At 67.5% G+C, this 56,430-nt stretch carries 58 protein-coding genes and 1 tRNA gene (1 of these 59 only partly in view); 44 read left to right on the top strand and 15 right to left on the bottom strand.

Translation table 11 applies throughout. From position 1 onward, the window contains the following. The 7 genes from sufB to QZZ29_RS07390 form a co-directional block, all read left to right on the top strand. Positions 1–745: Fe-S cluster assembly protein SufB (sufB, locus tag QZZ29_RS07360; RefSeq protein WP_291382342.1), on the top strand; the 745-nt coding region annotated here is incomplete at its 5' end. Beyond that, positions 742–1,944, top strand: a complete 1,203-nt coding sequence (sufD, locus tag QZZ29_RS07365) for a Fe-S cluster assembly protein SufD (RefSeq protein ID WP_291382343.1) — start codon at positions 742–744, stop codon at positions 1,942–1,944. The genes sufB and sufD, both read left to right, overlap by 4 nt. A gap of 1 nt (position 1,945) precedes the next feature. Continuing rightward, complete coding sequence (locus tag QZZ29_RS07370) at positions 1,946–2,305, top strand: non-heme iron oxygenase ferredoxin subunit (protein ID WP_291382344.1); 360 nt, start codon at positions 1,946–1,948, stop codon at positions 2,303–2,305. Beyond that, on the top strand, positions 2,302–3,057 hold the full coding sequence (gene sufC, locus QZZ29_RS07375) for a Fe-S cluster assembly ATPase SufC (protein ID WP_291382345.1): 756 nt from the start codon (positions 2,302–2,304) through the stop codon (positions 3,055–3,057). Before QZZ29_RS07370 ends, sufC begins: the two co-directional genes overlap by 4 nt. Positions 3,058–3,065: 8 nt before the next feature. Then, positions 3,066–4,346, top strand: coding sequence for a SufS family cysteine desulfurase (locus tag QZZ29_RS07380; protein WP_291382346.1), 1,281 nt, complete (start codon positions 3,066–3,068; stop codon positions 4,344–4,346). Next, on the top strand, positions 4,343–4,807 hold the full coding sequence (gene sufU / locus QZZ29_RS07385) for a Fe-S cluster assembly sulfur transfer protein SufU (RefSeq protein ID WP_291382347.1): 465 nt from the start codon (positions 4,343–4,345) through the stop codon (positions 4,805–4,807). The genes QZZ29_RS07380 and sufU overlap by 4 nt, the downstream gene beginning before the upstream one ends. A gap of 5 nt (positions 4,808–4,812) precedes the next feature. Beyond that, positions 4,813–5,139: a metal-sulfur cluster assembly factor gene (locus QZZ29_RS07390; RefSeq protein WP_291382348.1), complete on the top strand. Its 327-nt coding sequence runs from the start codon at positions 4,813–4,815 to the stop codon at positions 5,137–5,139. Here QZZ29_RS07390 and QZZ29_RS07395 read toward each other — a convergent pair. From QZZ29_RS07395 to QZZ29_RS07410, 4 genes are all read right to left on the bottom strand, one after another. Further along, on the bottom strand, positions 5,136–6,047 hold the full coding sequence (locus QZZ29_RS07395; protein WP_291382349.1) for a neutral zinc metallopeptidase: 912 nt from the start codon (positions 6,045–6,047) through the stop codon (positions 5,136–5,138). The two genes, QZZ29_RS07390 and QZZ29_RS07395, sit on opposite strands and share 4 nt — an antisense overlap. A gap of 64 nt (positions 6,048–6,111) precedes the next feature. After that, the gene (locus QZZ29_RS07400) at positions 6,112–6,777 is read right to left on the bottom strand and encodes an energy-coupling factor transporter transmembrane component T (protein WP_291382350.1); all 666 of its coding nucleotides are present in this window, start codon (positions 6,775–6,777) and stop codon (positions 6,112–6,114) included. Next, entirely contained in the window at positions 6,774–7,478 is a 705-nt protein-coding gene (locus tag QZZ29_RS07405) for an ABC transporter ATP-binding protein (protein WP_291382351.1), read from the bottom strand. Before QZZ29_RS07405 ends, QZZ29_RS07400 begins: the two co-directional genes overlap by 4 nt. Before the next feature lie 16 nt (positions 7,479–7,494). Further along, entirely contained in the window at positions 7,495–8,142 is a 648-nt protein-coding gene (locus tag QZZ29_RS07410) for a biotin transporter BioY (protein WP_291382352.1), read from the bottom strand. A gap of 112 nt (positions 8,143–8,254) precedes the next feature. On the opposite strand from QZZ29_RS07410, the gene QZZ29_RS07415 reads away from it, so the two are divergent. Then, a complete protein-coding gene (locus tag QZZ29_RS07415) occupies positions 8,255–9,853 on the top strand; it encodes an ABC-F family ATP-binding cassette domain-containing protein (protein WP_291382353.1) in 1,599 nt (532 codons plus the stop codon). A 15-nt stretch (positions 9,854–9,868) separates the two neighbouring features. On the opposite strand, the gene QZZ29_RS07420 is transcribed toward QZZ29_RS07415, so the two are convergent. Then, positions 9,869–10,705 carry an SURF1 family protein gene (locus tag QZZ29_RS07420; protein WP_291382354.1) on the bottom strand — a complete coding sequence of 279 codons (837 nt, stop codon included), beginning with the start codon at positions 10,703–10,705 and terminating at the stop codon, positions 9,869–9,871. Between the two features lie 64 nt (positions 10,706–10,769). On the opposite strand from QZZ29_RS07420, the gene fabG reads away from it, so the two are divergent. The 4 genes from fabG to QZZ29_RS07440 are packed head-to-tail and all read left to right on the top strand — an operon-like array spanning position 10,770 to position 13,744. Then, positions 10,770–11,474 (top strand): 3-oxoacyl-ACP reductase FabG, encoded by a 705-nt coding sequence (gene fabG / locus QZZ29_RS07425; protein ID WP_291382355.1) that lies wholly within the window; start codon positions 10,770–10,772, stop codon positions 11,472–11,474. A 36-nt stretch (positions 11,475–11,510) separates the two neighbouring features. Next, on the top strand, positions 11,511–12,278 hold the full coding sequence (gene fabI / locus QZZ29_RS07430) for an enoyl-ACP reductase FabI (protein WP_291382356.1): 768 nt from the start codon (positions 11,511–11,513) through the stop codon (positions 12,276–12,278). 2 nt (positions 12,279–12,280) lie between these two features. Next, a complete protein-coding gene (locus QZZ29_RS07435) occupies positions 12,281–12,787 on the top strand; it encodes a histidine phosphatase family protein (RefSeq protein ID WP_291382357.1) in 507 nt (168 codons plus the stop codon). A gap of 9 nt (positions 12,788–12,796) precedes the next feature. Next, positions 12,797–13,744: a glycoside hydrolase family 88 protein gene (locus QZZ29_RS07440; RefSeq protein ID WP_291382358.1), complete on the top strand. Its 948-nt coding sequence runs from the start codon at positions 12,797–12,799 to the stop codon at positions 13,742–13,744. Positions 13,745–13,770: 26 nt separating this feature from the next. On the opposite strand, the gene serB is transcribed toward QZZ29_RS07440, so the two are convergent. Together serB and glgC are read right to left on the bottom strand one after the other, a co-directional pair. Continuing rightward, positions 13,771–14,406, bottom strand: coding sequence for a phosphoserine phosphatase SerB (gene serB, locus QZZ29_RS07445; protein WP_291382359.1), 636 nt, complete (start codon positions 14,404–14,406; stop codon positions 13,771–13,773). Next, on the bottom strand, positions 14,403–15,644 hold the full coding sequence (glgC, locus tag QZZ29_RS07450; RefSeq protein ID WP_291382360.1) for a glucose-1-phosphate adenylyltransferase: 1,242 nt from the start codon (positions 15,642–15,644) through the stop codon (positions 14,403–14,405). Before glgC ends, serB begins: the two co-directional genes overlap by 4 nt. Positions 15,645–15,715: 71 nt before the next feature. Between glgC and glgA the strand changes: the two genes are divergently transcribed. From glgA to QZZ29_RS07475, 5 genes are all read left to right on the top strand, one after another. Next, positions 15,716–16,918, top strand: coding sequence for a glycogen synthase (gene glgA, locus QZZ29_RS07455; RefSeq protein ID WP_291382361.1), 1,203 nt, complete (start codon positions 15,716–15,718; stop codon positions 16,916–16,918). Positions 16,919–16,929: 11 nt separating this feature from the next. Continuing rightward, positions 16,930–17,715, top strand: coding sequence for an ABC transporter ATP-binding protein (locus QZZ29_RS07460; RefSeq protein ID WP_291382362.1), 786 nt, complete (start codon positions 16,930–16,932; stop codon positions 17,713–17,715). Positions 17,716–17,855: 140 nt separating this feature from the next. Next, positions 17,856–18,302 carry an NfeD family protein gene (locus QZZ29_RS07465; RefSeq protein ID WP_291382363.1) on the top strand — a complete coding sequence of 149 codons (447 nt, stop codon included), beginning with the start codon at positions 17,856–17,858 and terminating at the stop codon, positions 18,300–18,302. 5 nt (positions 18,303–18,307) lie between these two features. Next, positions 18,308–19,378, top strand: a complete 1,071-nt coding sequence (locus QZZ29_RS07470) for an SPFH domain-containing protein (RefSeq protein WP_366479241.1) — start codon at positions 18,308–18,310, stop codon at positions 19,376–19,378. Between the two features lie 110 nt (positions 19,379–19,488). Continuing rightward, positions 19,489–20,379, top strand: coding sequence for an RNA methyltransferase (locus QZZ29_RS07475; RefSeq protein ID WP_291382365.1), 891 nt, complete (start codon positions 19,489–19,491; stop codon positions 20,377–20,379). Here QZZ29_RS07475 and QZZ29_RS07480 read toward each other — a convergent pair. Together QZZ29_RS07480 and QZZ29_RS07485 are read right to left on the bottom strand one after the other, a co-directional pair. After that, a complete protein-coding gene (locus QZZ29_RS07480; protein ID WP_291382366.1) occupies positions 20,339–21,256 on the bottom strand; it encodes a ribokinase in 918 nt (305 codons plus the stop codon). The genes QZZ29_RS07475 and QZZ29_RS07480 overlap by 41 nt on opposite strands. Before the next feature lie 40 nt (positions 21,257–21,296). After that, on the bottom strand, positions 21,297–21,737 hold the full coding sequence (locus QZZ29_RS07485; RefSeq protein ID WP_291382367.1) for an RbsD/FucU domain-containing protein: 441 nt from the start codon (positions 21,735–21,737) through the stop codon (positions 21,297–21,299). Between the two features lie 181 nt (positions 21,738–21,918). Here QZZ29_RS07485 and QZZ29_RS07490 point away from each other — a divergent pair, with 181 nt between their 5' ends. The 3 genes from QZZ29_RS07490 to QZZ29_RS07500 are packed head-to-tail and all read left to right on the top strand — an operon-like array spanning position 21,919 to position 27,942. Next, positions 21,919–22,620, top strand: a complete 702-nt coding sequence (locus QZZ29_RS07490; RefSeq protein WP_291382368.1) for a hypothetical protein — start codon at positions 21,919–21,921, stop codon at positions 22,618–22,620. Next, the gene (locus QZZ29_RS07495; RefSeq protein ID WP_291382369.1) at positions 22,617–24,320 is read left to right on the top strand and encodes a DNA polymerase Y family protein; all 1,704 of its coding nucleotides are present in this window, start codon (positions 22,617–22,619) and stop codon (positions 24,318–24,320) included. The genes QZZ29_RS07490 and QZZ29_RS07495 overlap by 4 nt, the downstream gene beginning before the upstream one ends. A 43-nt stretch (positions 24,321–24,363) precedes the next feature. Then, a complete protein-coding gene (locus QZZ29_RS07500; protein ID WP_291382370.1) occupies positions 24,364–27,942 on the top strand; it encodes an error-prone DNA polymerase in 3,579 nt (1,192 codons plus the stop codon). A 21-nt stretch (positions 27,943–27,963) separates the two neighbouring features. Here QZZ29_RS07500 and QZZ29_RS07505 read toward each other — a convergent pair whose 3' ends face one another. Together QZZ29_RS07505 and QZZ29_RS07510 are read right to left on the bottom strand one after the other, a co-directional pair. Beyond that, on the bottom strand, positions 27,964–30,183 hold the full coding sequence (locus QZZ29_RS07505; RefSeq protein WP_291382371.1) for a sodium-translocating pyrophosphatase: 2,220 nt from the start codon (positions 30,181–30,183) through the stop codon (positions 27,964–27,966). A 29-nt stretch (positions 30,184–30,212) separates the two neighbouring features. Continuing rightward, positions 30,213–30,992, bottom strand: coding sequence for a hypothetical protein (locus QZZ29_RS07510; protein WP_291382372.1), 780 nt, complete (start codon positions 30,990–30,992; stop codon positions 30,213–30,215). Between the two features lie 216 nt (positions 30,993–31,208). Here QZZ29_RS07510 and QZZ29_RS07515 point away from each other — a divergent pair. From QZZ29_RS07515 to QZZ29_RS07525, 3 genes are all read left to right on the top strand, one after another. Beyond that, a tRNA-Leu gene (locus tag QZZ29_RS07515) sits at positions 31,209–31,292 on the top strand. Positions 31,293–31,364: 72 nt separating this feature from the next. Further along, complete coding sequence (locus tag QZZ29_RS07520; RefSeq protein ID WP_291382373.1) at positions 31,365–32,774, top strand: glycosyltransferase family 39 protein; 1,410 nt, start codon at positions 31,365–31,367, stop codon at positions 32,772–32,774. Between the two features lie 84 nt (positions 32,775–32,858). Then, positions 32,859–34,157 (top strand): M20/M25/M40 family metallo-hydrolase, encoded by a 1,299-nt coding sequence (locus tag QZZ29_RS07525; protein ID WP_291382374.1) that lies wholly within the window; start codon positions 32,859–32,861, stop codon positions 34,155–34,157. A 16-nt stretch (positions 34,158–34,173) separates the two neighbouring features. Here the strand turns inward: QZZ29_RS07525 and QZZ29_RS07530 are convergent, their stop codons facing one another. Next, on the bottom strand, positions 34,174–34,431 hold the full coding sequence (locus tag QZZ29_RS07530; RefSeq protein WP_291382375.1) for a DUF5703 family protein: 258 nt from the start codon (positions 34,429–34,431) through the stop codon (positions 34,174–34,176). A 43-nt stretch (positions 34,432–34,474) separates the two neighbouring features. Between QZZ29_RS07530 and QZZ29_RS07535 the strand changes: the two genes are divergently transcribed. Further along, positions 34,475–34,828, top strand: coding sequence for a primosomal protein (locus QZZ29_RS07535; RefSeq protein ID WP_291382376.1), 354 nt, complete (start codon positions 34,475–34,477; stop codon positions 34,826–34,828). A gap of 33 nt (positions 34,829–34,861) precedes the next feature. Here QZZ29_RS07535 and QZZ29_RS07540 read toward each other — a convergent pair whose 3' ends face one another. Further along, positions 34,862–35,824: an aldo/keto reductase gene (locus QZZ29_RS07540; RefSeq protein ID WP_291382377.1), complete on the bottom strand. Its 963-nt coding sequence runs from the start codon at positions 35,822–35,824 to the stop codon at positions 34,862–34,864. 65 nt (positions 35,825–35,889) lie between these two features. On the opposite strand from QZZ29_RS07540, the gene QZZ29_RS07545 reads away from it, so the two are divergent. Continuing rightward, the gene (locus tag QZZ29_RS07545; protein ID WP_291382378.1) at positions 35,890–36,750 is read left to right on the top strand and encodes an undecaprenyl-diphosphate phosphatase; all 861 of its coding nucleotides are present in this window, start codon (positions 35,890–35,892) and stop codon (positions 36,748–36,750) included. A 33-nt stretch (positions 36,751–36,783) separates the two neighbouring features. Here the strand turns inward: QZZ29_RS07545 and QZZ29_RS07550 are convergent, their stop codons facing one another. After that, a complete protein-coding gene (locus tag QZZ29_RS07550) occupies positions 36,784–37,650 on the bottom strand; it encodes a PAC2 family protein (protein ID WP_291382379.1) in 867 nt (288 codons plus the stop codon). A gap of 24 nt (positions 37,651–37,674) precedes the next feature. On the opposite strand from QZZ29_RS07550, the gene QZZ29_RS07555 reads away from it, so the two are divergent. Then, complete coding sequence (locus QZZ29_RS07555) at positions 37,675–38,358, top strand: HAD family phosphatase (RefSeq protein ID WP_291382380.1); 684 nt, start codon at positions 37,675–37,677, stop codon at positions 38,356–38,358. Here the strand turns inward: QZZ29_RS07555 and QZZ29_RS07560 are convergent. Further along, positions 38,355–39,200, bottom strand: coding sequence for a PD-(D/E)XK nuclease family protein (locus QZZ29_RS07560; protein WP_291382381.1), 846 nt, complete (start codon positions 39,198–39,200; stop codon positions 38,355–38,357). The genes QZZ29_RS07555 and QZZ29_RS07560 overlap by 4 nt on opposite strands. A gap of 54 nt (positions 39,201–39,254) precedes the next feature. On the opposite strand from QZZ29_RS07560, the gene QZZ29_RS07565 reads away from it, so the two are divergent. The 18 genes from QZZ29_RS07565 to trpA form a co-directional block, all read left to right on the top strand. Further along, a complete protein-coding gene (locus QZZ29_RS07565; protein ID WP_291382382.1) occupies positions 39,255–40,358 on the top strand; it encodes a site-2 protease family protein in 1,104 nt (367 codons plus the stop codon). 18 nt (positions 40,359–40,376) lie between these two features. Beyond that, positions 40,377–41,369, top strand: a complete 993-nt coding sequence (locus QZZ29_RS07570; protein ID WP_291382383.1) for a tRNA (adenine-N1)-methyltransferase — start codon at positions 40,377–40,379, stop codon at positions 41,367–41,369. Then, positions 41,362–42,768 carry a proteasome ATPase gene (arc, locus tag QZZ29_RS07575; RefSeq protein ID WP_291382384.1) on the top strand — a complete coding sequence of 469 codons (1,407 nt, stop codon included), beginning with the start codon at positions 41,362–41,364 and terminating at the stop codon, positions 42,766–42,768. The genes QZZ29_RS07570 and arc overlap by 8 nt, the downstream gene beginning before the upstream one ends. Continuing rightward, entirely contained in the window at positions 42,768–44,318 is a 1,551-nt protein-coding gene (dop, locus tag QZZ29_RS07580; RefSeq protein WP_291382385.1) for a depupylase/deamidase Dop, read from the top strand. Before arc ends, dop begins: the two co-directional genes overlap by 1 nt. A gap of 9 nt (positions 44,319–44,327) precedes the next feature. Then, the gene (locus tag QZZ29_RS07585) at positions 44,328–44,513 is read left to right on the top strand and encodes a ubiquitin-like protein Pup (RefSeq protein ID WP_291382386.1); all 186 of its coding nucleotides are present in this window, start codon (positions 44,328–44,330) and stop codon (positions 44,511–44,513) included. A gap of 6 nt (positions 44,514–44,519) precedes the next feature. Further along, a complete protein-coding gene (gene pafA, locus QZZ29_RS07590) occupies positions 44,520–45,926 on the top strand; it encodes a Pup--protein ligase (RefSeq protein ID WP_291382387.1) in 1,407 nt (468 codons plus the stop codon). A gap of 40 nt (positions 45,927–45,966) precedes the next feature. Continuing rightward, on the top strand, positions 45,967–46,881 hold the full coding sequence (locus tag QZZ29_RS07595; RefSeq protein WP_291382388.1) for a hypothetical protein: 915 nt from the start codon (positions 45,967–45,969) through the stop codon (positions 46,879–46,881). Continuing rightward, entirely contained in the window at positions 46,881–47,651 is a 771-nt protein-coding gene (gene hisF / locus QZZ29_RS07600; protein WP_291382437.1) for an imidazole glycerol phosphate synthase subunit HisF, read from the top strand. Before QZZ29_RS07595 ends, hisF begins: the two co-directional genes overlap by 1 nt. After that, entirely contained in the window at positions 47,648–49,510 is a 1,863-nt protein-coding gene (locus QZZ29_RS07605; protein WP_291382389.1) for an ABC transporter ATP-binding protein, read from the top strand. The genes hisF and QZZ29_RS07605 overlap by 4 nt, the downstream gene beginning before the upstream one ends. Continuing rightward, positions 49,507–51,315 carry an ABC transporter ATP-binding protein gene (locus QZZ29_RS07610; protein ID WP_291382390.1) on the top strand — a complete coding sequence of 603 codons (1,809 nt, stop codon included), beginning with the start codon at positions 49,507–49,509 and terminating at the stop codon, positions 51,313–51,315. The genes QZZ29_RS07605 and QZZ29_RS07610 overlap by 4 nt, the downstream gene beginning before the upstream one ends. Before the next feature lie 36 nt (positions 51,316–51,351). Beyond that, entirely contained in the window at positions 51,352–51,711 is a 360-nt protein-coding gene (gene hisI / locus QZZ29_RS07615) for a phosphoribosyl-AMP cyclohydrolase (protein ID WP_291382391.1), read from the top strand. Then, entirely contained in the window at positions 51,708–53,267 is a 1,560-nt protein-coding gene (locus tag QZZ29_RS07620) for an anthranilate synthase component I (protein WP_291382392.1), read from the top strand. Before hisI ends, QZZ29_RS07620 begins: the two co-directional genes overlap by 4 nt. Positions 53,268–53,294: 27 nt before the next feature. Beyond that, positions 53,295–53,534: an HGxxPAAW family protein gene (locus QZZ29_RS07625; RefSeq protein WP_291382393.1), complete on the top strand. Its 240-nt coding sequence runs from the start codon at positions 53,295–53,297 to the stop codon at positions 53,532–53,534. A gap of 44 nt (positions 53,535–53,578) precedes the next feature. Next, positions 53,579–53,887, top strand: coding sequence for a DUF4190 domain-containing protein (locus QZZ29_RS07630; RefSeq protein ID WP_291382394.1), 309 nt, complete (start codon positions 53,579–53,581; stop codon positions 53,885–53,887). A gap of 4 nt (positions 53,888–53,891) precedes the next feature. Beyond that, positions 53,892–54,320: a DUF2752 domain-containing protein gene (locus QZZ29_RS07635; protein WP_291382395.1), complete on the top strand. Its 429-nt coding sequence runs from the start codon at positions 53,892–53,894 to the stop codon at positions 54,318–54,320. Positions 54,321–54,389: 69 nt separating this feature from the next. After that, positions 54,390–55,199 carry an indole-3-glycerol phosphate synthase TrpC gene (gene trpC / locus QZZ29_RS07640; RefSeq protein WP_291382396.1) on the top strand — a complete coding sequence of 270 codons (810 nt, stop codon included), beginning with the start codon at positions 54,390–54,392 and terminating at the stop codon, positions 55,197–55,199. After that, the gene (trpB, locus tag QZZ29_RS07645) at positions 55,196–56,407 is read left to right on the top strand and encodes a tryptophan synthase subunit beta (protein ID WP_291382397.1); all 1,212 of its coding nucleotides are present in this window, start codon (positions 55,196–55,198) and stop codon (positions 56,405–56,407) included. Before trpC ends, trpB begins: the two co-directional genes overlap by 4 nt. Further along, positions 56,404–56,430 carry the 5' end (the start) of a tryptophan synthase subunit alpha gene (gene trpA / locus QZZ29_RS07650; protein ID WP_291382398.1) on the top strand. The gene runs 774 nt beyond the window's last position, so 27 of the gene's 801 nt are visible here — the first part of the coding sequence; it begins with the start codon at positions 56,404–56,406; its stop codon lies off the right edge, out of view. The genes trpB and trpA overlap by 4 nt, the downstream gene beginning before the upstream one ends.

The following is a 56,430-nucleotide window of genomic DNA, read 5'->3' on the forward strand; positions in this document are numbered from 1 at the left end:
CGCCGACGAGGGCTCCTACGTGCACTACGTCGAGGGCTGCACCGCGCCGATCTACAAGTCAGACTCCTTGCACTCCGCCGTGGTCGAGATCATCGTCAAGAAGAACGCCCGCGTCCGCTACACGACCATCCAGAACTGGTCGAACAACGTGTACAACCTGGTCACCAAGCGCGCCGTCGCCCACGAGGGCGCGACGATGGAGTGGGTGGACGGCAACATCGGCTCCAAGGTCACGATGAAGTACCCGGCCATCTACCTGATGGGCGAGCACGCCAAGGGCGAGACCCTGTCGATCGCGTTCGCTGGCGAGGGCCAGCACCAGGACGCCGGCGCCAAGATGGTGCACGCGGCCGCCAACACGTCCTCCTCGATCGTGTCGAAGTCGGTGGCACGCGGGGGCGGTCGCACCTCCTACCGCGGGCTCGTCCAGATTCTCGAGGGCGCCAAGGGCTCCAAGTCCAACGTGCTGTGCGACGCGCTCCTGGTCGATCAGATCAGTCGCTCCGACACGTACCCCTATGTGGACGTGCGCGAGGACGACGTGTCGATGGGCCACGAGGCCACCGTGTCCCGCGTGAGCGAGGACCAGCTGTTCTACCTGATGTCTCGAGGCATGCCCGAGACGGAGGCCATGGCGATGATCGTGCGCGGGTTCGTGGAACCCATTGCGCGCGAACTGCCGATGGAGTACGCGCTCGAACTGAACCGCCTCATCGAAATGCAGATGGAAGGATCCGTCGGTTGAGCATCACCACAGACCACAGCCAGGCTACGGCGGACACCGCCCACAGCCACGGCAAGAAGTACAACGGCACCACGGTGCCCAACAAGTCGCGCGCGGACAGGCTGCTGTCCTTCGACGCCGATGCGTTCGGCACGCCCACGGGGCGCGAGGAGGCCTGGCGGTTCTCGCCGATGCGCGACATCGCCGCACTCCTTCAGGACGAGGCGACCGGCGAGCACCTCGACCCCACGTACTCGGAACTGCCGCACGGCGTGACGATCACGAACATTGACACGGACGCGTTCCGGCAGCGTGCCGTGCGCGCTCCCGGAGACCGGGCGAGCGCCGTCGCCGCCAGCCGCGCCGGCGGAGCGATGGTGTTGGCCGTGGCGCCCGGCACGATCGTGGCGGACCCCGTGCGCGTCACCGTGACGGGTACCGGCCAGTCCGCGCGCCAGGCCATCTCCCTCGAGGTGGGAGCGGGTGCCGAGGCCACCGTCATCATTGAACGCAAGGGGTCGGCCGTCGTCGGCGAGTTCGTTTCGGTCGATGTGGGTGACAACGCCTCCCTCAACCTGGTGCTCATCCAGGATTGGGACATCGACACGATTCACGTGGGCGAGGTGGTCGCCAAGCTCAGCCGCGACGCGCGACTGCGGCAGTCCGTCGTGACGCTCGGCGGCAAGGTCGTGCGACTCAACACCTCGGTGGCTTTGGCGGGCGAGGGCGCCTCGGTCGACCTGTACGGCCTGTACTTTGCCGACGCGGGGCAGCACCAGGAGCACCAGCTGTTTGTCGACCACGCCGCCCCCAATTGCCGCTCGCGGGTCACGTACAAGGGCGCGCTCGCGGGCGCGACGGCCCGCACCGTGTGGATCGGCGACGTGCTGATTCGCGCCGCGGCCGAAGGCACGGACACCTACGAGCTCAACCGCAACCTCGTGCTCACCGACGGTGCACGCGCCGACTCGGTCCCCAACCTTGAGATTGAGACCGGCGAGATCGCGGGCGCGGGTCACGCCTCGGCCACCGGCCGCTTCGACGAGGAGCAGATGTTCTATCTGCGCTCGCGCGGCATCACCGAGGACGCCGCTCGCAAGCTCGTGGTGCGCGGATTCTTCGCGGACCTCGTCCGGCAGATCGGTGTGCCCGAGGTCGAAGACGGCCTGATGAGGGCCATCGAGCAGGAGCTCGAGCAGATCGCGGACGAGGAGGCCTGACGTGAGCGAGCAGTTTGCCTGCAACGTCGACGACCTGGAGCCCGACTCCCTCGTGCAGTCGTTTCTGACCGCGGCCGATGGCCGCGAGGTGCCCATAGCGATCGCGCGTACTGAGGACGGCAACTTCTACGCCATCAACGACATCTGCAGTCACGGCGAGGTCTCCCTGTCCGAGGGCGAAATGATCGGCTGCGAGGTCGAGTGCTGGGCCCACGGTGCTCGCTTCGACGTGCGCACCGGCGCCGTGACCGAGTTGCCCGCCATGGAGCCCGTGGACGCCTACCCCGTTCGTATCGACGGCGAGCGCGTGCTCGTGGACGTCGACCACCCCCTGTCTTCCAGCATCAAGGAGAACGCATGAGCACCCTGGACATCACGAACCTGCACGTCACCGTCGACACGCCCGAGGGCGTCAAGGAGATCCTCAAGGGCGTGGACCTGACGATCTCGTCCGGCGAGACCCACGCCATCATGGGCCCCAACGGCTCCGGCAAGTCCACCTTGGCGTACTCGATCGCGGGTCACCCCAAGTACACGATCACCGAGGGCACCGTCACGCTCGATGGCGACGACGTGCTCGCGATGACCGTGGACGAGCGCGCCCGCGCAGGCCTGTTCCTCGCGATGCAGTACCCCGTTGAGGTGCCCGGCGTGTCGGTGTCGAACTTCCTGCGCACCGCCAAGACCGCGATCGACGGCGAGGCCCCCAAGCTGCGTCACTGGGTCAAGGACGTCAAGACCTCGATGGAGGCGCTGCGCATGGACCCCGCGTTCGCTGAGCGCAACGTCAACGAGGGCTTCTCGGGCGGCGAGAAGAAGCGCCACGAGATCCTGCAGATGGAGTTGCTGAGCCCCAAGATTGCGATCCTTGACGAGACGGACTCCGGCTTGGACGTCGACGCCCTTCGCATCGTCTCCGAGGGAGTGAACCGCGTCAAGGAGTCCACGGGCCTGGGCGTCATGCTCATCACCCACTACACGCGCATCCTCAACTACATCACCCCCGACTACGTGCACGTGTTTGTCGACGGCCGCATCGCGGAGCAGGGCGGACCGGAACTGGCCCAGCGCCTTGAGGCAGAGGGCTACGACCGCTTCCCCGTGGAGGCGTAGTCACGACGATGCGCTTAGCGACCGACGTCAGGGCAGACTTCCCGATCCTCACCCGTACGGTGCGGAACGGGAAGCCGTTGGTGTACCTGGACTCGGCCGCGACCGCACAGAGGCCCCAGCAGGTGCTCGACGCGGTAGCCGAGTTTGAGCGTGCGCACAATGGCGCGGTGCAGCGCGGCGCCCACCTGATCGCCGAAGAGGCGACCGGGTTGTTTGAGGGTGCCCGCGCGGCGGTGGCGCGCCTGGTGAACGCGGGAACGCCTGAGGAACTCGTCTGGACCGGCAACGCGACCCAGTCGATCAATCTCGTCGCGGGCGGCATCGCGAACGCCTCCGCAGGCATCGGCGGCGCCGAGTCGAACCGTTTCCGCGTGGGTCCAGGCGACACGATCGTCATCACGGAGACCGAGCACCACGCCAACCTGGTGCCGTGGCAGCAGGTGTGCGCCCGCACGGGTGCGACGCTCAAGTGGATCGAGGTGGACGACCTCGGGCGGATGCGGCCGGAATCCGTCGCCTCCGTGATCGACGCGAGCACCAAGGTGGTCGCCTTCACGGCCGCGAGCAACGTCACCGGCATCGTCACCGATGTCGCGGCCATCGTCGCCAAGGCTCGCGAGGTGGGCGCGCTGACCGTGCTCGACGCGTGCCAGGCCGTCCCGCACCTTCCGGTGGACGTGCAGGCGCTGGGCGTGGACTTCGCTGCGTTCTCGGGACACAAGATGCTTGGTCCCACCGGCATCGGCGCGTTGTGGGGCCGCAAGAGCCTGCTGGACGTGCTTCCGCCCGTGGTCTTCGGCGGCGGATCCGTCAAGACCGTCACGATGGAGGCCACCACGTGGCTCGATGCCCCGCACCGTTTCGAATCCGGCTCACAGCCCGTGGCGCAGGCGGTGGGGCTGGGGGCCGCCGCCGACTACCTCATGGCCTTTGGCATGGACAACGTCGCGCGTCACGAGGCGCGCCTGGCCCAGATCATGCGCGAGGGCGTGTCCGAACTGCCGGGGGTGCGCCTGCTCGGTCCGGTGGGTGACGCCACCAAGGCGGACGTGCTCGGCCTCGCGGCCGTGGTGGTCGACGGCGTGCACGCCCACGACGTGGGGCAGATTCTCGACGACGCCGGCATTGCCGTGCGGGTCGGCCACCACTGCAACCAGCCCCTGCACCGGCGCTTTGGCGTGGTCAGCTCGACCCGCGCGAGCGCCCACCTGTACACGACGGAGGACGAGGCGAGAGCCTTCGTTGACGTGCTCGCCACCGTCAGGACGTTCTTTGGAGTGAACTCATGAGCGACCTCGAACAGATGTATCAACAGGTGATCCTCGACTACGCGAAGACTCGCCGCGGCAGCGGGCTGGTCACGCCCGACGCCGCATCGGTGGGGGAGTCTCACCAGGTCAACACCACGTGTGGCGACGAGATCACGCTGCGCGTCGGACTCGACGACGACCGCATCACCTCGCTGTCGTGGGAGGGCCAGGGATGTTCGATCTCCCAGGCCTCCGCATCGATGCTGGCCGAGCTGTTGGACGGGGCCGACCTGCGCACCGCAGACGAGACGATGGAGGCCTTCAAGGCACTCATGCACAGCAAGGGCGTGCCGCTCGGCGACGAGCGAGAAGACCTCTTGGAAGACGCCACCGCATTCGTGGGCGTAGGTAAGTACCCGGCGCGCATCAAGTGCGCCCTCATCAGCTGGATGGCGTTGCGCGACGCGATTGCGCGCGCCACCGTCGGCACGGAAGGATAGAGACCATGACCGACACTGCACACCCCGCCAACGTGGCCGACGTCGAGGAGGCTCTCCGTGACGTGATCGACCCCGAACTGGGGATCAACGTCGTGGACCTGGGCCTCATCTATGGCGTTCAGCTCGACGAGAACCAGCACGCCATCATCGACATGACCCTCACGTCGGCGGCGTGCCCGTTGACCGACATCCTTGAGGACCAGGCCTCGCAGGCCCTCGAGGGGCTTGTCAGCGGGTTCCGCATCAATTGGGTGTGGATGCCCCCGTGGGGTCCCGACAAGATCACCGACGACGGCCGCGAGCAGTTGCGGGCGCTCGGTTTCAACGTCTAGCGGGAGAGCACCCCAAACGCGTCGCACGACGCGACCGTGCCGTTGGTGTACCCGGTGGTGAACGCTTGCGTGCGCTGCTGGGACGTGCCGTGCGTGAAGGTGTGAGGGTCGGCCTCGCCCTGCACCGTCTCCTGGATCCTGTCGTCGCCCACGGAGGCGGCCGCCGCGAGCGCGTTGTCCAACTGCTCCTGTGTGATCGGTTCCAGGAACGGGACGCCCGTATCCGGGTCCGGCGTCGACGCCGCGTGACCCACCCACACGCCAGCGAGGCAGTCGGCCATCAACTCGACCTTGACCGAATCAGAATTCGCGCCCGTCCCTGATCGGTCGGCAATGTCAAAGACCCCCAACTCGTTCTGCACGTGGTGGCCATATTCGTGGGCGATGACGTACGCCTCCGCGAGGTTTCCGCTTTCGAAGCCGAACTGGGCGAGCGACGTGAAGAACGTGGTGTCGACGTACAGCGTGTGGTCGGGCGGGCAGTAGAACGGTCCCGTCGCGGACGACGCGTTGCCGCACGACGATGACGTGGCCTGGTCGAAGACCACCACGCCGGGCAGCTCGTGGCGGAAGCCCGCGGCTGGTAGCGCGTCGATCCAATACGCGTCGAGCGACTCGATCACGGCAAGGACGCGGCAGTCTGCATCCGCGTTGGCGTCGGCTCCCGCGGTGCAACTGGCCGCGAAGTCCTGCTGGGCGGTGTCGTCTTGCGCGCCGGCCGCGCCTCCCAGGCCCTGCGTGCCCGAGTCAAGGTTGAGGGTCGACGGGTCGATGCCGAAGATCAAGGCGAGGACCACCATGATGATTCCGCCGACGCCGCCGCCGATCGCGACGCCTCCGCGCGAGCCGCCCGCACCCCGGCGTTGAACACGATTGGGGTCGAGGCGAGTGCCCTCACTGAACGTCATGGTGTCTCCCGCCTGGGCACTGCACGTGCGCGATGGCCCCCTGGCAGTGGGTCATGCATCAAAACTACCCGTTCGGGTCCTTCGCGGCGATCCGCATTGGACGCCCGCGCGGCGCGTCGGACGCGGCGTCGTCGCCGATTCCGCGGGCGTGAAGCGCAGCGCCCAGGTCGAGCGCGAAGCCGACCGTGCGCGTCGCCGTGGGAATCATGAACGCCGTGGGACCGCGCCGTATGCCGCGAGCCCGCGCGGCGTCGCGAGACTGGCGCATGATCCCGGCGATCTCCGGGATGGCGCGCAACATGATCGCGAACATGAGCCCGGTAATGGCAGGGGGAAGGACCCGTCGCAGCGGCCGCGCCGCGGCGGTCGCAAGGTCCAGCATGTCGGACATCGGGGTCGACCCGGTGATCGCGAGCGACAGCGCGAACAGGCCGATGAGGTCGACGCCGAGGTCGATCGCGGCCACATAGTCTCCCCTCCACACCTGGTAGGCGCTCGCCATGGCGGCCACGATCACGATCATTCCGAGGCCCTTGAACGTGGGCCCTGCCGCCGGCAGGACGCTCACCAGCAGCATGAGCGCCGCGACGGCCAAACCCCCTGACGTGATCGGATCACGGACCAGCAGCGTGACGGCCGACCACACGATCAGCGTGGCAACTTTCGACCACGCGGGTAGCCGGTGCAGCGGCGAGGCACCCGGCCGGTACGCGCCCAGGACGTGCGTCACGACGACTCCCCGACGGACTTGCGGTACATGAGGTCCCGATAATGGGCCACGGCGTCGACGGGGTCGCCGTCGAACACCACGCCGCCGTCGTCGACTACCAGGGTGCGCTGCGCCTTGGTCGCGGCCTCGAGGTCGTGCGTCACCTCGATCAGCTGAATCGGCAGCGAATGCAGCAGTGCGCCCACGTGTGCCTTCCACCGCAGATCGAGGAGCGTCGTGGGTTCGTCGGCCACCACCACTTGGGGCTTCGCCGTGAGCACGCCGGCAAGGGCCAGCAGCTGGCGCTGGCCGCCCGACAGCGCGTTGACCGACACCTCTGCCTTGTCTCCCAGGCCGATGTCCTCAAGCGCCGCCAGCGCCGCCTTGATGCGTTCGTTCTTGGAGCGAACCACCCGGCGCAGCGACAGCATCACGTCCTCGATGGCCGTGGGCATGATCAGCTGCGATGTGGGATCGGTGAACAGGAAGCCCACCTTGCGTCGCACCAGCGCGCCGTGTTTCACCGTATCGACCCCATCTACCGACACGGTCCCCGATACGGGGATGGACAGGCCGTTGATGAGCCTGGCGAGGGTCGACTTTCCCGAGCCGTTGGCGCCGATGATCGTGATGCGCCTTTCGCTCAGGCTCAGCGTGGTGGGCTTGAGGATGGTGATCCCGGAATCGGGCGCGACAACGGTCGCGTCCTTGAATTCGATCATGGGGAAAGGGTAAGCGCTACGAGGCGGCCTGGGAGCCGAGGGATACCGCTGGGGGCGTCGTGGGTGTCTGGCCCGTCTCGACCGCGGTGGGAGCGACCGGCACTCCGAGCAGTCCCGGGTAGGCGCGATGCACCGCTGCTGCCGTGACTCCTGCGACGAACACCTTGATGATGTCGCCCACCAAGAACGGCGTGGCGAACGCGACGGTGTCTGCCGCGGTGGTCCCCAGCCGCAGCATGAAGAAACCCCAGCCGATGAGGTTGAGGACCAGCAGCGAGGCCACGGCGCACGCGCCGATCACACCCGTGACCGTGAGCTGACCGCGTCGGCGCATCCTGCGCACCAGCCAGCCTGCGACGAAGGCGGCCGCCATGAAGCCGGCGAGGAATCCCGCGGTGGGTCCCGTCCACACGGCGGGTCCGGCGGATCGGCCGGCAAAGATTGGGGCGCCGGCGGTACCCACCACGAGGTAAAGGACAACCGCACCCGCGCCGCGCCACGGCCCCAGAGCCGCCCCCGCAAGCAATACCGCGAGTGTCTGCAGCGTGATGGGCACGCCGGAGACCAGCTCGGCGCCGGGCCAGATAGTCGACGCGGCGATCAAGCCGGCGAACACCGCCACGAGCGCGAGGTTGGTGGGGGACAATGAGTGACGCAGGTTCATGGGACTCCCTGTGATAATGATTCGGCGGCCACGATACCGGGCCGCGCCCCATGTGCGCTTCGTAGCGCCCGCCACCACCTCGTCCGCTGTAGGGCGCTCGGAAGGATTTATTGTGATTGTTGCCCAGGATATCGAGATGCGCATTGGTGCCCGAGTGCTGTTGCATCCGGCGTCCTTTCGCATCGCAAAGGGCGACCGCGTAGGGCTGGTGGGACGCAACGGCGCCGGCAAGACGACGCTTACCAAGATTCTCGCGGGCGAGGGCCAGGCGTCGGCCGGGTCGGTCAAGCATCGTGGCTCGGTCGGCTATCTGCCGCAGGATCCGCGCACTGGCGAACTGACGATGCTTGCCCTCGACCGCATTCTGGCCGCGCGCGACCTCGAAACGATCCTGCGGAAGCTGCGCGAGGCGGAGCTGGGCATGGCGAGCGAGGACCCGGACGTTGCCGCCAAGGCGATGGAGAGGTACCCGGTGATCGAGGAGCGGTTCCGCGCGGCGGGCGGGTATGCGGCGGAGTCCGACGCGGCGCGCATCGCCGCGAACCTGGGGCTCGACGAGCGGGTGCTGGCTCAACCGATCGGCACCCTGTCGGGCGGACAGCGGCGCCGAGTCGAGTTGGCTCGCATCCTGTTCTCCGAGGCCGAGACGTTGCTGCTCGACGAGCCGACCAACCACCTCGACGCGGACTCCATCCAGTGGCTGCGCGGCTTCCTTGCACAGTATCCCGGTGGACTCGTCATCATTTCCCACGACGTGGACCTGGTGCAAGCCGTCGTCACCAAGGTGTTCTACCTCGACGCCAACCGTGGGGTGATGGACCAGTACGCGATGGGGTGGGATCTGTACCTCAAGCAGCGCGAGGACGACGAGCACCGACGCCACCGGGAGCGCAAGAACGCCGAGCAGAAGGCATCCGTGCTGATGGCTCAGGCGAACAAGATGCGTGCAAGCGCCACCAAGGCGGTGGCGGCGCAGAACATGGCGAAGCGCGCCCAACGACTCCTGGCGGAGACGGAAACGTCCCGACAGGCCGACAAGGTGGCGGCGTTGCGCTTCCCCAAGCCGGCGCCCTGCGGCAAGACGCCATTGCGGGCCTCCGAACTGTCCAAGAACTACGGCACGCTTGAGGTATTCACGGACGTCGAACTCGCCATCGACAGGGGATCCCGCGTGGTCGTACTGGGCCTCAACGGTGCGGGCAAGACGACGCTGCTCAAGTTGCTCGCCGGCGTCGAGGAACCCGACACCGGCCAAGTGGAGCCCGGCCACGGCCTCAAGCTCGGCTACTACGCACAGGAGCACGACACTCTCGACATGGCGGCGACCGTGCTCGAGAACATGCGGCACAGCGCCCCGGACCTGAATGACACCGAGGTACGCAGCGTGCTGGGATCGTTCCTCTTCCAGGGCGATGATGTCGACAAGCCTGCCGGCGTGCTGTCCGGCGGCGAGAAGACGCGGCTCGCGCTTGCCACGCTCGTGGTCAGCCAGGCGAACGTGCTGCTACTCGACGAACCCACCAACAACCTGGATCCCGCGTCGCGCGCCGAGATCTTGGGGGCGCTCAAGACCTACGAGGGTGCGGTCGTGATGGTCACGCACGACGAGGGAGCCGTCGACGCGCTGGAACCCGAGCGAGTGCTGTTGCTGCCCGACGCCGACGAGGACCTGTGGAACGACTCGTACCGGGACCTGATCTCGCTCGCCTAGTGCCGCGCGCCGGTCCTACAGGGCATCCTCGATCTCCTCGTCGGTGGGAGGTTTCTGCTTGGACGCCTTGGACGCCTTGGCCGGCTTGCGAGGGCTGGGGGCGCCCGCGTCGGCCGCGTCGGCCGCGTCGCGCTCGCGCTCGTGGAGCGCGTCCCGGCGGGTGATCCAGACGCCCAGCGGCGCGGCCACGACGGTCAGCAACCACCATTGCAGCGCGTAGCTGAGGTGGGGTCCCAACGACAGATTCGGCATCGGCACCGGCTCCAGGCCCTCGATGCAGCCCGACGCCCCACACGTCGATGTCGCCATGACGTAAGCCGGGATCACCTCGCCCTCGATGCCGTTCATCTGGAGCGGGGTGATGCGGGTGCCGGGCCTGCCGTTGTCGGCCTCGACGGCGCGCACCACGCCGGTCACGGTGACCTGCTCGTTGGGGAGCACGGGGGCGGCGGCGGTGGATCGCGGTTGCCACCCCAGGTTGACCAGCACGGTGCGACCTGAAGCGGTATGCACCCACGCCAGATACTGCAGCGATGCCGTGTTCTGGACCGAGCGACCCCGCAGCTCCATGACCGAGTCCGCGTCGAGTGCCCCCGTCACCGTCGCAGTGCGCCAGTCGGCCTCACCGGGGCCCTGGGCGTCACGGTCGATCAACTCCTCAAGGTCCGCGACGGGCTTGCCCTCGGCGGCGGCTTGAGCCTCGACGGCGTGCGACCTGGTCTCGTAGCGCCCCCACTGCCATGCGCCCGCGACAAGACCCAGAGCCATCGCCGCCAACACCACGGCCGCGGTGAGTGCGATCCGTCTGGGCCCGTAGGCGGCCGGGCGGCGTTTCGCGGCGGGGATGGTCACGGTCTCGATCGTACGTGCGAGGCGAGCGCGCGAGGTGACCGGCGCATCGGCTAGTTTGGGGCTCATGACGCGACACGTGGTGGTGACAGGAGCGAACCGCGGCATTGGCCGCGCTATCGCAGAGGCTTTCGTGGCACACGGGGACACCGTCTCCAGCATCTACCGGGGTGGCGACCTTCCGGACGGGGTCACGGGCGCGATCGCCGACATCACCGACTCCGAGGCCGTCAACGCCGCCTTCGACGAGTTAGAAGCCAAGCACGGACGGGTGCGCGTGCTGGTCGCCAACGCGGGCATCACTCGCGACGGACTGCTGATGCGTATGTCGGACGACGACTTCGCCGCGGTGATCGACACCAACCTGACCGGCACGTTCCGCACTGTCCGCCGCGCCGTGAACTCGATGATGCGAGAGAAGTACGGCCGCATCGTCCTCATGGGCTCGGTGGTGGGCCTGCTGGGCAACCCCGGCCAGGTCAACTACTCGGCCTCAAAGTCGGCGCTTGTGGGCATGGCCCGGTCGATCACCCGCGAAGTGGGGGGACGCGGCATCACCGCCAACGTCATTGCGCCCGGCTTCATCGCGACCGACATGACAGCCGAACTTGGCGACGATGTGGTGAAGCAATATGAGTCAACCATTCCGGCCAAGCGGTTCGGAACCACACAAGAAGTCGCCGCGGCTGCCGTATTCCTGGCGTCCGATGCGGCAGGGTATGTATCTGGCGCGGTGTTGCCGGTTGATGGCGGCCTGGGCATGGGTCACTAGGCAACGGACCACGTAGTCTTTCCGACAGGAGGAACCATGGGCATTCTCGAAGGCAAGAACATCCTCGTTACCGGGGTACTCACCGAAGGGTCGATAGCGTTCGACGTCGCGCGCCTGAGCCAGGAGCAGGGCGCCAAGGTGGTGCTGACCGGCGTGGGACGCACCTTCAAGGTGACCGAGGCGATGGGTCGCAGGTTGCCGGTCGAGGCCAAGGTCGTCGAGCTCGACGTCACCAACGCCGACCACCTCGTGGCTTTGCCCGACGCCGTGCGCGAGCACGTGCCGCACCTCGACGGCGTGGTCCACTCGATCGGCTTCGCGCCACAGACGGTGATGGGCGGCAACTTCATGACGGGCCAGTGGGAGGACGTCTCGACGGCCATCCACATCTCGGCCTACTCATTCAAGGCGCTCGCCGAGGCCACCGTGCCGCTCATGCCGAATGGGGGGTCGCTGGTGGGCCTCACCTTTGACGGACGCTTTGCGTGGCCCGTGTACGACTGGATGGGCGTCGCCAAGTCCGCGTTTGAGGCGATCAGCCGTTACCTGGCGCGCGACCTGGGCCCCCAGGGCATCCGCTGCAATGTCGTCTCCGCTGGACCGCTCAAGACCACGGCCGCAAAGCACATTCCCGGCTTCGACCAGATGGAGGGCAAGTGGAGCGAGCGCGCGCCTCTTGGCTGGGACTCGGAAGACACGGAGCCCGCTGCGAAGGCCGTGACGGCTCTGCTGAGCGACTGGTTCCCCGCGACCACCGGAGAGATGGTCCACGTCGACGGCGGCGTGCACGCTATGGGTCAGTAGCGGTGCCCAGACTGATTCTTGCCCGGCATGCGAGGGCCGAGATGTCCCAGTTGGGGCTCGACGACCATTCGCGCGCGCTCACCATGGAGGGTCGCGATGCGGCCGCGCGGCTTGCGGAACGACTTCAGACCATGGGGCTGCGGCCCGACGTGGCGCTCGTGTCCTCAGCCAACCGCACGGTCCAGACTTTCAAGCGCATGGCGGCCGTGTGGGGCAAGGTGCCGTTCCACATTGAAGACGACATGTACTGGAGTGCGGGCGAGCAGTATCTGTCCGTGCTGGCACGAGTGGGCGAAGCCGACACCGTGCTGATGGTGGGGCATGAGCCGACCACGTCTCACGTGGCCGCCTGGCTGTCGGGAGAGGGGTCGCTCGAGGAGGCGTTGCAGCGGGTCGCCCACGGCATGCCGACCGCGGCGGCGGCGGTGCTCGAACTGGACATCCCGTGGGTCGAGATCGGTGAGCGCAGTGCACGCCTTATCGACGTGGTCGAGGGCAAGCCTGCGTAAGGCGGCCCCGTGACGGACGTGGACCTGTTCGACCGCCTGTGGGCGGCGTTGCTGCCGATGCAGCGGCTCGCATGGGAGCAAGGGGTGGTCACTCAGGCCGCCCTCGACGGCGGCCGCCCGGAGGTGGCGCTTGCGATCGCCCGCGACGCCATCCAGCACCAAGATGAACGGGGCAGGTTGGCCGCGACGGGTGACGCCGGACTCGTCAACGGCGGCAGTCTTGGCGAGGCCGTCGCGGCGCTCGCGGCGCGCGGCGAGGCACGAGCCGCGGAGGCGCTCGAGCGCCAACGCTGGTGGCTGTTACGGTTCTCGCCCCGCGATGATGAGGGGGTGGTGTGGCACCTCGAAGGGGTTCCCGAGGTGTGGGTGGACTCGATCTACATGGTGGTGCCGATGCTCGTCTTCACGGGAGACGTGGCCCCTGCCGACATGCAGTACCGGATGCACCGCGAGCACCTGTGGGATGGGCGCAGCGGGCTCTACGGACACCGCGCCAACACCGTCACGGGCGACCGCGTGAGGGGAGCCTTCTGGGCCACGGGAAATGGTTGGGCCGCGGCCGGGATGGCACGAGCCTTGCGCATCGGCGGCGACCGGGTGCCGGGCGAGATGCGCGGCCGCTGGCGCAGCAACACGTGTGACCTGCTGGAGGCCGTCGCGGCCCATGAGACTTCCGAAGGTCGCTTCCACCACGTGCTGGACGATCCCACGACGTTCACGGATGGCACCGCGGGCCTGATGTTCGCCTACGCCGCATTCACGGGGGTGGCGGACGGGTGGTTGCCCGAGGTGTACGCGGCCCACGCCAGGCGGTGGCTCGACGCGGCGCTCGCGCGGGTGGACGCCGACGGCGTGGTTCGTGGGGTGTGCGGAGCACCTCACTTTGACAGCGAGGGTACGTCCGCGGAGGCCCAAGCCTTCGCGATTATAGCCCTCGCGGCGTCCGGAGCGGGCTGAGCCCTCGCGCGCCCTCCCGTGAGCGCCTAGCGCGAGATGAGCGGCCAGGCGGCGTCCAGCGGCGGGCCGTCGATCGCGATGTCCGCGGCGGCGCGCACCACGGGCTTTGCCGCGAAGGCGACCGACAGTCCCGCCGCGGCCATCATCCCCAGGTCGTTCGCGCCATCGCCGATGGCGACGGTGTCGGTCATCGGGATGCCGGCACCCTTGGCGAACGCGGCCAGAGCCACCGCCTTGCCGTTGCGATCGATGACGGGTCCGACCGTGCGCCCCGTCAGGTGACCTTGGTCCACTTCGAGGCGGTTCGCCACAAACAGGGTGACGGACACCGCGCGCGCGATCGACGTGACGATCTCCTCGAAGCCGCCCGAGACGAGCGCCACCGTCCAACCGGCCGCCTGGGCGGCGCCGATCAGCTCCTGCGCGCCGGGCGTGAACTCGACCTCTGCTGCCACCTCGTGAAACACCGACGTGGGCAGACCCTTCAAGGTGGCGACTCTCTCGGCGAGCGACGCGGCGAAGTCGATGTCGCCGTGCATCGCCCGTTCGGTGATGGCCGCGACCTGCTCTTGCGACCCGGCGCGGGCCGCGAGCAACTCGATCACTTCTTGCTTGATGAGGGTGGAATCGACGTCCAAGACCAGCAGACGCCTTCCGGTCATCTGCCGATCACGGTGCCCTTTGCGACCACGGTCAGGCCCGATTCGGTGACGGTGAATCCGCGCGCAATGTCCGCCTTGCGGTCGATGCCCACGCGGGCGCCTTCCTCGACCACGACGTTCTTGTCGAGAATGGCACGGTGAACCTGTGCGTGGCGCCCCACCGTGACGTCGTCGAGCAGCACCGAGTCCGACACGGTCGACCACGAGTGCAACCGCACCCCTGGCGACAGAATGGAACCCGTCACGGTCGCGCCGGACACGATGACGCCGGGTGACACGACCGAGTCGGCGGCGTGACCCATGCGGCCTTCCTCGGAGTGAATGAACTTGGCGGGCGGATGCGTGATGAGGCCTTGGTGAAGCGGCCACTCGGCGTTGTAGACGTTGAAGACGGGCATCACGGCGATCAGGTCCATGTGGGCGTCGTAGTACGAGTCGATGGTTCCCACGTCGCGCCAGTAATCCTTGTCGCGCGAGGTGGAGCCGGGAACGTCGTTCTCGACAAAGTCGTACAGGCCGCACGTGCCCTTGTTCACGAAGTAGGGGACGATGTCGCCGCCCATGTCGTGCTTGGATGTCTCGTCTTCGGCGTCGGCCAAGAGCGCCTCGAGCAACGGCTCGACGGATGCCACATAGTTACCCATCGAGGCGAGAATCTCCGTGGGACTGTCGGGCAAGCCGTCGGGTGCCGTCGGCTTCTCGAGGAAGGCGCGCACTCGGGTCGTGTTTTCCGGGTCGATGTCAACCACGCCGAACTGGTCCGCCATCTCGATCGGCTGACGGATTCCGGCGACCGTGAAGTCGGCGCCGGACTCGATGTGGGCATCAACCATCTGGGAGAAGTCCATGCGGTACACGTGGTCGGCGCCCACGATGACGACGATGTCAGGCTTCTCGTCTTCGATGATGTTGACGCACTGAAAGATGGCGTCGGCGCTGCCCATATACCAGTGCTTGCCGCGGCGCTGCTGCGCCGGCACGGGAGCCACAAAGTTGCCCAGCAGCGGAGACATCCGCCAGGTGCGCGCAATGTGGGTGTCGAGCGAATGCGACTTGTACTGGGTGAGCACAACGATGTGCAGGTACCGCGAGTTCACCAGGTTCGACAGAGCGAAGTCGACGAGTCGGTAGGTTCCCCCGAAGGGCACCGACGGCTTGGCACGAGCTGCGGTGAGGGGCATCAGACGCTTGCCCTCACCTCCCGCGAGGACAATGGCGAGTACTTTCGGCGCTGACATACGTCCAGCATAGGTGCCGTATGGCCGCGTTGCACGGGTCAATGTGGTTAAGAAGCGATTACGGTGGAGCCATGCGCATCGACATTCTCAGCCGCGAATACCCGCCGCACGTCTACGGAGGCGCGGGCGTTCACGTCAATGAATTGGCCAGGGTACTCCGCGAGCATCTTGACGTCCGAGTGCGAGCCTTCGATGGCCCGCGCGAGGAGGACGGCGTCACGGGATACACCGCGCTGGGCGGCGGAGTGGGGGACGCGTCGCTCGACGTTTTGGCGCACAACCTGCCGATGGCGCGCGATTGCGAAGGGGCCGACCTGGTGCATTCGCACACCTGGTACGCCAACATGGCGGGGCACCTCGCGGCGAAACTGCACGGCATTCCGCACGTGCTGAGCGCCCACTCGCTTGAGCCCTTGCGGCCGTGGAAGGCCGAACAGCTGGGCGGCGGCTACCGCGTCTCGAGTTGGATCGAGAAGACCGCATACGAAGCGGCCGACGGCATCATCGCCGTCTCCGAGGGCATGCGGGGCGACGTGGTGCGCTGCTACCCCAACGTCGACCCCGCCAAGGTGCACGTGGTGCACAACGGCATCGACGCCGACGCATGGGCGGCGCCTGCGACGGACGAGGAGCGGGCAGCGGCCGACGCGGTGGTCGCCCGTCACGGCATCGATCCCTCGCGCCCCGCGATCGTTTTCGTGGGCCGCATCACGCGCCAGAAGGGCCTGCCGTACTTCCTCAAGGCGGTCGAGCAGCTGCCCAAGGAGATTCAGGTCGTGTTGTGCGCGGGAGCCCCGGACACCGCGCAGATCGCCCAGGAGGTCTCAGGTGCGGTCGCGAATCTTCAGAAGGAGCGCGACGGCATCATCTGGATTGAGGAGATGTTGCCGCGCCCCGAACTGGTCGCGGTGCTCGACGCGTGCACCACGTTCGTGTGCCCGTCCGTGTATGAACCCCTCGGCATCGTCAACCTTGAGGCGATGGCCGTCGGGCTGCCGGTCGTCGCGACCGCAACGGGAGGCATTCCCGAGGTGGTGGATCACGGAGTCACGGGAATGCTCGTGCCGATCGATCAAGTCCAGGACGGCACCGGAACGCCGACGGACCCTGACAAGTACGCCTCCGATCTTGCGGCGGCGCTGACCGCCATGGTGTCCGACCTCGACGCCGCCAAGGCCATGGGCAAGGCGGGGCGCCAGCGGGCAACCGACCATTTCGCGTGGGGTGCCATCGCGGAGCGCACGGTCGAGGTCTACAAGCACGTTCTGGGCTAGGCTCAACCAATATGAGCGAAGTGCTACGGCTTGACGATGTCACCTTGCGCCGTGGCGACAATCAGGTCCTTGACGGCATCACCTGGGGCGTCGAACCGACGGATCGTTGGGTGATCCTGGGCCCGAACGGCGCAGGCAAGACCTCGCTCATCACGGTATGCTCCGCCCGCGCTCATCCCACGACCGGCTCGGCCCGCATTCTCGGAGAGCAGCTGGGCGACACGGACACCCACGAGTTGCGCATCAGGGTGGGCCTCGCATCGGCCGCACTCGCCGACCGGATCCCGCCCCATGAGAAGGTGCACGACATCGTCATGACGGCTGCCTACGGCGTGACCGGGCGGTGGCGCGAAGAATACGAGCAGGTGGACGAGTTGCGCGCCGAGGACCTGCTGTCTGCTTTCGGTATGCACGCCTTCATGGAGCGAACGTTTGACACGCTCAGCGAAGGAGAGCGTAAGCGCGTCCAGATCGCACGCGCGCTCATGACGGACCCCGAACTGCTCCTTCTCGACGAACCTGCCGCGGGCCTCGATCTGGGTGGCCGCGAAGAGCTGTTGTCGGCGCTGACGGAACTGGCGGGCGACAGACGTTCGCCCGCCATGGTGATGGTGACACATCACGTCGAGGAGATCCCTGCCGGCTTCACTCACGCGCTCTTGATGCGGGACGGCAGGGTTGTCGCCCAGGGGCGGCTCGCGGACACCTTGACCGGCGCGAACCTCTCCGAAACGTACGGGATTCCGATCCAGCTCTTCGCCCACGACGGGCGTTGGACCGCTCGCCGATCGTCATAGACAGGCGGTCACGAGGGGGCCGGCGACAAGGACATCGATCGGTCTGAGGTGTCATCCGCAGGGATGAGCCAGGACGTCCGTCCCGCGGCCGATTCGGCGTCACGTCCGGCCTGGTAGCGTCCGAACTGAAAGGAGTCGCCATGCAATCGATTTGGTGGTTCGTCGCGGCGGCGGCCCTGGGCGCCGTCGAAATCTTCACTCTGGATCTGACCTTCCTCATGCTCGCGTCAGGCGCGATCGCGGGAGGCGTCGTGGTGATGGTCGGCGGGCCGGTCTGGCTCGCGTTTGCGGTCGCGCTGGGGGTGGCGACCGTGATGTTGGCCGCGCTGCGGCCGTGGCTGCTGCGTTCCATGCGCAGGCGGGGGGTCGACTTGGTCGAAACCAACGCGGCCGCGCTGACCGGGGCGAAGGGTCGAACGATCGACCCCATTACCGAAACCAGCGGTCGCATCAAATTGCGTGGCGAAGTGTGGACCGCGCGCATCGAAGACGATGCCGCCACTATTGACGAGGGCGTCGACGTCATCGTCACCAAGATTGTCGGAGCGACGGCCATCGTCGTTCCAGAAACGGAGCGCACAGCATGACTGGTATGACTGCGGCACAACTGGCAGGACTGGTCGTCCTCGCCATTGTCGCCCTCTTCGTAATCTCCGCGATCGCGCGTTCGATCATGGTGGTTCGCCAGACGCAGGCCGTCCTGGTCGAGCGTCTTGGCCGCTACAGCCGCACCATGGAAGCTGGGCTGCACCTGATGGTGCCGTTCATCGACCGGGTGCGGGCCAAGGTTGACCTTCGCGAGATGGTCTACTCGTTCCCCCCACAATCCGTCATCACCTCGGACAACCTGGTGGTGGACATCGACTCGGTCATCTACTTCCAGGTGACGGAGCCCAAGTCTGCGGTCTACGAGATCGCCAGCTACATCCAGGGTGTGGAGCAGCTGACCACCACCACGCTGCGTAACATCGTCGGCACCATGGACCTTGAGCAGACGCTGACGTCGCGTGACCAGATCAACGGTCAGCTGCGCGGCGTGTTGGACGAGGCGACCGGCAAGTGGGGCATTCGCGTCAACCGCGTGGAGCTCAAGGCCATCGAGCCGCCCGCATCGATCAAGGACTCCATGGAGAAGCAGATGCGCGCCGAGCGTGACCGCCGCGCCGCGATCTTGACGGCCGAGGGTGTCAAGCAGTCCGCGATCTTGACGGCCGAAGGCGCCAAGCAGTCCGCGATCCTGACCGCGGAGGGCGAGGCCCAGGGCCGCATCCTGCGTGCCGAGGGCGAGTCGCGCGCCATCTTGCAGGTATTCGACGCCATCCACGAGGGTGACGCCGATTCCAAGCTGCTGGCGTACCAGTACCTCCAGATGCTTCCCGAGATCGCCAAGAACGACTCCAACAAGGTGTGGTTTGTCCCCACCGAGTTCACGGGGGCGCTCAAGGCGGTCAGCGCGGCTTTCGGCGGAGCGGAAGCACCTGAGCCGCTCACGGCCTCGCCGGATCGCGGCAAGCACCGCACCAAGCTGACGTCGGCGCTCACGGACCCGGCCGAGGCGCTGCGCCAGGCCAAGCAAGAGGTCGTGGACGCGACGTCGGACGCGACGGACGCGGGCACAAAGTCCGGGCGTCCGTTCGACCCGAACGCCTCGAAGGGTCAATAGGGCTCCTTCACGCGAAGCCCCGATGCCACGGCGTCGGGGCTTCGTCGCGTCCGGACTCCTGTGTGGCGACGCGGGAAGGCGTGGCGGGCACGGACTGAGACAATGAGGCCATGCCCGTCCTTCACGTTGCCGATGCCGGGGACGGCCGACTCGCCGACTATCGCAGCCTGACCGACGTGGCGCTGAGGCGTCGCCTGGAGCCGGCAACGGGCCTGTACATGGCCGAGGGCGCGAAGGTGATCGCGCGAGCGCTTGCTGCGGGGCATCGACCGCGATCCCTTCTGGTCAGTGAGCACTGGCTCGACTCGGTCGAGTCGCTCGTCGATTCCCATATCCCCATCTACGTTGCCCCCGCCGCGGTGCTCGAGTCCGTGACCGGCTACGACGTCCACCGCGGCGCCCTCGCCGCGATGCATCGTCCCCAGCTTGCGTCCGTTGCCGACACGGTGCGCGACGCCCGCCTGGTGGTGGTGCTCGAGGGCATCGTGGACCACACCAACGTGGGGGCGGCGTTCCGTTCGGCGGCCGGCCTGGGCGCCGACGCCGTCCTGGTGTCGCCCACGTGCGCCGACCCGCTGTACCGGCGCTCCGTCAAGGTGTCCATGGGCACGGTGTTCCAGGTGCCGTGGACGCGTATCGAACCCTGGCCCGAGGGCCTGGGGGAGTTGCGCGAGGCCGGATTCATGGTCGCCGCCCTGGCGCTGGCCGACGACGCGGTGTCCTTGGGGGACTTTGCGGTCGCCGGCCACGAGCGGGTCGCCCTCGTCATGGGCACGGAGGGCGACGGGCTGACGTCGGGGGCGCTTGCCGCCGCGGATCAGGTGGTCACGATCCCCATGGCGGGGGCGGTGGACTCGCTGAACGTGGCGGCGGCATCGGCGGTGGCCGTGTGGGCGTTGGTGAGCGGCCGTCCTGGGGGCCCTAACAAGCCTGGCGAGGAGATCGTGCCCGACCCCCTCCTCAGGCAACGGGAGGCTGCGCCCCGGTGTGCTGCACTGTGAGGGCGCTGGCGTCCGTTCCTCGTTCCACAGCGTCGTCAATCGTGGCGCCGGCGACGAGAGCCGCGGCGAGGGCCCCCGCAAAGGAGTCGCCCGCTCCCGTCGTGTCCACGACCTTCACCTCGCGAGCGGGGAAGTGCCGCGCGGCATTGGCGTCCGCGACCACCGACCCTCGGGCACCCAAGGTGACGACGACTGATCGGCATCGTTGCGCGAGAGCGTCGGCCACCGCGAGGGCCGCCTCAACCGAGTCGCATGAGGCGTGGGAGAGGGCCTCGGCCTCGCCGGCGTTGACGATCAGGGGGTCGCACGCGGCGAGCAAGTCCTCAGGAACTTCCCGCAGCGGCGACAGGTTGAGGACGATCCGCGCACCCGCAGAGTGCGCTGCGAGGCAACCCTGGGTCACCACGGGGAGCGGCAATTCGAGCTGTGTGAGAAGGACGGTGCCGGGGGTTACCAGGCGCAGAAGCGTGTCGCCTACGGTCGACGGGTCAAGCCTCGCGCTCGCACCGGGGTCGACGATGATCGTGTTCTCGCCGTCTCGCGAGACCGCAATGAGCGCAATGCCGCTCGCCATGTTGTCGATGGTCGCCACCTGAGAGACATCGACGCCCTTCGCCTTCAGGTCCTCCAACATGTCCCGACCCGCCGAGTCGTCGCCGACGGCGGAGACGAACGTCACCGAGGCGCCGGCGCGCGCCGCGGCGACGGCCTGGTTGGATCCCTTGCCGCCCGTCCCCGTCTCATACGAATGGCCCAGCAGGGTCTCGCCGGGAAGGGGGTGGCGTTCGACAAAGACGACGTGATCGCGGTTGACAGTGCCAAGGACGATGAGCGGGGAGGCGCTGGAGCCAGGCTCGCTGGTCGGATTGCCGTTCATTCGTGACTCCTTCATGGCTACTGACGCTGAGGGGCGGCGGCTACGAGGCGTCGGGGAAGATGACGCCCTTGTGGAGAATGAAGCACCCGTAGGGCTGATCCTCCAACGTGTGCACCACGGCGAAGACACCCTTCGCCCGCTCGTAGAACGACATCCGCGGGACGACGCCGAACTCCAGCGGCTGCGGATGGTGGGCGTTCGCGACGTCGAGGACCTTCGACTGCACGGGCGCGACGATCGAGGGGTCACCGTCGACCTCCATGCGCTCCAGCGGGTGCTCAAGGAACGTGTCTAACGGCATGACGCTGAGGATTGCCTGCGCCGCGCGTTCCACGCCGATGGCCCCCAGTCTCACCACGGGTTTGCCCGCCGCCGACGCCGGGTAGTTGCGATCGACCAGGAGGAGCTGATCCCCGTGGCCCATGTCATCGAGGATGTGCAGAAGTTCCCCGCTCAGAACCGGGTCGATGCCTTTAAGCATGTGTGCCTCCCTTGACCGCGTCGCTGCCTATCACTCTCATTATCCCTGTAGTGCCCGACTTGCCGCGATTGAGGTCGCCATCCGCTCGCGCATGTCCGCCATTCATGGCAGAATCGAACACATGTTCGAATGGCGTGCGGGTTGGTCCGCCGCCCCGTAGGCGACCGCTCGGGAGGCGACCGTGGAGACTCAAGGGACGCGCCTGGCCGCCGCCCGCGCCGCCCTGAGCGCCGTCGAGTCGCGCATGGGGGCCGACCGCAAGGCGGCGGAGGGTCCGGCACTCGCGCTCGATGAGGCGCTCGCCCCAGTGTTGCCGCGAGGGCTGCCGCGGGGTCAGGTGGTGGCCGTGGAGGGTTCCACGTCCCTCATGCTGGCACTCGCCAGCCGGGCGTCACGCGAGGGCGCCTGGACGGCCATGGTGGGCATGCCGAACGTGGGCGTGCTTGCGGCCGCGCGCAGGGGGATGGACCTCAATCGGCTGGCGCTCATCCCGTACCCGGGGGCGCAGGCGCCCGCCACGTTGAGCGTGTGTCTGGACGGCATGGACATCGTGATGGTGGGGCAGGGGGTCGCCCTGTCCGATGCCGATCGCCGCCGCCTCGCCGCTCGCGCCAGGGAGCGTGGCTGCGTGATGGTGGTCGCGGGCCCCTGGCCGGGCGCGCACGTGGCGCTGACGGTGGAAAGGGTGCGGTGGAGAGGCCTGGGATCCGGTGAGGGGAGGCTGCGCGAGCGGGATGTGACCGTGGCGATCGCGGGCCGCTCGGCGGGGTCCACCCGGCGCGTGGTGCTCACCCTCGATGTGGATGACCAGCGGGTGGGATCCCGTGAGCCCACCGGGCGCACCGTGGTGGAGGACAGAGCGCTTGGCACGGGTGCCGCATGACCGCCCCATTGCACGACGCCAGAGTGGCCACCGTGCGCCGCGTGGTCCTGTGGGTGCCCGATTGGCCCGTGGTCGCAGCCATGGCGCAGGTGGGACTGGGCGCCGATGCCCCCGCCGCGGTGCTGCACGGCAGGGGGATGCTCGCCGTCTCCGCGGCGGCCCGGGCAGCCGGAGTGCGGCGGGGGATGCGCAAGCGCCTGGCCCAGCGGGCGTGCCCGGAGATCGCCATCCTGTCCCACGACGAGGGCCGGGACGCCCGTGAATTCGAGGCCGTCGCCGCCGCGGCGGAACAGGTGGTCGCGGGCGTCGAGATCTCGCGTCCCGGACTGCTGATGATCCCCTCACAGGGCGCCGCGCGCTTTCACGGCTCCGAGGAGGCGCTCGCGGAGGCGCTCGTGACGCGCGTGGCGGAAGACGCGGGCTGCGAGTCCGCCGTGGGCATCGCCGACGGACTGCTGGCCGCCGTGATGGCCGCCAGGGCGAACGCGCTGATCGAGCCAGGCCAGTCCCACGACTTCCTGGCGCCCCTGCCCGTGGACACCTTGGTGCACGCCGCCATGGAGCGCACCCAGCGCGCCGAAGTGGAGGACCTGGTCAGCGTGCTGACGCGCCTGGGGCTGACCGCCTTGGGAGACTTCACCGCGCTTCCCACGGCCGACGTGGTGGCCCGCTTTGGGCATGTGGGCGCGTGGGCGCAGCGCATGGCCAGGGGCGAGGACGTGGCCCCTCCCGTGCTGAGGCGCGCCGAGGGCGACATCGGCGTCGAGTATGTGTTCGAGGACCCCGCCGAAAGGGTCGAACAGCTCGCCCTGGTGGCCAGTCACGTGGCCGAACAGCTCGACGCCGCCCTGCTGGCCGCCGCCTCGCGCTGCTCCCGCGTGCGCATCGGCGCCCGCACCGTGACGGGAGACGAGCTGGTGAGGGTGTGGCGCACGGATGTGGGGGCCCGCTCGGGGGCGTTCTCCAAGCACATGGCGGACAGGGTGCGCTGGCAGCTTGACGGCTGGCTGTCCGGCACCGCCACAGGGCCGCAACCCGCGCCGCTCACGGCGCTGATGCTCACGGCCGAGGACGTGGTGCCGCTCGGATCCGAACAGTCGTTTTTGTGGGGTGGCACGTCCGGGGCCGACGCCAGGGCGCATCGTGCACTGGAAAGAGTCCAGGGACTGTTGGGCGCTGAAGGCGTGCTCGCCGTGGCGGAGCAAGGCGGCCGCACGCCGCGCGACCGGGTGCATGCGCTCGCGTGGGGTCAAGAGGGCGAGCCGCCCCGGCGGGTCAGCCACCCGTGGCCCGGCCGCATCCCCGATCCCGCGCCGGCGACGGTGCTTCCCGTGCCGCTCGAGGTTCACGTGCTCGATGCCGGCGGAAGCCCCGTGCGGGTAGACAGTCGGCTCGCCGTGAGCGCCCCGCCCACCTGGGTGCGCCTGCAGGCCGACCCGCGCGACAGGGTGGCGCGCGCGGCGCATCGGCACCCGTCGTCTGGTCATGTGGGAGGCGATGACGGACCCGTGTGGACGTCGCCCCTGCCCGTGGAGGCGTGGGCCGGACCGTGGCCGATCGTGGAGAGGTGGTGGTCGGGGGACGCGTCCCGGCGCGCCTTCCTGCAGTTGGCGATGCGCGGGGAAGACGGCCAGGCCGAGGCCGCGCTGTTGGTCGCGCTTCACGAGGGGCGCTGGATGCTGGAGGCCGTCTATGACTGAGGTGCGGCGATGACTGAGGTGCGGCGATGACTGAGGTGCGGCGATGACGGAGTGCGTCGACTATGCGGAACTGCACGCCCACAGCGCCTTCAGCTTTCTGGATGGAGCGAGCCAGCCGGAGGAGATGGCCGCCGAGGCCGGGCGCCTGGGACTGTCCGCGATGGCCCTGACCGATCACGACGGCCTGTACGGGGTGGTGCGCTTCGCGAATGCCGCCCGCGCGGTGGGCCTGCCCAGCATCTTTGGCGCGGAACTGCACCTGTCCGCGCCCGACGGCAAGGCGGGAGCCCCCGTGCTGGACGCGCCCACCGGCACCCCCGATCCGCGCGGGACCCACCTGGTGGTGCTCGCGCGCGGCGCGGGCGGGTATGCGCGGCTCTCCCGGGCCATCGGCATGGCGCACCTGGCCGCCGGCGAAAAGGGTCTGGCGCACTACACGCTGGAGGGGATCGCCGAGGCGGGCGACGGGCAGTTCCTGGTGCTCACGGGCTGCCGCAAGGGCGTGGTGCGGCGCGCACTCGCGGGCATCGGGGTGCCCGGAGTGGGGTCCGACGCCCATGCCAGGGGAGTGACCAGCCAGGGCTTCGCGGCGGCGCGGGCCGAGTTGGACAGGCTGACCGCGCTGTTCGGCCGCGAGGGGGTGGCCGTCGAGATCACCGACACCGGGCAGCCGCACGACTCCGAGATCAACGATGCCCTCGCGGACCTCGCCTTCGACGCGGGGCTTCCGCTCGTCGCGACCACCAACGCTCACTACGCGACCCCGCGCGATGCGGATCTGGCCGCCGCCCTCGCGGCGGTACGGGCGCGCTCGTCGCTGGACGACATGGACGGCTGGCTGCCGGGAAGCCCCGGGGCGCACCTGCGTAGCGCGGGGGAGATGCTGTTTCGGCATCGGCGCCATCCGCAGGCCGTCACCACGGCGTCCCGGCTGGGTGCGGAGGCCGCCTTCGACCTGCACCTGGTGGCGCCTCAACTCCCGCCGTATCCCGTGCCCGAGGGTCACACGGAGGCCACCTGGCTGCGCGAACTCACGTATCGCGGCGCGCGTGAACGGTACGGCCCGCCCGATGCCGAACGGATTCCGGGGGCATGGAAGCAGATCGAGCACGAACTCGCGGTGATCGAGGCGCTCGACTTTCCCGGCTACTTCCTCATCGTGCATGACATCGTGAACTTCTGTCGGCGCGCGGACATCCTGTGCCAGGGCCGCGGCTCGGCCGCGAACTCCGCCGTGTGCTTCGCGCTGGGAGTGACAGCCGTGGACGCCGTGACGCACGGGCTGCTGTTCGAGCGCTTCCTGGCTCCCGAGCGGGACGGACCGCCCGACATCGACGTGGACATCGAGTCCGACCGCCGCGAGGAGGTCATCCAGTACGTGTTTCAGCGCTTTGGGCGCATCAACGCCGCGATGGTGGCCAACGTCATTCAATACCGCCCCCGGTCTGCGGTCCGGGACGCCGCCAAGGCCCTGGGCTACGACGTCGGGCAGCAAGACGCGTGGTCCAAGTCGATCGACCGGTGGTCGACCCTGCGCACCGATCAGGAGGCGGAGGCGGCGTGGGCGGCCACGCAGCGCGACGCCATGTGGCCCGAGCCGCAACCCGTGCAGCCGCTCGACCACATCCCGGAGCCGGTGGTGGACCTCGCGGAGCGGTTCCTGCGTCTGCCCCGGCACCTCGGCATCCACCCCGGCGGCATGGTGCTGTGCGACCGGCCCGTGATTGACGTGTGCCCGGTGGAGTGGGCGCGCATGCCCGGGCGCACCGTGCTCCAGTGGGACAAGGACGACTGCGCCGATGCCGGGCTCGTGAAGTTCGACCTGCTGGGCCTGGGCATGCTGTCGGCGCTCAAATACGCGTTCCACTACGTGTGGGACACCGAACGCGAGGGCCTGGGACTGCACGCATTGCCTCAAGAGGATCCGGCCGTGTACGACCTGCTGTGCGCGGCCGACACCGTGGGGGTCTTCCAGGTGGAGTCGCGTGCACAGATGGCCACGCTGCCGCGCCTGCAGCCCCGCACGTTCTACGACATCGTGGTGGAGGTCGCGCTCATCCGCCCCGGGCCCATCCAGGGCGGCTCCGTGCACCCTTACATCAACCGGGCGCGCGGGCGCGAGGAAGTGACCTACCTGCACCCGCTGCTGGAGAAGTCGCTGGGCAAGACGCTCGGAGTGCCGCTGTTTCAGGAGCAGCTCATGCAGATGGCGATGGACTGTGGGGGCTTTGACGGCTCGCTCGCGGATCAACTACGCCGCGCCATGGGCTCCAAGCGCAGCCCTGAGCGGATGGAGGCGTTGCGCGCACGCTTCATGGTGGGCGCTCACGAGCGCGGCATCACGGCCGACGTGGCGCATCAGATCTTTGACAAGCTCAAGGCCTTCGCCGACTTCGGCTTCCCGGAGTCCCACTCGTTCTCGTTCGCGTACCTGGTCTACGCGTCGAGCTGGCTCAAGGTCCACAAGCCGGCCGCGTTCTATGCGGGGCTGCTGGCCGCCCAACCCATGGGCTTCTACAGCCCGCAGTCGCTCACGGCCGACGCTAGGCGTCACGGTCAGGTGGTGCTGCGACCATGCGTGGCGCGCTCCGAGGTGCTCGCGCTGGTGGAGAGGCTGGACACCCCGTTCGAGACTCCCAACGAGGCGCGTGCCGACATGACAGCGTTGGTGAAGGTGGACCGCCACCTGGCCGTGCGGATGGGCCTGGCTGCGGTGCGCGGTTTGGGGGACGACGCCGCGCAGGCGATCGTCGACGCGCGCGCGGAGGGCCCCTTCACCTCGTTGTCTGACATGGCCAGGCGGGTGCGGGTGCGGCCCGGCGGCTTCACAGGGGCGGTACTGCGAGCTCACTGTCAGGCCGTCGACGCCGCGAGCGGGGCGTCCGGCGCCCATCGCCTTAGGGGAGAGCGGGACAGTGCCTCGCCGGACAGTGCCTCGCCGGACAGTGCCTCGCCGGACAGTGCCTCGCCGGGCGGCGGAACGCCGGACAGGGATCAGAAGCAAGGGCTAACCGTCCCCTCGATTGCCGACGTCGGCGCCAAGCCGCTCAGCAAGGCGCAGTGGGAGGCGCTCGCCACGTCCGGCGCGCTCGAGACCCTGGGCGTGACGCGCCGTGAAGGGCTATGGGCCGCAGGAGTGCTTGCCCTCGAAGGCCCGGACACCTTGCCCGGCGTCGTTCCGGGAGTTCAGGCCCCCACCCTGCCCGGCATGTCTGCCGTCGAGGAGGCCGTGGCCGATGTGTGGGCCCATGGGGTGTCGGTCGACACTTACCCCACGGTGTTCGTGCGGGAGGGTCTGGAGCGGGGCGGCGTGCTCACGGTCGCGGGAGTCCTGGCACACGAGGCCGAGCGGCGCGTGAGCGTGGCTGGCGTGGTGACCCATCGCCAGCGCCCCGGCACCGCCAAGGGGGTCACGTTCATCTCGCTTGAGGACGAGACCGGCTTCCTCAACGTCATCTGCTCGCAAGGGGTGTGGAGGCGCTTTCAAGCCGTCGCCAGGCGTGCACCCGCGCTCGTGATCCGAGGCCGCATCGAGCGTGCCGACGGCGCCACCAACCTGGTGGCCGAGCATCTGGCGCCGCTCAGCCTGAAGGTCCCCGCCAAGAGCAGGGACTTCCAATAGCCGCGACTTCGCCCAGGCCGCCTAGACCAGGTGCACCGCCACGGCCACACCGGCGATGACGATGGCCTCCATCGACATCAGCTTGACAAGGATGTTCAGTCCCGGCCCCGACGTGTCCTTGAACGGGTCGCCCACCGTGTCACCGATGACGGCGGCCTTGTGCGCCTCGGAGCCCTTGCCTCCGTGGTGGCCCTCCTCGATGTACTTCTTGGCGTTGTCCCACGCCCCGCCGGCGTTGGCCATGAACATCGACAGCGAGAACCCGGTAGCTCCGGCGCCCGCAAGAAGTCCCAGCACGCCGGGCACGCCGAAGATCAGACCGATGACCACCGGCGCCGCGATCGCGAGGATCGAGGGTAGCATCATTTCGTGCTGTGCGGCCTTGGTGGAGATCGAGACGCACCGCGCGTAGTCGGGCTCGGACTCGCCGCTCATGATGCCGGGGATCTCTCGGAACTGCCGGCGCACCTCGTCGACCATCAGGCCCGCCGCGCGGCCCACGGCCTTCATGGTGATGCCCGAGAAGACGAACGCCAGCATCGCTCCGCAGAACATGCCGATGATGACCTTCGGATTGACGAGCACCACTTCGTAGCGCGTCATCATGTCCATGAGGCTGAGAGATTGCAGCGTGTCTGTCGCGCTCGCCAAGAGCGTGGAGCCATTGGGGAACGTGTAGTCGGCGCCACCTTCGAGCACGCGCGAGATGGCAATCTTGACCTCTTCGATGTACGAGGCAAGGAGCGCGATGCCGGTGAGGGCTGCGGAGCCGATGGCGAACCCCTTGCCCGTCGCGGCGGTCGTGTTGCCAAGGGAGTCAAGCGCATCCGTGCGTTCGCGCACCTCGGGTGGCAGGCCGCTCATCTCCGCGTTGCCGCCCGCGTTGTCCGCGATGGGGCCGTAGGCGTCGGTCGCGAGCGTGATGCCAAGCGTCGACAGCATGCCCACCGCCGCCATGCCGATGCCGTACAGGCCAAGACTCATGGTGTCGGTGCTGAACGAGTAGCCGGAGCCGAAGAAGTAGGCCAGACCGATTCCGGAGACGACCGCGAGTACCGGGATGGCAACCGACATCATGCCCTCGCCGATGCCGCCGATGATGACGGTGGCGGGCCCGGTCTTCGAGGCGGTTGCAATCCGTTTGGTGGGGGAGTATCCCTGCGACGTGAAGTACTCGGCCGCTCGCCCAATCGTGATTCCCGTGAGCAGGCCAGTGATCAGTGCCAGCCACAGCCCCCACAGGTTGGGCATGCCCATCGCGGCGAGCACCCCAAGTGACGCCACACCGATCATGACGGCCGCACCGTTGACCCCGCGCCCCAGAGAGGCGAGCAGCTGTTTGGCGGTGGAGCCCTCCTTGGTACTCACAAAGAACACTCCGATGACGGACAGCAGGGTGCCGAGTGCCCCGATCACCATGGGCGCGATCACCGCCTTGATTTGAATCTCAGCACCCGAGGCCATGTAGGCGGCCGCCCCCAGGGCTGCGGACGCCAGAATGACGCCCACGTAGGACTCGTACAGGTCGGCGCCCATGCCGGCGACGTCGCCCACGTTGTCGCCCACGTTGTCGGCGATCGTGGCCGGGTTGCGCGGGTCATCCTCCGGGATGCCCGCCTCGATCTTGCCGACAAGGTCGGCGCCCACGTCGGCCGCCTTGGTGAAGATCCCGCCGCCCACGCGGGCAAACAGGGACTGGACGGCGGCGCCCATGCCGAACGTCAGCATCGTGGTGGTGATCACCACCACCTGGTGAGCGTCGTCCGTGCCGTAGAAGCGCGTCAGGACCAGGAACCAGATTGCGATGTCGAGCAGGCCAAGACCCACCACGGTGAGTCCCATGACCGCGCCGGAACGGAACGCAACCCGAAGGCCGCGGTTGAGGGAGTGGCGCGCGGCGTTCGCGGTGCGGGCGGACGCGTAGGTGGCGGTGCGCATGCCGATGAACCCGGCGAGGCCGGAGAACAGTCCGCCGGTGAGGAACGCGAAGGGCACCCACGGGTTCTGCATGTGGAGCACGTACGCAAGCACGCAGAACACGAGCGTCAACGACACGAGCACCGTGCCGACCACCTTGTACTGCTGCTTGAGATACGCGATCGCTCCCGCCCGAACGTGCGCGGCGATCTTCGCCATCGTGTCGGTGCCTTCGGACTCCTTCATCATCTGCCTGAAGAAGCCGTACGCGGAGCCGAGGGCAACGATCGATGCGATAGGAACCAGCCAGAACCAGACGGGCATCAGTGAGCCTTTCGTGTGGGCGGAATGACCTAGTGGCCGAAAGTGGATTGTGCGGAGCGCCACCATGCGCGGTACTCGCGTTCGAGCGCGTCCCGGCTCGGCAACGGGAACGCACTGATGCCGGTGGGGTCTCCCACGAACACGCCGTTGCGGATGGTGCGGAAAAGGACCTCTTGAGTCATTTGACGCAGCACCGTCTTGGAGGCCTTGTGCGGCGCCTTGGACAGTTCACGCAGGCAGTCACGCAAGTGGCCGATGTTCGGGTAGGGCAGGTTGTCGATGTCATGGTGGTCGGGGTCGTTCTTGAGGTTGCCCAGAGTGAGTTCGGCGAATGCGATGCGCGGCACATGCACGTCGCGCTCGGCGCGGGTGATGAATTCAGCAAATTCCGCCGGGTTGAGGTGCGACACGATGCGCGGGGTCACGGGGCAAAATTCCTGGTAGAGGTGAGCCCTGTCTTCGCCGTCTGGGACGAACTGCTTCGGCTCGACCGTGAGCACGCGGCCGTCGTCGGTGGCGAGGTGGAGCGCAGTCAACGCTTCCCGGGGCACCCGCTCGAGAACGCGGTAGATCGACAGGTACAGCGAGCTCTTGGGCCGCCCGTCGGAGTGGGCCACACATCTGGTGTCCACGTTTGCCAACGGGAAATCGTCTCCTGAGAGCTTGTTGCGGTCCACGGAGAAGAAGATGGCCTGGCCGCGCGACCGCTTGGCGGATCCGATCGCGTAGTAGAGGCCAAAGTCGTCCGGCGGAAGCATCGAGGCAATAAGAGCTTCGGGGATGAGAGACAAGTACACGTACGTGGTCATGGTGTGGCTCCCGTCGACATTGACGACCTCTTTGACCGTAGCGATAGCGGGGGCACGCGCGCGGGGCCATTGGTCCCTGCAGCCCCGCGAGTTGAGGTGCGGCGTGTGCGCATTCCCTGGCAGCAACGGAGGGCGCCGGGCGCGTGCCGAATCGAGACGTCGGCGTGCTAGCATTGCCGTCGCGCTTGAGCGCCCTCAGGGAGCCCAAGTCCACTCGTCCGGGTGGCGGAATTGGCAGACGCGCTAGCTTGAGGTGCTAGTGCCCTAACGGGCGTGGGGGTTCAAGTCCCCCCTCGGACACCGACACCCGAACGACCTTCGCCGCGGCGGGACTCGCGGCTTTCGCGACACGCACATGATGCCTGGAGGACGATGGCACCCGACGTCCACCTGCACCCCAAGCTTGGGTGGCCCGGACGCTTGGTTGAGGCGTTGGAGCGTCGCGCGTCATCCTTCGACGATTCCGCCCGAAGTCGCGCGATCGTGGCGGCTGCCTACACGCTGATCGCGATGGCTGTGGTGGTCCCGGTGATCTTTGGCGGTGGGAAGGCGATGTCGAGAATCGACGAGCCGATGCACGCCGACTGGGCCTACCAGATTGCCCATTTCCAGATCCCCGCGAAGGGGTCTGAGATCGCCCCGGAGATTCGTGACCTCTGGGCGTGCATGGGCCAGGAGCGGTACACCCTGCCGGATTGTGGCACGTCCGCGCCCGCTTGGCGCTTCCCGTACGAGGGTGAGAACTACAACTACTCGCATCCGCCGCTGTACTACGCCATGGTCGGATTTCCCGCCCGGATGGTGGCGGCCGTTACGCCGTTGAACTTTGTCGAGGCGGCACGGCTGAGTGGTATTCCGTGGCTTGCCGGCGGGATGTTCATGCTGTTCGTGGCACTGCGACGATGGCGCGTTGATCCTGCGGTGGCGATCGTGGCCCCGCTGCTCCTGATCTCGTTTCCGCGGGTGCTGCACGCGTCGACCACGATCAATCCCGACGCCGTCTCCACACTCGCGGGAGCGCTCGCCCTGTGGCTTGCGGCACGGCTATTCCTCGAGAGATCCGAGGACTGGGTATTGCCGGCCGTACTCACGGGGCTCGTGGGCCTCACGAAGTACATCACGACCGTTCCGTTCATTGCCCTCGCCGTGCTGGTGATCGCACGGGCGATGCGGGACAGGGGCCCGCGGCGGTTCACCCGCACTGACGTGCTGCTACCCGCCGTGATGGCCGTCGCGATCGTCATTCCCTACCTCGTGTGGCAGTTCGTTCAGGCGGGGCGCGGAGATCCGAACTGGCAGAACCCGCTTGTAGGAATCAATACCCGGGACGTCGTGGGTTTGCCCGGTTCCGAATGGATCGAGACGCTGTTTGTCGGGTTCAACCTAGCCTCGGACTATTACATTCAGCCGCCGCTCAACATTGCGCTCCTGGTGACCTGGACGCGCCTGCTCAATGTCCTCGTCATCGGCGCGTTGTTCGCGATCGTGGTCGCCTTTGTGAAGGAGCCCGCGCGGCGATCCCTCGGGTGGTTGCTCGGTGTGGGCGCCGTGCTGTACCCGTTGGCAGTGCAAGTTCAGGCGTACGGCAACACCGCGGTGCCTCAGTATTTTCCCAACCCGACCGGTCGCTATGGCATGGCGTTGGTGCCGGGGGCGGTCGCGTGCCTGGTGATGGCTGCGACCAAGGCGGGATACCGGCGCTCGATCTACGTGATGACGGTTGCAGGGCTCGTTGTTGTCAGCGTGGTGATCGCCGTGGGACTCCAGCGCATGCCCCAATAGGTTGTCCGGCGGTGCGGCGGCGCGGCGGCGCGGCGGCGCGGCGGTGCGGCAGTGAGGCCGTGGGCGCGGCGGTAGCCTGGCCGGATGGCAGAAGTTTCCGTGACGTCCCTCGCCCAAGACCTGATGCGCATCGACACATCCAACTTTGGCGATGACCCGGGCCCGGGGGAACGCGTCGCGGCCGAATACGTCGCCACCTTCCTGTCGGACCTCGGCCTGGATCCGGTCATTCGTGAGTCCGAACCGACACGTGCGAGCCTGACCGCCCTGTGGGAGGGCTCCGATCGGACCCGGCCGCCGCTCGTCCTTCACGGTCACCTTGACGTGGTTCCCGCATTCAAGGACGACTGGTCGGTGGACCCCTTTGCGGCCGATGTCATCGACGGGATGATCTGGGGCAGGGGCGCCGTCGACATGAAGGGCGTCGACGCGATGTACCTGGAGGCCGTCAGACGTCTCATCGCAACCGGTCGCAAGCCCGCTCGCGACATCGTGATCGCCTTCTTTGCCGACGAGGAACACGGCGGGCGGCGTGGAGCGCGGTGGATGGTGGAAAACCATCCTGACGATTTCCGGGGCGCCACGGAGGCGGTGAGCGAGGTTGGCGGCTTCTCGATCCAGATCGCGGGCAAGCGCACCTACCTCATCCAGACCGCCGAGAAGGGCATCCAGTGGCTCAAACTGGCCGCCTCCGGCGTGCAGGGCCACGGCAGCTTGGTGCATCACGACAACGCGGTGGCGCATCTTGCTGGGGCGATGTCGCGCATCGCCGACCACCGTTGGCCGCTCGACGTCTCTCCGACCGTGGAGCACCTGTTGCGTGGGGCCGCCGAACTGCTGGACATCGACTACGAGCCGACCGAGGAGCGCGTCTCCCAGATCATTGCGGGCATGGGGCCGGTGAGCCGGATGATCGAGGCCTCTGTGCGCAATACGTCCAACCCGTCCATGCTCGACGCCGGTTACAAGGTCAACGTGATCCCGGATGTCGCGGGCGGCTATGTGGACACGAGGTTCCTGCCCGGTCAAGAGGAGCAGGTGCTACGGACGATCGAGGAGCTTGCAGGCACCCATGTCAAGGTCGAGCAGTACATCACACAGCGCGCGATGGAGTACTCGTTCGACACCCCGCTGGTCGACAAGATGATCGCGGCGCTTCATACCGAGGATCCCGACGCCGCGGTGTTGCCGTACATGATGATGGGCGGCTCGGACAACAAGCACCTGGCCGCGCTTGGCATCGTCGGCTATGGCTTCGCACCGCTCAAACTTCCGGCCGACCTCGATTTCTCGTCGCTCTTTCACGGCATCGATGAGCGCGTGCCAATCGAGAGCCTCGAGGTGGGCGCCAACGTCGTGGAGCAGTTCCTCCTCGACTGCTGAGGTCCCGCTGGTTGCGCTACGCGGCGTCCGTGCGCTGGACGTGCATGGTCCGCCTGCGCAGCCACACACGTCGAGCGCCACCCACGAAGATCACGGTGCGGGCCAACTCCCAGCGACCGTATTCGGCCTGCTCCGACAGCAATTGAGCGGTCTCGTGGCGCGTGATATTGGGCGCAATGTCGACAACTCGCCATTGGGTATGCGAACGCGTCGGACGTCTCTCCAGGCGTGGGTTGATGACGTGGCCGGAGGTCAAGCGGGCTGAGTCGGTCATCTTGTCTCCCATCTAACCCCGTGAGAGGGGTAACGTCATGCCTATGAGCACCAATTCTCGTGAGGCCCTGCGACAACTGACCGGCGCGCTCGAGGCCCACCTCGAGGCGGTGATCGCACGCCGTAGCGCGGACGACGCTGCGGTGGACGACGCTTTCGATGCGGTAGCCGAAGCCTTTGAACGGTATGAGGACGCACTTGATTCCGCGTTCGGCGAGTCGCTCCCGCTGGTGCTCGATGACGACCTCAACGAGTCGTATGACGACGACGATCCCGAGGACGACGACGAGGATGACGAGGACGATCCCGAGGATCTTGAGCCCGAGGGGATCGACGGACACGCGGTGGAGAACGAGGACGAGATGGACGACGACATCGAGGCGTTCGACCTTCGGTAGTTCGCCGCGCACGGTCGCCGTGGAGTCATCGCCTTACCGTCGTTCCGGATACCCGAATTCGGGTGCGGTCACGTCATCGAGCGCGGTGCGAATCGGCTCCGGAAGCACCAAGTCTTCCGCGGCGAGGCTCGGTTCCAGTTGCTCGGCGGTGCGGGCGCCGACGATCGCCGACGCAACGCCCGGCGCGTCCCTCACCCACGCGAGCGCAACTTCGTGAGCGGAGCGCCCGAGGCCCTCGGCCGCGGTCATGAGCGCCGTCACCACCGACGCTCCGCGCGCAGTCAGGTAGGGCTCGACAAACCCGGCCAGATGGTCAGAGGCCGCGCGCGAGTCGGCCGGAATGGCGTGCGCGTACTTGCCGGTCAGAACCCCACGCCCAAGCGGCGACCATGCAAGAATCCCCATTCCCAGGGCGCGAGCCGCCGGCAAGACTTCGCGTTCGATACCCCGCTCTAACAGGGAGTATTCGACCTGGGCGGCGGCGGGCGCGGCGGCGTCTCGGGCCAAGGAGGCCGCCCGTGCCATCGCCCACCCCGGGAAATTGGACAGGCCCACCTGGCGCGCCTTGCCGGTCGTCAGCGCCACCTCAAGCGCGTGCATTGTCTCCTCGAGGGGCGTCACCGGATCGAACGCGTGGACCAGCCACACGTCCACGTGATCGGTCTGCAACCGCGCGAGCGAGGCGTCAAGGGTGTCGAGGAGTGCCCCGCGGGAGGCGTCGATCACGCCACCTTCAGGCGTGCGACGCACCCCGGCCTTGGTGCAGATCTGGATGTCCTCGCGCGAGAACCCGCCGTCGAGCAAGGACCCGATGACCGATTCGGACCCCCCGTCCGCATACGTCGCCGCCGTGTCGATCAGCGTTCCCCCGCCGTCGAGAAACGCGCCGAGCAGCCGGCCGGCCTCATCCCTGGAGGTGTCGCGCGACCACGTCATCGTCCCGAGCGCGAGGCGCGAGACCTCGGCACCTCGTGCCCCGAGACGTCTGGTCTGCATGCGAGTGAACCTACCGGGGCGCACCCTGGTCTTGGGCGCGGCGCGCGGGAAGTAATCTGGGCGGCATGAGTTGGTGGGAAGCTGCGGTCCTCGGCCTGGTGCAAGGCCTCACAGAATTTCTCCCGATTTCCTCGTCAGCGCATATCCGAGTGATAGGGCCGCTGCTTCCGCACGGAGGGGATCCAGGCGCCGCCTTCACCGCGATCATCCAGTTGGGGACAGAGGCGGCAGTGCTGCTGTACTTCCGGCACGACATCGCCCGCATCATCACGGCGTGGGTGAGGGCACTGCGCGGCAGCGACGGTCGAGAACGGTCTGCCCGGTTCGGCGCAAAGAACGCCGACGCGCGTTTGGGGTGGTGGGTCATCATCGGCTCGATCCCCGTGGTGGCGCTCGGCGTGCTCTTCAAGGACGCGATCGAGTCAAGCGTAAGAAATCTCTACATCACCGCGACCGTGCTCGCCGTCTTTGGTGTGATCTTGGGCTGGGTTGACCACGTGCGCCCTGCGAGGCGTGAACTCGACACCATGCGCGGACGCGACGCCGTCTTGCTCGGCCTCGCTCAAGCGGCCGCCCTGATTCCCGGCGTGTCACGCTCAGGGGGAACCATCACGATGGGCCGCTGGCTGGGTCTCACACGCCAGGCGGCCGCCCGGTATTCGTTCCTGCTTGCCATCCCGGCGGTGGTCGGTTCCGCGTTCTTTGAGTTGGCGACAAGTCATGGCGACCTGACCGTGGCGGGCGGTCCGGGCGTGGTGGCGACCATCATTGCCACCGCGGTGTCCTTCGTCATCGGCTATTCGGTGATCGTGTGGTTCTTGCGGATGCTCACCACCAGATCGTTCATGCCGTTCGTCGTGTACCGGCTCGTATTCGCCGTGGTGATTGTGGCGTTGCTCGTCACGGGGGCGATCGCGGCGACCTGACGCTCACGGGTGTACCCAGCGTCTCGTCGGCCGCTACTGCTTTCCGGGGCCGCCTTCGCGCCGACGCAGAAACTGCTCGAATTCGGCAGCAATGGCCTCGCCCGAGGCCTCCGGAAGGCTCGCCTCGTCCATGAGGGACTCCAGTTGGCGCACGTGCTCGCCGATCTCGTTGTCGTCTTCCGCAAGTTCGTCCGCACCCCGGGCCCACGCGCCGGCCTCGTCGGGCAGGTCGCCCAGATCAATGGGAGCGCCCACCAGCTTCTCGATCTGGCCAAGCAGCGCCAGGGTCGCCTTGGGGTTCGGCGGATGTGCCACGTAGTGGGGCACGCCCACCCACATCGATAGCACCGTGATGCCGCGCAACTCTGCGTCATGCCCCAGCACGCCCAGGATTCCGGTAGGTCCCTCGTAGTCCGAACGCTCCAGGCCCCACAACCGCCTCGCATGCTCGCTTTCGGAGGAGACAAAGGTGGGAAAGGGTCGCGTGTGCGGAACGTCAATGAGCAAGGCGCCGCACGTGATGAGCGTGCTCACCTCGAGGTCCTCTGCGAAGTCGAGAAGCTCACCGCAGAACTGCCGCCACCGCATCGAGGGCTCGATTCCTCGCACCAAGGAAACCCGACGATCAGGCGTCGAGACGCCCGCGCACGTGGACACCAGTGTTCCGGGCCAGGAGATGACCTTCTCCCCGTCTGCAAGCCGCGACACGGTGGGCCTGCTCACCTGGAAATCGTGGAAGTCTTCAGGATCGATCGCCCCGTACTCCTGGGCGTTCCATACGTCCGCGACGTGATCGATCGCGTGGGAAGCGGCGCTTCCCGCGTCGTTCCACCCCTCAAACGCGGCGACCATGATCGACTCGCGTGGCGGTCCTGGGGACACCGGTGGCTGCTCACTCATCTACCCAGCCTAAACTCATATCCCGTGACCACACTTGCACTTCCCGACGCCGTTCTGTGGGACATGGACGGAACGCTGATCGACACCGAGTACTACTGGATAGCGGCCCAGCGAGAGATTGCCCACCAATCTGGCTTCGAATGGACCGACGCGGACGGCCTCGGCCTGGTGGGAAACCCGCTCGACGCCACCGCGAAGGCTCTCATCGACCGAGGGGTTCGCCTTCAGCAAGACGAGATCGTGTCGATGATGTTGACGCACGTCAGCGCCAAGGCGAGGGCACACATGCCATGGCTTACCGACGCTCGCCCATTGTTGGACGCGGTGGTAGCCGCTGGAGTGCCCTGCGCGCTGGTGACCATGTCCATGGGCTCCCTCGTGGAGGCGTTCATGGCGGAGGCTGGCGACGTCTTCACGGCGGTGGTGACCGGAGACCAGGTGCGCCACGGCAAGCCTGATCCGGAGGCCTACCTGACGGCGGCACGGCGGCTTGGCGTGGACGCATCTCGGTGTGTCGCGATCGAGGACTCTCCCGCTGGAATGCGCAGCGCCCACGCAGCGGGCGCGGTGACGCTGGCGGTGAGGCGTCACGTCCCGCTACCGTTCCTGCCCGGAGTGTCCCGCTTGACCAGTCTCGATGGTGTGGACCTTGACGGCGTCGCCCGATTCTTCGCGGGCCACGTGCGAGACGACTTCGCCGCGAACTAGGCGGGGCCCGGGGCGGTCGGGTCGGGACGAACTCCGGTCGCGCGTTCGACAGCATCGGGGTTCAACGGGGGAGGAGTCCCGCCGAACTCGGGGCAAAGTGCCTGGAATGAGCACCACGCGCACAGTCGCGAGGGCGACGTGGGAAAAGTGCCCGCCGCCGCGTGCCCGGTGATGGCGGTCCACGTCGAGCGGACCTTCGCCTCCACGGCGGCAATGTCGGCCTCGGTGGGCACCAGCTCCTTGACGCCGCCGTCGCGGAGGTACAGGAGCCGCATGAGCGCGGGCCTCGTGCCTTCGGTGCGCTCCACCAGCAGCGCATAGAACTTCATCTGGAAGTCTGCCTGCTCGCCGTACCGTGAACTGGGTGTCTTGCCCGACTTGTAGTCGATGATCCGGAGCGCGCCGTCGGGCGCCTTATCGATCCTGTCGATCACCCCGCGAATGGCGGGGCCCCCGTCAAGCGACGACTCAAGCCTGACCTCACGGCCGTGGGGTTCCAGGCGCGCCGGATTCTCCACGATGAAGTACGTGCCCAGGCGGGCACGGGCATCGTCAAAGAACTGGGCGCGCTCGGCCGCGTCCGCCACGAGATCGGCCAGTTCGGGCAGATCGGCGACCAGGTCATCCCACGCGGGCTCGAGCAGCGCACGCGCCGCGTCAGCGTCGCGCCCGGCGGCAGGGATGTCAAAGAGGCGTTCGAGCACCAAGTGCACCAGCGTTCCCAGGGACGTGGCGCGCTGGGGTGGTTCCGGCACCCGGTCGATGACGCGAAGCCTGTACAGGTGAGGGCATTGTGCGAAGTCGTTGGCGCGCGACGGGGACAGACCAGGGGTGCTCGACATGGGTCAAGCGTAGAACCGGAGTCCGACACCGCCGGGAGCGACTAGCGTGATCCCATGGAAGAGCGACGTACGCGCGGGCTCGTGGTGGGCCGTGTGCTTGGCGCGCAGGTGATCGTCCAACCGAGCACCCTGCTCATGCTCGCGCTCCTGTCCTACGTTTTCGCCTCCGCCTCAGGGGAGACGACTGCGAGCACGCTGTCGATCGGGGTGCTTCTAGCCGTCGCGCTCATGGGCTCCGTGCTCTTGCACGAGTTCGCCCACGCGATCGCCGCACGGTCCTTTGGCCGCACCGTCAAGGAGATCGTGCTCACCTTGTGGGGCGGCCACACGAGTTTCGAATCGCACGACATGACACCCACCGTCAACGGCGTGACCGCCGCGGCGGGACCGGCCATGAACCTGGTCATCGCTGGGGCGGCGAGCGCCACGATGGCATTCACGCAGCTTGGCGGGGTGGCCGGCGCCGTCGTGTCGTATGTGGCCTGGGCCAACGTGCTCCTTGCGGTGTTCAATCTGCTGCCGGGCATCCCGATGGACGGCGGGCGGGTTCTCGAGTCAGTCGTGTGGGCGATCACCCGCAACCGCAATCGCGGCACGGTCGTTGCGGCGTGGGGCGGGCGCGTCGTCGCCGTCGGCGTCGTCGTGTACTCCATCGCAGGTCCGCTCCTCAGTGGCGGCCGGCCCTCCCTGACCAGCGTCGTCATCGCCGTCCTTGTGTTCTCGATCCTGTGGCCAGCGGCATCGGCGGCTTTGGCGTTCTCGTCGACGATGCTCCGTCGAGACGGCGTGGACGTGGCCGGGCTCATGCGGGCCGCCGTCGCCGTGCCGTACACCTATTCGGTGCACGAGGCACTCGGCGCGGCGGCGACCGCGGGAGTGGAGGAGGTGGTCGTCTTGGGAGCAGACGATGCCCCCGCAGGCAGGTTCCCGGTGGAGCAGGCGCAGGCCGTTCCCGAGTCGGCGCGCCTGACGACGTCCCTGCAGTCGGTCACGACCCCGGTTCCTCGCGGTTCCGAGATTCCGGCGGGAGCCGCATCGGATGTCATGATTCCGGCGCTGCGTGAATGGTGGGGAAAATCGGACGTGTGGGTGGTGCGCGACGGCAAGGCTGTGGTGGGGATTGTGAGGCTAGTTGACGTCCTCGCGGCCCTGAAGTAGGCCCGTAGACTGACGCGCATGACCCTCCCAGCCCCTGTGGGCGCCGCTGAGCGGCGCGGCGCGTTGCGCGTCGGCGACCGTGTCCAGCTCACCGATCCCAAGGGCCGGCATCACACGATCGTGCTGGCCGAAGGGGCCACGTTCCACACGCATCGTGGCTATTTCAAGCACGACGACATCCTCGGCTGCGCCGAGGGAACGGTGATCCGCAACACCGCGGGCATCGACTACGTGGTGTTGCGTCCGCTGCTGAGCGACTTTGTGATGTCGATGCCGCGTGGCGCGGCCGTGGTGTATCCCAAGGACGCCGCGCAGATCGTTCACTACGCCGATGTGTACCCGGGCGCGCGGGTTGTCGAGGCGGGCGTCGGCTCCGGTGCGCTGAGCATGTCGCTGCTGAGAGCGGTGGGAGACCAAGGCTCGCTGCTGTCGATCGAGCGCCGCGAGGACTTTGCCGACATCGCGCGCGCCAATGTCGAATCGTTCTTTGGCGCGCCCCACCCGGCGTGGGACATTCGCATCGGCGACTTCGACGAGCACGCTCGTGCGCTGCCTCAAGGTAGCGTCGACCGGGTGGTGCTCGACATGTTGGCGCCCTGGGAAAACCTTGAAGCAGCGGCTCACGCCCTCGCGCCCGGCGGCGTGTTCCTCGCGTACGTCGCTACCACCACGCAACTATCCCGCCTGGCAGAGGACCTCAAGGGCACGGGCGATTTCACGGAGCCGCGCGCTTGGGAGACGATGGCAAGGACGTGGCACCTTGAGGGGCTGGCGGTGCGGCCTGACCACCGCATGGTCGGGCACACCGGTTTCCTGCTGGCCTCGCGTCGCATGGCGCCGGGGGTGGAGGCGCCGATCCGGCATCGCAGACCCCAGGGCACGCCCGCGCCGACGGATGACTGGTCGCCCGAAGACCTCGGGGAGCGCCCCGTGTCGGACAAGAAGGTGCGCAAGGTGAGGCGCGACGTCACCAAGCGTGCACAAGGACAGGAGAGGGATGACGGTGGCTGACACTGAGGACACCATCGCCGCGCTGGAGAAGCGCAACGGCGAACTGCAGCGGCTGCTGGAGGTGGCGCGCGACCACTTGGGCGAGATGCGCGCCACGTTGGCCGAGGTGTCGGCGCCCCCGCAGACGTTCGCGACCTTTGTGCAATGGGCGGGCAAGAACGCCGACATCGTCTCTAACGGCCGACGCATGCGTGTGGCAGTTCTTCCCGTTGCGGCGGAGGGCCTCGCCTCCGGCGACGAGGTCCTCTTGAACGCCATGAGCGTGATTGTGGGGACCGCCCAACCCGAGAGAGCGGGCCAGGCGGCCATCGTCCGCGAGGTCATCGACGACGACCGCGTGCTCGTCGTGTCTCGGGGTGAGGATGAGCGTGTGGTCATCCTCATGGGCGGCGACGCCGCCGCGCGGGTGCACGAGGGCGACACCGTCATCATCGACCCCCGTACCGGTTTCGCGTCGCAGAAGGTGGAGCGCACCGGGGTCGAGGCGCTGCTGCTCGAGGAGGTTCCTGACGTCGACTACTCGGTGATCGGCGGGTTGGGTGACCAGATCGAGCGCATCCGGGACGCCATCGAGCTGCCGCTGAGGTACCCCGAGCTGTATCGCGAGCACTCGCTCAAGCCACCCAAGGGGATGCTGCTGTACGGCCCTCCCGGTTGCGGAAAGACGCTCATCGCGAAGGCAGTGGCGCACTCGCTTGGCGAGGCGACCGGCTCGGACCGCAGCTACTTCCTGTCCGTCAAGGGTCCGGAGCTGCTCAACAAGTACGTGGGCGAGACGGAGCGCTACATTCGCACCATCTTCGAGCGAGCCCGCGCCAAGGCGCACTCCGGGGCACCCGTCGTCATCTTCTTTGACGAGATGGATGCGTTGTTCCGCGCTCGCGGATCGGGCGTGAGCTCCGATATGGAGACCACGATCGTTCCGCAGCTGCTGACCGAACTTGACGGCGTCGAGGATCTCGGCAACGTCATCGTGATCGGCGCCTCCAACCGTGAGGACATGATCGATCCGGCGATCCTTCGCCCGGGTCGGCTCGACGTCAAGATCGAGATCTCGCGGCCCGACGCCGCGGCCTCGAGGGATATTCTTTCCAAGTATCTGACGGCGGAGTTGCCCTTGGACGCGGGCGAGGTGGCAGCGCACGGGGGCGACCGGAGCGCCACGATCGCCACCATGATCTCCGCATCGGTCGCCAGCCTGTTTCACGACGAGGCCTCGGCAAGCTACATGTCCGGCGCGCTCCTGCGCAACGTGGTGGACCGCGCCAAGACCCGTGCGATCAAGCATCACGTCGGCGGCGGAGACAAGGGCCTGTCGACGGCGCATCTGCTTGCCGCATCCGATCAAGAGCTCCGGGAGGCGCGCTCGGTAGCTGCGCGGGAGTTCGGCGAGTACTGATGCGCGTTGTCGGGATCGAGACGGAGTACGGCATCACCGACCCGGGGAATCCGGGAGCCAACCCGATTCTGCTGAGTTCGCGACTTGTCCAGGCGTGCCGCGTGTGGTCGGGCAATTCCGCGACGAGGTGGGACTACGGCGGAGAGGACCCGCTGATGGACCTCCGCGGGATGCGCAGGGAACGTCGCTATGCGACGGCCGACCTGCTCACCGATAGCCCCGAGTATTCCGAAGCAAACCGGGGCGTCACGTTGCGCAGGCGGCGCGGTTCGTGGGAGGACCCGGCCCACGTGAACGCGGTGCTCGCGAACGGCGCGCGCTTCTATGTCGACCATGCTCATCCGGAATACTCCGGTCCCGAGGTGACGAGCGCGCACGATGCGGTGGTGTGGGACGTCGCGGGAGACCGTATCAGCGCGGCGGCGGCCGCGCAGATGCGCGCGGACGGCGACGACGTGGCGCTGTACAAGAACAACGTCGATGGCAAGGGCGCCTCGTATGGGACGCACGAGAATTACCTGGTACAGCGCTCGGTCGACTTTGATGACCTCGCGCGCAGGCTCACCCCGCACTTGGTGAGCCGTCAGGTGGTGGTGGGTGCGGGTCGCGTGGGTCTCGGCCAATTTGGCCAACAGGCGGGGTTCCAGATCTCCCAGCGCGCGGACTACATCGAGGCAGAAGTGGGGCTCGAGACGACGCTGCGCAGGCCGATCGTCAACACCCGCGATGAGCCGCATGCGGATCGCCGCAGGTGGCGTCGCCTGCACATCATCGTTGGCGACGCGAACTCCATGGAGGTTCCCACCTTCCTGAAGGTTGGCACGACGTCGTTGGTCCTGTCGGCGGTCGAGGCGGGGGACGAGCGGCTCGACGTTCTCGAGCTTGCCGACCCCGTGGCGGAGGTGAGCGCCGTGTCCCGCGATCTGGCGCTGCGCTACCGGATGCGCCTCGCGTCCGGTGAGTCCGCGACGGCCTTGGAGATTCAGCGGGCACTCGTGACGATCGCTCGCGACTACGTCAGTGACGAGGCCGATGCGCGCGTCATCGATCGCTGGGAACGCGTCATCGACGCGCTCGGGCGGAACCCGTTCGAGGCCGCGCGTGACGTTGAGTGGGTGGCCAAGCTGCAGCTGCTCGGGCGCATGCGCGAGCGGTATGCGGTGCTCGACGCCGACGGCACGATGATCCTCCCGGATTGGGACGACGATCGCCTGCAGGCGGCGGATCTGCAGTGGAGCGAACTCGGCACGGGTCTGGCCGCGCGGCTCAGTGCGGCGGGCGCCGTGGAGCGCATCGTGTCCGATGCCGACATCGAACGTGCGATGACCACGCCGCCCTCGACGACCCGTGCGTGGCTGAGGGGTCGCATGGTGAGCCAGCGCGGCGATGTCGTGGACGCCGCCAGCTGGTCGACGATCGTGTTGGACAGAGACTCCGAACACGGCCACCTCGAGGTCCTCACGTTGCCCGACCCGCTCGTCACCAGTCACCACCTCGTGGACACCTTGCTTGCCGAGGCGGGGCCCGCACACACACCCACGCGCGACTAGGCTAGAGGCATGCCTCAGACCACCTCATCGTCGTCTCCGTTTGAGGACGACGCCCCGGAGCCGGACGCCCCCGCCGCTCCCGCCGCTCAGGCGAACACCGACGCGCTCGACTCGCTGCTGGACGAAATCGACGACACCATCCAGACGAACGCTTCGCAATTCGTCCGATCCTTCGTGCAAAAGGGCGGGCAGTAGCAGCACATGATGTTCGGCGAGGTGCCGCCCGCCCAAGAGGTCGATCCGGCGCGCAGAATCATGGGTCTGGAGACCGAGTTCGGCCTGCACTTTGACGCCCCGAACGCGCGAGCAGTCACCCCCGAAGAGGTCGCGGGACACCTGTTCCATTCGGTCGTCGAGTGGGGACGGTCGTCCAATGTGTTCCTCACCAACGGCTCGCGGCTCTACATCGACGTGGGCGCTCATCCCGAATACGCGACGGCCGAGTGCGACTCCCTCACGGACGTCGTCGCGTACGACAAGGCGGGGGAGCGCATCGTCCACGACCTGGTCGCGAAGGGCGAAGCGCGCCTCGCAGCGGCCGGCCTGGAAGGCTCGATCTATCTCTATAAGAACAACACCGACTCTGCCGGCAACAGTTACGGCTGCCACGAGAACTACCTGGTGCGGCGGCGAGCGGACTTCAAGGCCTTCGCGTCGGTGCTGCTGCCGTTCTTCGTGTCGCGTCAGATCGTGACGGGCTCGGGTTGCATCACCCGCACGCCGCAGGGCGCGCACTACAGTTTCTCGCCGCGCGCTGACCACATGTGGGAGGGCATGAGCTCCGCGACGACGCGGTCGCGTCCCATGATCAACACGCGCGACGAGCCCCACGCTCACGCAGATCTGTACCGGCGGATGCACGTGATCGTGGGCGATTCCACCATGACGGAACCGACCACGCGACTCAAGATGGGCTCGACCGACCTGCTCTTGCGCATCCTCGAGGCACGTCTCACGTTGCCCGATCTGGCGCTCGCGAACGAGATGCAGGCGATTCGAGCGATCGCTCACGACGTCACGGGCGCCGCAACGGTGGAACTCGCCGACGGGCGGCACATGACGGGAGCCGATCTGCAGGAGGCGTGTCTGATCGCGGTACGGGACCGCCTGGACGATGTCATCGAACGCACCGACGAGACCGAGCAGGTGCTGGACCTGTGGGAGCGCGGCATCGCCGCGGTGCGCTCGGGTGACGCCTCGCAGGTGGAGACGGAGCTTGAGTGGGCCGTGAAGTTCCGGCTGCTGGAACGCTACCGCGACCGATTGGGGTGCGCGTTGGATGATCCGCGCCTGGCGCGGCTGGAGATGGCGTTCCACGACGTGTCGCCCACCCGGGGACTCTTCAATCGCCTGCAGGCGGACGGACTGGTGTCACGGGTGGTCTCCGAGCAGGACATCGTGCGGGCGACCACCGAACCACCCGCGACCACGCGCGCCGCACTTCGCGGTCGGTTCGTGCGCGCGGCGCTCGCGTCGGGCAGGGACTACACCGTGGACTGGGTGCATCTCAAGTTGTCGGGGAACGAGCCGCGCACCGTGCTGTTGAAGGATCCGTTCAGGAACCTCGACGACCGTGTCGACGTTCTCCTGGAGGCGCTGGACGGGTGACTCCCGCCAGTATGCTGGTGCATCTGTGTCGGGAGGAAGCGTGAGTCGTCTGATGGCCGTGGTGGCCGCCGCTATTCTCACGCTGACCGCATGTAGCGACGGCGGCGAGACGGGCGTGTCGCCGTCCGTTCACCGCGGCGATGTTTCGATGATCACCGTCGGTCCGTCAGACACGCTCGCGCCGTCTCTTGCCTGGCCCGGTGGAGTCGACTTTACGTTGAGTCAATCGAAGGTGATGTGGCAAGGCGAGGGCGAGCAGTTGGTGGATGGGCAGCCGCTCTTGCTAGACATGTACATCCAGTCGCTCGCCACGGCACAGGTCTTCGAAAACACCTACGACGGCCTGCCCAGGTCTTTTCTCCTCGCGCCCGAGCTGCTGGGCGAGAACCTCTACAAAGTGTTGCTCAAGGCTCGCGTCGGCACCCGCGTGTTGTCTGTCGCGCCGTCGTCGGGCGAGTTTGACGACGAACCGGCCATCGCGATCGTGATCGATGTTTTGCCGGACCACGCGGTTGGGGAACGACTCGAGATCGCCGACACGCTTCCCCAGGTGAATACGACCGCGACAGGCGAGCCTGCGATCACCCTCAACTCCACGGGGGAGTACCCAGCAGACCTGACAATCGCAACCTTGGTGCAGGGTGACGGGCCCCAAGTCGTGCCCGGATCCTTCATCGTGGCGCAGATCAAGATCGTCTACGGCGCCGATGGCGAGAAGGATGGGGAATCCTGGAAGGCCGGAGACGTGCGGCAGTCGTCGTGGCTGCCGGAGCAGGCGCCGTTCGAAGGTCAGCTGGGCCTGGGGAAGCAGTTGCGCGCCCTCGACGAAGGTCTCATCGACCAAACGGGGGGCTCACAGGTGATGTTGGTCGCGCCCGAGCAGTGGGCCTATCCGGGTGAAGGCACCCTGATCTTGGTGATCGACATTCTGGACGTGTGGAACGGGGAGACCTGATGGGCGTCGCAGTGCGGGTGATTCCGTGCCTGGACGTGGATGCTGGGCGTGTGGTCAAGGGCGTGAACTTCGCCAATCTGCGTGACGCCGGGGACCCCGTGGAGCTGGCCGCTCAATACGGCCGCGAGGGCGCCGACGAGGTGACGTTCCTCGATGTGACGGCCTCGTCGGGCGGTCGCGAAACGATGTTTGACGTGGTCAGGCGCACCGCTGAGCAGGTGTTTGTTCCGCTCACCGTTGGCGGCGGCGTCAGGACCACGGACGACGTGGACAGCCTGCTGCGCGCGGGCGCCGACAAGGTTGGCGTGAACACGGCTGCGATAGCGCGACCGGAACTGATCTCCGAGATTGCGCGCCGATTCGGCAACCAGGTGTTGGTCCTCTCGGTCGACGCGCGACGGTGCCAAGGAGACACCGTGACGCCCTCGGGTTACGAGGTCACGACGCACGGCGGGCGCCGGGGAACCGGCATCGACGCGATCGAATGGGCGCGCGAGGGCGCAGACAGGGGAGCGGGCGAGATCCTGCTCAATTCGATGGATGCCGATGGCACGACGGACGGTTTTGACATTTCGATGATCAAGCACGTGCGTGACGTCGTCTCCATTCCCCTCATTGCCTCCGGCGGCGCCGGCCGTCCCGAGGACTTTGTCGCGGCCGCCCAGGCGGGTGCCGACGCCGTGCTCGCGGCGAGCGTGTTCCACTTTGGGACGCTCTCGATTCGCCAGGTGAAGGAAGCGATGCGCTCCGCCGGCATCGCGGTCCGGTGACGGCGGCGAGGCGGGCCGAATACGAACTGAGCGGGTCGTACAGCCGGAAGACCCTTCACGTTCTCGGTCACGCCCTGCGGACCTCCCCGCGGCGCTTTGGTGTAGCCATCGCCGCTGCCGGGGTGTTTGGCGTGCTCACGGTGGTGTTCGGATCCGTGCTCGGGCTCATCGTCGACCAAGTGGTGATCCCCGCGATCGACGGGAAACCCGTTCAGGGGTGGTGGGGTGAACGCACCCAGGACCCGGGTACGGCGGTCCTGCTTGCGGGGGGCGTCTTTGTCGGCATCGGCCTGATCAACGCCGTGCTGATCATGATTCGACGGGCGGTCCAAGGCGGCGCGGTCGCGCGAGTGGGGGCCCGTCACCGCACCGTGGTAGCCGACGCGATTGCGGCGTTGCCGCTCGGCTGGCATCGCGCCAACCCCGCCGGTCGGATGCTGTCGGCCATGTCCTCGGACTCGGAGACTGCGACAAATCCGTTGCACCCACTCGCGTTTACCGTCGGGTCGTTCACGATGATGGTCGCGGCCGGTTACCGGCTGGTCATCATGGACGGGTGGATGGCGATCACCGCGATGATGGTGGTTCCCGCGATACTCGTCGTGAACTACCTCTACGAGAAGGTCATTAGCCCGCTGTGGGACGCGGGACAAAGCCTGCGCGCCGAAGTCTCGACCATCGCGCACGAGTCGTTTGAGGGCGGCACCGTGGTCAAGGCGCTGGGGGCAGAGGCACGCGAGTCCGAGCGCTTCGCCACCAAGGTGGACGGGCTGCGCGACGCCGACACCAGGGTGGGCGCGGTGTCGAGTTGGTTTGAGCCGCTCATGGACGCGATGGTGCCGCTCAGTTCCCTCGCGATCATGGTGGTCGGTGCCCACCGCGCGGCGGCGGGCGCCGTCAGCGTGGGGGACGTGGTCACCGCCGTCTATCTGTTGGCGCTCATGGCGGTGCCGATCCGCGGTGTCGGCTGGGTGCTGGGGCAGATGCCCTCCGCACTCGTATCTTTCCAGCGCATCGCCCGCATCTCCGCGGCGGCCACGGAGGTCGACGAGCCCGGACACGTCTCCGTACCTCGTGAGGGTGCGGGACACGTCGCCTTCAGGTCGGCGCACGTGGCGGCCGACGACGGCGATGGCGAACCGGTCATCATCGTGAGGGACGTCTCGCTTGAGTTGCACCCGGGCACCGTGACGGCGCTTGTGGGCGCCACGGGTGCAGGCAAGACCACGGTGGCGTTGGCGGCGGCCCGGCTATCGCGTGCCGTGGGCGGCGAGGTGTTGATCGACCACACGGACATCCAGGTGGTTCAGGCGCTCGGGACACACGTGTCCCTCGTCCCGCAGACGGCATTCGTGTTCGCGGGCACGGTGCGCGACAACATCACCTTGGGTGAGGACTTTTCGGACGACGCCGTGTGGACCGCCCTGCGCAGGGCCGCCATCGACGACCTCGTGCGGGGCCTGCACCATCGCGGGGATGCACTGGACGCCACGCTCGAAGAGCGCGGAATGAACCTGTCCGGCGGTCAGCGTCAACGCATCGCGATCGCGAGGGCGCTTGTCCGCGAGCCTCGGGTGCTGGTACTCGACGACGCCACGTCGGCGGTCGATCCCGGCGTCGAACAGCAGATCCTTGCGGCGCTGCGCGCCGACGGGCACGGACCCACGGTGCTGTTGATTGCGTATCGTTTGGCGTCGATCGTGCTGGCGGACCGGGTGATCCATGTGCATGACGGCACCGTGGTCGATGCTGGCACTCACCAGGAACTGATCGCGCGTGACGCAGGCTACCGGGAGCTGGTCACCGCCTACGAGGTCGATTCGCTACGCAGGCGCGACGAGGCAGGTGATGTCGAGTGACCGCCACCCCTGGTACACCCGTAGCTCAGGACGACGAGGCTCGTATGGGTCTGCGCCACACCTTCGCGCGTGGCTTCGCCATCTCGCCCGAGATCCGCAAGGGACTCGGGGTGACGGTGCTTCTCGCGCTCGTGGCGGCATCGGCGCGTGCGACCGTCCCCTACCTCACGCAGCGCGTGACGGATGAGGGACTCCTGGCGGAGTCAGGCGTCAACGTCGACCTGGTGCACCGCCTCGTCGTCGGCGGCGCCATCGTGGTCGTCATCTCGATGCTCGTCGAATGGCGAGTGCGCCGCCGCATGGTGATCGCCGCGGAAGCGGGGCTTGCCACCTTGCGCAAGCGCGCTTTCCACAACGTGCACCGGCTGTCCGTGCTCACCCAGAACTCGGAGCAGCGGGGACGTTACGTGTCCCGAGTCACCGGCGACGTGGACACCATGCGCGACCTCATGCAGTGGACGGGCGCAGGCATGCTGGTCGCCGCTTTCGAATCCACCGTCGTGTTTGTGGTGATGGCCCTGTATTCGTGGCAACTCGCGCTCGTGGTGATCGCGTGCTACATCCCCTTGCTGGTGGTGACGCTGCGGATCCAGCCCATCATCCGGCGCGCATTCTCCGACATTAGGGCGCGCATGGCGGACCTGCTGGGCCGAACCTCCGAGCAGCTCGTGGGTGTCGCGACGATTCGCTCGTACGGTGTCCAGGAGCGGATGAGGTCGCGACTGCGTGAAGAGATTGACGGCATTGCCCGCCGGGAGCGCCGTGCCGCCTGGCTGGCGTCCGCGAGCTTCTCCATGACCGCCTTTGGTCAGTCCCTCGCCACGGGCGCGGCCCTGGTGGTGGGCACGGCGCTGGGGGTCAGGGGCGACCTGTCGGTGGGCACCGTCGCGGCGTTTGCGCTCCTGGTCTACATGTTCTCGGGGCCACTGATGTGGATCATCGAGATGCTTGCCGAGATGCAGCGGGCCATGGTCGGGTGGCAACGCGTGATCGAGTTGGTCGACGCGCCGACCACGGTGGCCGAACCGGAGACCCCGACGCCGCTTCCCGACGGCAAGGTTGACCTCGCCGTGGAAGCGGTGCGGCTCACCTATGACGACGACGAGGAGGTGCTCAAGGGCATCTCCCTGACGGTGCCGGCGGGCAAACGACTCGCGGTCGTCGGTCAGACAGGGTCGGGCAAGACGTCGCTCGCACGTTTGCTGTCGCGGTTCTTCGACCCGACGTCCGGACACATCAGGCTGGGCGGCGTGGACCTTCGTGACGTGAGTTTCAAGGACCTGCGGTCGCGATTGGCCGTGGTGCCTCAAGAGGGCTTCCTGTTTGAGGGAACGGTGCTCGACAACCTGGTGTACGCGCGTCCGGACGCCGACCAGGACGCCCTGCGCGGTGCCGCAACAGAGGCTTTCGCCGAGCTTGGGCTCACCGGATGGCTGGAGGCCACGGCTCACGGGCTTGACACCCCGGTCGGCGCGCGCGGCGAGCTGTTGAGCGCGGGGGAGCGGCAACTCGTGAGCATCGCGAGGGCCTACCTCCGCGATCCCGACGTTCTCATCCTCGACGAGGCCACGTCGGCCGTGGACCCGGCCACCGAGGTGCGGATCTCGCGCGCGCTGGAACGCCTCATGAAGGGTCGCACCAGTGTGGTGATCGCGCACCGATTGTCGACGGCCGAGCGGGCAGACCTGGTCGCGGTCATGGACAACGGCGAACTCGTCGAATTCGGCCCACATCCCGCCTTGCTCGCGGCCGACGGACCGTATGCGCGGCTTCACCGCGCGTGGGTGGCTCAGACGCGTGACTGACCGGTGCTGCAACCGTGGCGTGGAAGGATAGGCGCCATGCCTTTGGACCAGGGGATTGCCCAGCGACTCAAGCGCAACGAAGCGGGCCTGGTGAGCGCCGTCGTGCAAGACGCCACCACACTGCGGGTGCTGATGGTCGCGTGGATGAACGACGACGCGCTTGACGAGACGCTGCGCACGCGGCGCGGCGTCTACTTCAGCCGCAGCCGGAACGAGATCTGGCGTAAGGGCGAGACCTCGGGCCACGTCCAGCACGTCGTCAGCGCGGAACTGGACTGCGACGGCGACGCCGTGCTGCTGATGGTGGATCAGACCGGGGGAGCGTGCCACACGGGCAAGATCTCATGCTTCGACGAGGGCGGGGCCCTCGAACTCGGTGTGGGAGCCCCGTCGTGACGCCGACGCCCGTCGCCGCGCCGGCGCTCGACTGGGGCGACACCTGGCCGTCGCGCAAGGAATTCGTGGCGTTGGGAGCCACGCACCGGGTGGTGCCCGTGGCGCGACGTCTTCTCGGCGACGGCTGGACGCCGGTCGCCGTCTACGCGGCCCTGAGTGCATCCCGTTCAGGCACGTTCATCCTCGAATCCGCCCAACCCGACGGCTCGCGCTCGCGCTACTCCTTTGTGGGCGTGCGCTCGCAGGCGGCGCTGACGATCGTGGGAGATGTGGCGCGGTGGACGGGAGATATTCCCACGGGCCTTGAGGATGGCGCGCCCCTGCCCACCATCAAGCAAGCGCTCGACGTTCTCGCCTCCGAGCAGATTCCCGGATTGCCCCCGCTCACGGGTGGGCTGGTGGGCGCCCTGGGCTGGGACATCGTTCGCCAGTGGGAGCCTACGCTTCCCGCCAACGCGGTGCGCGAGCTCGACCTGCCCGATGCCCACCTCCTGCTCGCGACCGATCTCGCGGTGCTCGATCACGTCGACGGCTCAGTGTGGCTCGTGGCCAACGCGGTCAACACCGATGCCCAACCCACCGGAATCGATGAGGCCTATGCCTCGGCCGTGGAGCGCATCGACGCCATGGAGGAGGCCCTGGCCGTCGCCCCGCGCCTGCCAGCGATGGCGATCGATGCGTCGGCGCCGGAGGGTGTCGTGACGGCGAGATCCGAGGTAGGCGCGTACGAGAAGATGGTGAAGTTCGCGAAGGAGTCCATCCGCGACGGTGATGTATTCCAAGTGGTGCCGTCGCAGCGCTTTGACGCCGAATGCCCGGCGTCTGCGCTCGATGTGTACCGCGTGCTCCGCACCCTCAACCCCAGCCCCTACATGTACTACGTGGAGTGTGAGGACGCCGACGGCAGGCGCTTCGCCATCGTTGGCGCGAGCCCGGAATCGCTCGTTACCGTGAAGGAACGCTCGGTGCTCACGTACCCCATCGCAGGCTCGCGGCCGCGCGGCGCGACTCCCGAGATGGACAAGGCGCTGGAGACGGAGTTGCTCGCCGATCCCAAAGAGGTCGCCGAACACGTCATGCTCGTGGACCTGTCGCGCAACGATCTGGTGAAAGTGTGCGTGCCCACGTCGGTCGAGGTCGTGGAGTTCATGGCCGTCAATCGCTACAGCCACATCATGCACATCTGCTCCATCGTGGTCGGCGAGCTCGAAGACCATGCCAGCGCGCTCGACGCCTTTGTGGCGACCTTCCCCGCGGGCACTCTGTCGGGAGCACCCAAGCCACGCGCCATCGCGCTCATCGACGAACTTGAACCAGTGCGCCGCGGCTTCTACGGTGGAGCCATCGGGTATTTCGACTTCGCGGGCAACATGGACCTCGCCATCGCCATTCGCACGGCGGTGATCGAGTCCGGGGTGGCGCACGTGCAAGCTGGGGCGGGCATTGTGGCGGATTCCGTGCCCGCGACCGAGGCGCAGGAGACACGTGACAAGGCGGCCGCGATGTTGAGGGCCGTCTCGCGCGCTAACCGGCTCGTGGCCTCCGGTTCTGACTAGACTCTTGCCCAAGTCCTTGAAGGAGTGATGACGATGTCCCACCAGATCGACCCCGAGAATCTTCCCGCCGCGGCCCCCGATAACCACGGTCGGACGCCCGCGGCGTGGGCCACGAATGGCCTCATCGTGCTCGGCGCGCTGTTCGCAACGGTGGGTTTGATGATTCCGCTGTTCGCCCTGGTATGGGTGGGCGCGGGTGTAGTTGTCGCCGCACTGGCAGTGGGTGCGGCGCTGCGGGCGCTCGGTCACGGGCAACCGCTCCGCTAGGCATCGCGAGTCTTGCGTAGCCGCCTTACCAAAGGAGAAACGACATGACGGAAATTCCTCCCCCTCCGCCACCCATCGCGATGCCGGTCGGCGGCTCAGAAGAGAAGAACAGCCTCGGAGTGTGGGCACTCGTGCTCGGCATCCTGTCGATCTTGTGCTGTGGCCTGTTCACGGGCATTCCCGCCATCATCTTGGGAAACAACTCCAAGAAGGCGGCTGCAGAGGGCCGGGCCACCAACGGCACGCTCGGCAACGTCGGCTTCATCCTCGGCATTGTGGGCACCGTTCTGGGGACCGTGGGCTGGGCGATCGCGCTGCTCACCGGTTCCTTCGCCTCAATCTCGGGCACCTGATCTCATGACGGCGACAGAGGCGGTGCCGCACCACAGGACCGGGTCAAAGTGGACCCTACCGGGTGCAGTCACCGCCTCTCTCGCCGCCATCGCCGTGTATACGGTGGTGAGGAATCCCCATCAGCCGGGCGCCTTCCCGTCGTGCGTGTTTCTGGCAGGCTCGGGGTATTACTGCCCGGGTTGCGGCGGGCTGCGCGCCGTGCACGATCTTCTTCACGGTAACGTGATCGGCGCGTTGCATATGAACGCGCTGGTTGTTCTTGGCATCGTGCCGGCACTCGTCCTGGGATGGACGTGGTGGATCGCCGCGCTGGCGAACGACAAGGTTCCGCGTCCGCGGATTCCCACGTGGGTTGCCGTCGCAATTCCCGTACTGCTGGGCGTGTTCTGGGTGGTGCGGAATCTGCCTGGGATGGAGTTCTTGCGGCCCTGACCGAGTCGACGCGCCGGTCCCAGGGGTCCCAGGACGGCGGTACCATTGAACCCGGGGAGGTGGCAACGCATGAGCGTTCTTGACGGAATTGTCGCAGGTGTCCGCAGCGACCTAGAAGCGCGTGAAATCGCCACTTCGATGGACGAACTCAAGGAGCGCGCGGGACGGCGTCCGAGCGCTGTTGACGCGCTCCAGAAGCTTCAGACGGCCGAGGTTTCGGTCATTGCCGAGGTCAAGCGCTCCAGCCCCTCGAAGGGCGAGATCGCGCAGATCACAGATCCCGCGGCGCTCGCCACGGAGTACGAGGCGGGGGGCGCGAGCGTGATCTCGGTCCTCACCGAGCAGCGCCGCTTCGGCGGGTCGCTTCAGGATCTCGACGACGTTCGCGCCAAGGTGGACGTGCCGATCCTCCGCAAGGACTTCATCGTGACCCCCTACCAGGTGTGGGAGGCCAGGGCCCACGGTGCCGACATGGTGCTCCTCATCGTGGCGGCGCTCGAGCAGATGGCTCTCGAGAGCCTCGTGGAGCGCATCCACTCGCTCGGCATGTGTGCTTTGGTCGAGGTTCACGACGAACTCGAGGTGAAGCGCGCCGTCGACGCCGGCGCTCGGGTGATCGGCGTCAACGCTCGCAACCTCAAGACTCTCGAAGTCGATCGCGGCACGTTCTCGCGTGTGGCGCCGACGATTCCTGACGGCATCGTCAAGGTCGCCGAGTCCGGCATCCGGGGCAGCCACGATGTGGTCGAGTACGCGCGTATGGGCGCCGACGCCGTGCTGGTGGGTGAGGCGCTCGTGAAGGACAAGGACCCGCGCACCGCGGTTGCGGAAATGGTCGCCGCAGGCGCACACCCCGCCCTGCGATCGGTGCGTCCGTGACCTCACTGCTTTCCGGGGCTGTCGGCCCCTTCTTTGGCACGTTCGGAGGGCGGTTCGTACCGGAGGCGCTGGTCGCCGCTCTCGACGAACTGACGGACGCCTACGACAAGGCCAAGCACGACCCCACCTTCGGCGAGGAACTCGACCGACTCGCGCGTGATTACACGGGGCGCCCGTCGATCATCACCGAGGTGCCGCGCTTTGCGAGCCATTGCGGCGGCGCACGCGTGTTCCTCAAACGCGAGGACCTCAATCACACGGGCTCCCACAAGATCAACAACGTGCTGGGCCAGGCGCTGCTGACAAAGCGCATCGGCAAGACGCGCGTGATCGCCGAGACTGGCGCGGGCCAGCACGGCGTCGCCTCCGCGACCGCGGCCGCGCTGATGGACCTCGAATGCACCGTGTACATGGGCGAAGAGGACACCGAACGGCAGGCGCTCAACGTCGCCCGCATGCGGCTGCTGGGCGCCACCGTGGTTCCGGTCACCACCGGCTCGCGTACTCTGCGGGACGCAATCAACGAGGCGTACCGCGACTGGGTCGCGAACGTGGAGACCACCAACTACATCTTCGGCACCGCAGCTGGCCCGCACCCGTTCCCCGAGATGGTGCGCGACTTTCAACGCGTGATCGGGCGCGAGGCACGCGAACAGATGACCGCTCTGGGCGGGTTGCCCAGTGCCGTGCTCGCCTGCGTGGGCGGCGGCTCCAACGCGATTGGCATGTTCGATGCGTTCTTGGACGACGCCGGAGTCCGGCTGATCGGTTGTGAGGCCGCAGGCGACGGAGTCGATACCGGCAAGCACGCGTCGTCCATCACGGGCGGACGGCCGGGCGTGTTGCACGGGGCGATGTCCTACGTCTTGCAGGACGCCGATGGGCAGACGCAGCCATCACACTCGATCTCGGCCGGACTCGACTATCCCGGAGTGGGTCCGCAACACGCGTGGCTCGCGGACTTGGGTCGTGCCGAGTATTGGCCGGTGACCGATGCCGAGGCCATGGAGGCGTTCCGTTTGCTGTCTCGCACGGAGGGCATCCTTCCCGCGATCGAATCGGCTCACGCGCTCGCTGGCGCCATGAGACTCGGCCGCGAATTGGGTCCCGAAGCCACCTTGCTGGTGAATCTCTCCGGCCGCGGAGACAAGGACGTGGAGACGGCCGCCCACTACTTCGACTTGCTTGACGAGGAGCCCCAGCAGTGAGCTCGCTGACCGACCGGCTCGAT

This window comes from Demequina sp. (genome assembly GCF_016278765.1).
Lineage (GTDB): Bacteria > Actinomycetota > Actinomycetes > Actinomycetales > Demequinaceae > Demequina.

Coding starts and splice junctions, on each gene's coding strand:
- QZZ29_RS07565 (WP_291382382.1), top strand. CDS start 39,255: ATGGAAGAGCGACGTACGCGCGGGCTCGTGGTGGGCCGTGTGCTTGGC.
- QZZ29_RS07405 (WP_291382351.1), bottom strand. CDS start 7,478: ATGATCGAATTCAAGGACGCGACCGTTGTCGCGCCCGATTCCGGGATC.
- sufC (WP_291382345.1), top strand. CDS start 2,302: ATGAGCACCCTGGACATCACGAACCTGCACGTCACCGTCGACACGCCC.
- QZZ29_RS07545 (WP_291382378.1), top strand. CDS start 35,890: ATGAGTTGGTGGGAAGCTGCGGTCCTCGGCCTGGTGCAAGGCCTCACA.
- QZZ29_RS07470 (WP_366479241.1), top strand. CDS start 18,308: ATGACTGCGGCACAACTGGCAGGACTGGTCGTCCTCGCCATTGTCGCC.
- QZZ29_RS07475 (WP_291382365.1), top strand. CDS start 19,489: ATGCCCGTCCTTCACGTTGCCGATGCCGGGGACGGCCGACTCGCCGAC.
- QZZ29_RS07380 (WP_291382346.1), top strand. CDS start 3,066: ATGCGCTTAGCGACCGACGTCAGGGCAGACTTCCCGATCCTCACCCGT.
- glgC (WP_291382360.1), bottom strand. CDS start 15,644: ATGTCAGCGCCGAAAGTACTCGCCATTGTCCTCGCGGGAGGTGAGGGC.
- hisF (WP_291382437.1), top strand. CDS start 46,881: ATGGGCGTCGCAGTGCGGGTGATTCCGTGCCTGGACGTGGATGCTGGG.
- QZZ29_RS07625 (WP_291382393.1), top strand. CDS start 53,295: ATGACGATGTCCCACCAGATCGACCCCGAGAATCTTCCCGCCGCGGCC.
- QZZ29_RS07390 (WP_291382348.1), top strand. CDS start 4,813: ATGACCGACACTGCACACCCCGCCAACGTGGCCGACGTCGAGGAGGCT.
- QZZ29_RS07500 (WP_291382370.1), top strand. CDS start 24,364: ATGACGGAGTGCGTCGACTATGCGGAACTGCACGCCCACAGCGCCTTC.
- fabG (WP_291382355.1), top strand. CDS start 10,770: ATGACGCGACACGTGGTGGTGACAGGAGCGAACCGCGGCATTGGCCGC.
- QZZ29_RS07525 (WP_291382374.1), top strand. CDS start 32,859: ATGGCAGAAGTTTCCGTGACGTCCCTCGCCCAAGACCTGATGCGCATC.
- QZZ29_RS07465 (WP_291382363.1), top strand. CDS start 17,856: ATGCAATCGATTTGGTGGTTCGTCGCGGCGGCGGCCCTGGGCGCCGTC.
- QZZ29_RS07635 (WP_291382395.1), top strand. CDS start 53,892: ATGACGGCGACAGAGGCGGTGCCGCACCACAGGACCGGGTCAAAGTGG.
- QZZ29_RS07495 (WP_291382369.1), top strand. CDS start 22,617: ATGACCGCCCCATTGCACGACGCCAGAGTGGCCACCGTGCGCCGCGTG.
- QZZ29_RS07505 (WP_291382371.1), bottom strand. CDS start 30,183: ATGCCCGTCTGGTTCTGGCTGGTTCCTATCGCATCGATCGTTGCCCTC.
- QZZ29_RS07485 (WP_291382367.1), bottom strand. CDS start 21,737: ATGCTTAAAGGCATCGACCCGGTTCTGAGCGGGGAACTTCTGCACATC.
- hisI (WP_291382391.1), top strand. CDS start 51,352: ATGCCTTTGGACCAGGGGATTGCCCAGCGACTCAAGCGCAACGAAGCG.
- QZZ29_RS07630 (WP_291382394.1), top strand. CDS start 53,579: ATGACGGAAATTCCTCCCCCTCCGCCACCCATCGCGATGCCGGTCGGC.
- pafA (WP_291382387.1), top strand. CDS start 44,520: ATGATGTTCGGCGAGGTGCCGCCCGCCCAAGAGGTCGATCCGGCGCGC.
- trpC (WP_291382396.1), top strand. CDS start 54,390: ATGAGCGTTCTTGACGGAATTGTCGCAGGTGTCCGCAGCGACCTAGAA.
- dop (WP_291382385.1), top strand. CDS start 42,768: ATGCGCGTTGTCGGGATCGAGACGGAGTACGGCATCACCGACCCGGGG.
- QZZ29_RS07585 (WP_291382386.1), top strand. CDS start 44,328: ATGCCTCAGACCACCTCATCGTCGTCTCCGTTTGAGGACGACGCCCCG.
- QZZ29_RS07395 (WP_291382349.1), bottom strand. CDS start 6,047: ATGACGTTCAGTGAGGGCACTCGCCTCGACCCCAATCGTGTTCAACGC.
- QZZ29_RS07530 (WP_291382375.1), bottom strand. CDS start 34,431: ATGACCGACTCAGCCCGCTTGACCTCCGGCCACGTCATCAACCCACGC.
- QZZ29_RS07535 (WP_291382376.1), top strand. CDS start 34,475: ATGAGCACCAATTCTCGTGAGGCCCTGCGACAACTGACCGGCGCGCTC.
- QZZ29_RS07550 (WP_291382379.1), bottom strand. CDS start 37,650: ATGAGTGAGCAGCCACCGGTGTCCCCAGGACCGCCACGCGAGTCGATC.
- QZZ29_RS07410 (WP_291382352.1), bottom strand. CDS start 8,142: ATGAACCTGCGTCACTCATTGTCCCCCACCAACCTCGCGCTCGTGGCG.
- fabI (WP_291382356.1), top strand. CDS start 11,511: ATGGGCATTCTCGAAGGCAAGAACATCCTCGTTACCGGGGTACTCACC.
- QZZ29_RS07520 (WP_291382373.1), top strand. CDS start 31,365: ATGGCACCCGACGTCCACCTGCACCCCAAGCTTGGGTGGCCCGGACGC.
- QZZ29_RS07560 (WP_291382381.1), bottom strand. CDS start 39,200: ATGTCGAGCACCCCTGGTCTGTCCCCGTCGCGCGCCAACGACTTCGCA.
- QZZ29_RS07570 (WP_291382383.1), top strand. CDS start 40,377: ATGACCCTCCCAGCCCCTGTGGGCGCCGCTGAGCGGCGCGGCGCGTTG.
- serB (WP_291382359.1), bottom strand. CDS start 14,406: ATGACCGGAAGGCGTCTGCTGGTCTTGGACGTCGATTCCACCCTCATC.
- QZZ29_RS07480 (WP_291382366.1), bottom strand. CDS start 21,256: ATGAACGGCAATCCGACCAGCGAGCCTGGCTCCAGCGCCTCCCCGCTC.
- glgA (WP_291382361.1), top strand. CDS start 15,716: ATGCGCATCGACATTCTCAGCCGCGAATACCCGCCGCACGTCTACGGA.
- QZZ29_RS07510 (WP_291382372.1), bottom strand. CDS start 30,992: ATGACCACGTACGTGTACTTGTCTCTCATCCCCGAAGCTCTTATTGCC.
- sufU (WP_291382347.1), top strand. CDS start 4,343: ATGAGCGACCTCGAACAGATGTATCAACAGGTGATCCTCGACTACGCG.
- QZZ29_RS07460 (WP_291382362.1), top strand. CDS start 16,930: ATGAGCGAAGTGCTACGGCTTGACGATGTCACCTTGCGCCGTGGCGAC.
- QZZ29_RS07540 (WP_291382377.1), bottom strand. CDS start 35,824: ATGCAGACCAGACGTCTCGGGGCACGAGGTGCCGAGGTCTCGCGCCTC.